Origin of the sequence: Streptomyces sp. NPDC048361 (assembly GCF_040651795.1) — a bacterium.
In the GTDB taxonomy this organism is placed as follows: Bacteria; Actinomycetota; Actinomycetes; order Streptomycetales; family Streptomycetaceae; genus Streptomyces.
Genome location: NZ_JBEZKW010000053.1, coordinates 1 through 52,246 on the forward strand (window position 1 = coordinate 1; position 52,246 = coordinate 52,246).

Genomic DNA, 52,246 nt, shown 5'->3' on the forward strand with positions numbered 1-52,246 from the left:
GCAGCGTCCGCATGGTCCGCATGGCGACCGACAGGTTGGCCAGATCGAACGCGTCCTCAAACGCCGGACAGGCTGAAGACGGCTCTGCCGGGGACCCGGACCGGCTGACAAGGCGGATGACGGCCGGCACCGGGCAGTCGGGCGGGGTGCGGGGTCAGGACTCCGCGCGGTACATCAGGTCCACCTCGTGCGTGGTGAAGCCCAGCCGTTCGTACACCGCCAGCGCCGCCGGGTTGTCCGCGTCGACGTACAGCATCGCCGTCGGCAGCCCCTCCGCCGCAAGATGCCGCAGCCCCGTCGCGGTGAGCGCCTTGCCGAGGCCGCCGCCCTGCGCATCGGGCCGGATGCCCAGGACGTACACCTCACCGAGCCGCTCCTCCGCGTGCACCTTCGTCCAGTGGAAACCGATCAGCTCGCCGTCCTTCTCCGCGAGGAAGAACCCCTTGGGGTCGAACCACGGCTCGGCCTTGCGGTCGTCCAGGTCGCTCTGGGTGAGCGAGCCCTGCTCGGGGTGGTGGGCGAACGCGGCCGCGTTGACCGTGAGCCAGGCCGCGTCGTCCTCGCCCGGCGTGAAGGTGCGCACGGTGACCCCGGCGGGCCACACCGGCTCCACGACATCACCCTCGCTCAACGGCCTTCGCAGCTGGCGCAGTTCACGGAAGAGGGTGAGCCCGAGGACCTGCGCGAGATGACGGGCCGCGGAGTGCCCGCCGTGCGCCCACACCCGCAGCCGCTTGCCGGTCGAGCCGAGCAGGGCGCTGCCCAGCGCGCGGCCGTGCCCGTGACCGCGCTGTGAGGGATGCACGACGAGCTCCGCGGCGGGCGCCTCGACGGGGTCGGTGTCCTCCAGCTGGGCATACCCGGTGAGCGTGCCGTCGACGGTCAGCAGAAAGTGCCGCACACCCTCGCGCCGGCCCCCGCGCAACCGCAACCGCCCCTGCTCGGAAACGGCCTGCTGCCCGTCGGTGCGGGCCGCTTCGGCGATGAGGTCGAGGACGGCCTGTGCCTGGGAGGGGCTCAGCTCGTCGAGCGTCTCGATGGAGCGGGAGGACGGAGTGGGGGCGGCTGCGTCTGTCATGGATACGAGGGTACGGCGGCACCCCGCGAGCCCGGTCGCACGGCGCCGGGGTGCCGTGACCTGCGCGCGGCAACCAGCTCGTAACCCGCGAACCCCTGTTGCGCTACGCGCGTTGACCATAGGCTGCGCCGGAACCTCACCGGAAACTCACAGGGGACTCAAAGACCACATGCCAGCGAAACCCCACAGGAAGCGTGCCGCCACACGGATATGGGCGGGGGCCGCAGGACTTGCCACGGTCGGGGCGCTTGTCGTCGCGATGCCCGCCACCGCGCACGACCGCGGCCACGGACACCACCCGAAGCCCGACCCCACCGTCGATGTGCAGCTGCTCTCCTTCAACGACCTGCACGGCAACCTGGAGCCCCCGGCGGGCTCGGCGGGCACGGTGACGGAGCGGCAGGCCGACGGGACCGTCAAGTCAGTGCCGGCCGGCGGCATGGAGTACCTCGCCACCTCGCTGCGTACCGCCCGCAAGGGCCACCCGTACTCGATCACCGCGGCCGGCGGCGACATGATCGGGGCGAGCCCGCTCCTTTCGGGGCTCTTCCACGACGAGCCGACCATCGAGGCGCTCAACAAGCTGAAGCTGGACGTCACGGCCGTGGGCAACCACGAGTTCGACGAGGGCGCCACCGAGCTCGCGCGCATGCAGAACGGCGGCTGCCACCCGACCGAGGGCTGCTACGAGAAGGGCAAGAAGTTCCCCGGCGCGGACTTCCCCTACCTCGCGGCCAATGTGACGAGCGAGAAGACCGGCAAGCCGATCCTCAAGCCGTACACGGTGTGGAAGAAGAACGGCGTCAAGATCGGCTTCATCGGGGTGACGCTGGAGGGCACCCCGAACGTCGTGACCGCGTCCGGCGTCAAGGGCCTCAAGTTCGCCGACGAGATCGAGACGATCAACAAGTACGCCAAGGAATTGGACCGCCAGGGCGTCAAGTCGATCGTGGCCCTCATCCACGAGGGCGGCATGCCCGTCAGCAGCGCGTACAACGACAGCTGCGACACCAACGGCCCGGGCAGCGGGATCTCCGGCCCGATCGTCGACATAGCCAAGGGCATCACGCCCAAGGTCGACGCGCTGATCACCGGCCACACCCACCAGGCGTACGTCTGCACCATCCCGGACCCGGCGGGCAACCCGCGCCTGGTCACGTCGGCGGCGTCGTTCGGCAAGCTGTACACCGACACGACGCTGACGTACGACCGGCGCACGAACGACATCGTGCGGACGGCGGCGCGGCCGCCGAAGTCACCGGGTTCACCGGCCTTGTCGACCTCGCCGACTTCGCCGAAGTCACCGGTCTCGGCCAACCACATCGTGGGCCGGGACCAGCCCAAGGCCCCCGACATGACCCAACTGATCGCCCGCTGGGGCACGTTGGCGGCGCCGGTCGCCAACCGGGCGCAGGGTTACATCTCGGGCGACATCAACGGGCGCGGCTCGGACGCCCCCGAGAAGCCGCTCGGCGACCTGATCGCGGACGCGCAGCTGGCGGGGTTGTCCGCACCCGACAAGGGCGGGGCACGGCTCGCCCTGATGAACCCCGGAGGCATCCGCTCCGACCTCGTGTACAAGGCGAGCGGGAGCGAGGGGGACGGGGTGGTGACGTACGGAGAGGCGTTCACAGTCCAGCCGTTCACCAACATGATGAACGTGGTCGACCTGACCGGGGCGCAGCTGCTGACCGCGCTCCAGCAGCAGGTCAGCGGCGTGAACGAGGCCGCCCCGAAGATCCTCCAGATCTCGAAGAACCTGACCTACACGCTCGACCTGACGAAGTCGGGGGCGGCGCGGGTGGCCGTCGGCACGGTGCGGCTCAATGGGGCGGCGGTCGATCCCGCCGCGACGTATCGCGTGGCGATGAACGAGTTCCTGGCGGGCGGGGGTGACGGATTCCCGGCGCTGGTCGGCACGAACAAGCTGGTCGGGGCGTCGGACTTGGACGTCTTCGACGCGTACCTCGCGTCGAACTCGTCGGCGTCGAGCCCCCTTTCGCCTCCGGCGCCGGGGAGGATCACGGTCGTCGGGTAATTGACGACTGCCCTGCGGGGCGGGGCGGGGCGGGTTGGACGCGGGGCAGGCGTAGCTGTTTGCACAGCTCCCCGCGCCCCTAAGCCCGCTTTCGTCTGCGGACCGTGCCTGCGTCTCGCGCAGTTCCCCGAGCCCCTCGACTACTCGCCCCCTGGGTAGAGCACCCGGAGCCGCGCTGGGCGCCCTAGCCCGGGGGCGGGGTCGGCGCCCCCGGCAGGGTGATCGTGGCCAGCGTGCCGCCGCCCTCCGCCGGAGCGAGCACCACCTCACCCCCCGCATGCCGAATCGTGCGGGCCACGATCGAAAGGCCGAGCCCCGACCCCGGGAGCGCCCGCGCCGACGGCGAACGCCAGAACCGCTCGAAGACATGCGGCAAGTCCTCCGCGGGGATCCCGGGCCCCTGGTCGCGTACGGTCAACACCCCCCGGTCCAGGGCGACCGTGATCGCCCCGTGCGGCGGGCTGAACTTCACCGCGTTGTCCAGCACGTTCACCACCGCCCGCTGCAACCCCGCCGGCTCGGCCCGCACATACCAGGGTGCGAGATCCGCCGTGAGGGTCAGCTCGGGCCCCCGCAGCCGGGCCCGGTCGAGCGCGACCCGCGTGATGTCGTGCAGTCCGACCACCTCGAACGGTCCCTCGCGTACCGCATCCGGCCGGGACAGCTCCTGCAAGTCCCCGATGAGGGAGGCCAGTTCGGACATCTGCGCCTTGACGGACGCCATCAGGGCCGCCCGATCGGCAGGCGGAATGGCCCGCCCGGTCTCGTCGCTGCGGGCGAGCAGCTCGATGTTGGTACGCAGCGAGGTGAGCGGCGTACGCAGCTCGTGCCCGGCGTCCGCGATGAGCTGCGCCTGCCGGTCACGGGAGGAGGCAAGCGCCGCGGTCATCGCGTTGAACGAGCGGGAGAGCCGCGCGATCTCGTCCTCGCCCTCGACGGGGATGCGTACCGCCAGGTCCTCGGTACGGGCCACGTGCTCGACGGCCCCGGTCAGTTTGTCGACGGGCCGCAGCCCGGAACGGGCGACCCACAGGCCCGCCGCGCCGGCCGCGACGACACCGATGCCGGCGAGCCCGGTGAGCAGCAGGGCGAGGCGGTTGAGGGCCGAGTCGACCTCGGTGAGCGGGCGGGAGAGCGAGACCGTCGCCCACCGGCCGGCGAACTCCTGACGCTGAGTGTGCACCCGTACGTCCATGCCGCTGTCGGTGGTGCTGCTGTGCAGGCTTTCCGTCTTCACCCCCTGGGCCACCGCGATGTCCTGCCGCGTGACGCGTACCGGCGGCGAGTCCGGGGCCACACAGCGGGTGCCGTCGGGCAGCACGACCTGGATGTAGGCGAACGGCTTCTGGCCCGGCGGCAGGTTGCCCTCCGACATGCAGGACTGGAGCGCACCCTGCACCAGGCTGCTGGGGGCTGCGGTGTTGCGCAGCGTCGTGTCGAGCTCGGCGCCCAACTGCGCGCGGGTCAGCAGCCAGCAGGTGACGGAGACCGCCGCGACCGCCACCGCCACCGCCGTGGTGACGAGCAGGGCGAGACGTGAGCGGAGCGGCATCGTGCGGTAGCGGCGGAGCAGACGGTTCACTCCGCGCCGCCCGGCCGGAGCGCATACCCCACGCCCCGCACCGTGTGCACGAGCCGCGGCTCACCGCCTGCCTCCGTCTTGCGCCGCAGGTACATGACGTACACGTCGAGGGAGTTGGAGGAGGGCTCGAAGTCGAAGCCCCACACCGCCTTGAGGATCTGCTCACGCGTGAGCACCTGGCGGGGGTGGGTGAGGAACATCTCCAGCAACGTGAACTCGGTGCGGGTCAGCTCCACGAGCCGGTTGCCGCGGGTGACCTCGCGCGTGGACAGGTCCATCCTCAGATCGGCGAAGCTCAGCACGTTCCCGGAGTCCTGGCCGGCGGCCCCCGCGTCCGCCGCGTACGAGCTGCGGCGCAGCAACGCCCGGATACGGGCGAAGAGTTCGTCGAGCTCGAACGGCTTGACCAGGTAGTCGTCGGCGCCCGCGTCGAGCCCGGTGACCCGGTCGCCGACCGTGTCGCGCGCGGTCAGCATGAGGATGGGGGTGGTGGAACCGGCCGCGCGCAGCCGGCGCGCCGCGGTGAGCCCGTCCATCCTCGGCATCTGGATGTCCAGGACGATCAGCTCGGGCCGGTAGGCCTCCGCCTTGGTGAGGGCGTCGAGGCCGTCGACGGCGACCTCGGTGCCGTACCCCTCGAAGGCGAGACTGCGCTGCAGCGCCTCGCGGACGGCGGGCTCGTCGTCGACGATCAGGATGCGCTGCGGTTCGTCCTCGGCGGGGCTCATGTGCTGGTTCCTTCTTCTGTCTCTCTGCCGGCTCGGAACATCAGCCTCGCACGCGGACGGTGCGGGGCGGGACGGCTCGCTGCCCCGCACCGTTGGGTGTCATCGGCTGTCAGTCGTCAGTCGTCAGCTGTCAGTCGTCAGCAGTCCGCTGTGGACCGGCGGCCGCCGGCCCGCCGGCCGCCAGCCGTCAGCCGCCAGCCGTCAGTAGCTGCCGCTGAACGCGCCGCCGGAGCCGTCGCTGCCCTGGTTGTCGTTGCCGCCGGTGTCGGCGCCGCCGCTGCCGCCGTTGCGCAGGCCGGCGAGGTCGGACTTGACGGTGTTGATCGGGATGGCGAAGCCGAGCCCGACGCTACCGGCCGACGAACCGCTCGCACTGCTTGAACTGGGCGAGTACATCGCGGAGTTGATGCCGATGATGTTGCCGTTCATGTCGATGAGCGCGCCGCCGGAGTTGCCCGGGTTGAGCGAGGCGTCGGTCTGGAGCGCCTTGTACGTGGTCTTGGAGGAGCCGGTGTCGCCGTTGAACTGCTGCCCGCCGAACTCGAACGGCCAGCCACCGCCACCGCCACCACGTCCCTGCCCCTGGCCTTGCCCCTGACCCTGCCCCTGGTTGCCCTGCTCCTTGGCGACGGTGACGTCACGGTCGAGTGCGGAGACGATGCCGGAGGTGACGGTGCCGGTGAGGCCCTCGGGGGAGCCGATGGCGACGACCTGGTCTCCCACCGCGATCTTGCTGGAGTCGCCGAGGGAGGCGGGCTTGAGGCCGCTCGCGCCGTTCAGCTTGATCAGCGCGAGGTCCTTGTCGGGGTCGGTGCCGACGACCTTCGCGGTGTAGCTCTTGCCGTTGCTGAGCTTCACCTTGACCGAGGTCGAGCCCGAGATGACGTGGTTGTTGGTGATGATCTCGCCGTCGGCGGTGACGATCACGCCCGCGCCGGTCGACTCGCCCGAGCCGGACGTCGCGTTGATCTCGACGATGCTCGGCATGACGGCCTTGGCGACGCCGGAGACCGTACCGTTGGTGCTGTTGGAGGCGTTGGTGCCGCTCACTCCGGAGCTGACGGACGCGGTGTCGTTGCCGACGTAGTGCTCGACGAGGCTCGCGGTGCCGCCGCCTATGGCCGCGGCGATGATCGCGACGGCGGCGACGAGGCCGACCGACCGCTTGGCGCGGCGCGGCTTAGGGGCGCCCGGCTCCCCGCCGGCGACGTGGCCGCCGCCGTGACCGCCGTCCCCGTGACCGCCGTCGCCGTAACCGCCGTCCCCGTGATCGCCCCCCTGACCGCCGCCGTCGTGGAACGTGGCGGTGGTGGGCGGGTCGGGCTGGGCGCCGCGCGGCCACACGGTGGTGCCGGGCCCGGTGGACACCGGCGGGGGCGGGGTCACCGGCTGGTACGGAGGAGGCGGCGGATAGGCGGCCGCGTAGGCCTCGGCCTCTCGCCGGGCGTCGTCCTTGGCTCGCTGCCAGGACTCGTCAGAGTGGATCGGCTGCTGCTCGGGGTACTCGCCGCTGTGGCGGGGGCTCTCGGTCATGTCTATGACCTTCGCCACCGTTGATGAGAGCAGTCTGAGGACCGGGTAAGAAGCCCGGCAGAACCGTGTTTGCCCGAAATAAAGACGTGGGGCGCAGAGCTGCGGAAGGGGCGGCCCGGGCGGAATCCGGTCCGCCAACTCCTCGCCGGGGTCGGCGAGTTGGGCAGGTGCGGGGCGTGTGTCCCGGCCTGCGTAGCCTAGCCGCAGCCGCAGGACCGGCGTACGACGAGCCGCGAGGGGAACTGCTTGAGGCGTTCGCGGCGCGAGCCCGCGATCCGTAGTCCCTCGTCCAGGACCAGGTCCACCGCGGCCCGTGCCATGGCGGGCCGGTCGGAGGCGATCGTGGTCAGCGGCGGGTCGGTGAGGGCCGCTTCCTTGACGTCGTCGAAGCCGGCCACGGCCAGCTCGCCCGGCACGTCGATGCGCAGCTCGCGGGCGGCCCGCAGTACGCCGATCGCCTGGTCGTCGGTGGCACAGAAGATGGCGGTCGGCCGGTCGGGCTTGGCCAGCACCCCGAGGGCGACCTGATAGGCGTCGTACCGGTTGTACGGGGCCTCGATGACCCGGCCCTCGATGGAGCGCCCGGATTCCAGCATGGCCCGGCGCCATCCCTCGACGTGGTCGGCGACCGGGTCGCCGACGGACGGGGTGTTCTCCACGCCGCCGATGCAGGCGACGTACGCGTGGCCGTGTTCGAGCAGGTGGCGGGTGGCGAGATGGGCGCCGCCGATGTCGTCGGTCACCACCGCCACGTCGTCGATCGCTTCGGGCCGCTCGTGCAGCAGCACCACCCGGGCGTCCCACGCCTCGATCTCGGAGGCCGCGCGCTCGCTCATGCCCTGGCTGACCAGGATCAGCCCGGAGACCCGCATGCCGAGGAAGGCCCGCAGATAGTGGACCTCGCGGTCGTCGATGTAGTCGGAGTTGCCGACGAGGACCATTTTGCCGCGCTCGGAGGCGGCCTGTTCGACGGCGTGCGCCATCTCCGCGAAGAACGGCTGGCGGGCGTCCGGGACGATCATTCCTATGAGGTCGGTACGGCGTGACGCCATCGCCTGGGCGACCCGGTCGGGCCGGTACCCCAGCTCCTTGATCGCGGCGAGGACACGCTCGCGCGTGGCCGGGGCGACCGGCCTGGGTCCGTTGTTGATGACATAGCTGACGACGGCGGTCGAAGTACCCGCAAGTCGTGCCACGTCGTCCCGCGTCACCTTGGCCACGCGCGGCAGTCTACGCGGGGTGACCTGCCTCTGGGCAGGGCGTATCGCAGGTCGTGCCCCATGCGTGATGTACCCGCATGGCCCAGAGGCCGGCCCGGCGGTCCGCTACCGCTGGGAGCGGGCAGCCGCTTCCTTCGTCTCGGCGGTCGCCGCGTCCACGACGGCCTTCGCCTTGGCGTCCTCACTGGAACGCTCGGGCTTCTCGGGCGCCACGAAGCGGTAGCCGACGTTGCGTACCGTGCCGATCAGTGACTCGTGCTCGGGGCCGAGCTTGGCGCGCAGCCGCCGTACGTGGACGTCGACGGTGCGGGTGCCGCCGAAGTAGTCGTAGCCCCACACCTCCTGGAGCAGCTGGGCGCGGGTGAAGACCCGGCCGGGATGCTGGGCGAGGTACTTCAGGAGCTCGAACTCCTTGAAGGTCAGATCGAGGACCCGGCCCTTCAGTTTGGCGCTGTACGTGGCCTCGTCGACCGAGAGGTCGCCGTTGCGGATCTCCATGGGGGAGGCGTCGGAGGTGGCCTGCGCGCGGCCGGTGGCGAGCCGCAGCCGGGCCTCGACCTCGGCCGGGCCCGCGGTGTCGAGCAGTACGTCGTCGATGCCCCAGTCGGCGGTGACGGCGGCAAGGCCGCCCTCGGTCACGACCAGGACCAGCGGACAGCCGGGCCCGGTGGAGCGCAGGAGCTGGCACAGCGACCGCACGTGCGGCAGATCGCGGCGGCCGTCGATGAGGATCACGTCGGCGCCGGGGGTGTCGACGAGGGCGGGGCCCTCGGCGGGCGCCACGCGCACGCTGTGCAGGAGCAGGCCGAGGGCGGGGAGCACCTCCGTCGACGGCTGGAGGGCATTGGTCAGGAGCAGTAGGGAGCTCATCGCTCTCCTCCTACCCGGATGGTCCGCTTCGTATCGTGCACGGTTCGCTGGCCCATGACGTCGTTTCCTCCTGCTCGGTCAGAGCTCGGGGGTGTTGCGGCACTGCTTCGTACGGTCCGGCCGGGGCCCGCGGTGCGGGCCCTTTCGTGAGCTTTTGTTCACCCGTCCGTAACAACGACGGGAAAACACAAAAGGACCCGGGGGCTACGTTGCCCGGATCCTCTGCCCTGGAGAATAGCCCACATGAAGGGCGAGACAGAGGGCCGATTTCACACTTCGGATGTTTCCTCGATCACTCCGGGCCCCCGGCGCGCCACCCTGCGTACCGCCGACGGTGTCCGGATCGAGGCGGTTCACGACCCCTGCGCGAAGGGGCCGGCGGACACCGCGATCGTGGTCGCGCACGGCTTCACCGGAGCGGCCACAAAGCCCGCCGTACGCCGGGCTGCGGGGGTCTTCGCCCAGTACGCGGCCGTGATCACCTTCTCCTTCCGCGGGCACGGAAGGTCCGGCGGCCGCTCGACCGTCGGCGACCGCGAGGTGCTCGATCTCGCGGCGGCCGTGGAGTGGGCGAGATCACTCGGGTACGAACGGGTGGTGACGGTGGGTTTCTCGATGGGCGGCTCGGTGGTGCTGCGGCACGCCGCGACCCACCGGGGGAGCGGGCGGGGGCGCACGGAAGCAGTGGCGGCGGTCAGTGCGCCCGCCCGCTGGTACTACCGGGGTACGCCCGCGATGCGCCGGGTGCACTGGCTGGTGACCCGGCGGGCCGGGCGCCTCGTCAGCTGGCTGGGCTTCGCCACCCGCATCCACACCGAGGAGTGGAATCCGGTGCCGCTCTCACCCGTCGAGGCCGTTCCGCTGATCGCGCCGACCCCGCTGCTCATCGTGCACGGCGACCGCGACCCGTACTTCCCGGTGGATCATCCGCTGATGCTGGCGGCGGCCGGACCTGCGCAGTTGTGGCTGGAGGAGGGCATGGGTCACGCCGAGAACGCGGCCGGCGAGGAGCTGCTGCGGCGGATCGCCGACTGGCTGACCGCCGCGCGGCCCGCCGGGTAGCCCATCATGGAGGGCGACGAAAGGAGCCTCACCATGGCAGCGGGAACCATCCGCTTCTGGGCCGCGGCCAAGTCCGCCGCGGGCGTCGCCGAGGAACCGTACGCCGCCGGCACGCTGGCCGAAGCCCTCGACGCGGTGCGCGAACGGCACCCCGGAGAGCTCACGCGCGTACTGCAGCGGTGTTCCTTCCTGGTCGACGGTGACCCCGTCGGGAAGCGGAAGCATGAGACCGTACGCCTTGCCGAGGGCGGCACGGTCGAGGTGCTCCCGCCGTTCGCAGGAGGGTGACCCCCACGTCATGAGCGAGCCGTACCCGTACCACCATCAGCAGCAGCCCCCGTACGACCAGTACGACCAGTACGGGCAGCCGGTGCCGCCGCGGCCCGAGCCGCAGCCGCCGTTCCCGTACGAGCCGTACCAGGACCAGCAGCAGTACACGCAGACCTGGGAGGGCCAGACCTGGGACACCCAGTACCAGCCCACGATCCCGCCCGCCGAGCAGCAGCAGCCGCCGGAGCCCGCCCCCTACCGGCCGCGCCACGCCCAGCCATGGCAGGAGAGCGCGCCGGACCCGGCGTACCCGCCGCAGGGAGTTCAGGGGGCCGGGCCTGGAGTGGAAGAGACGGCCTATCTGCCGCCGCAGGGCGGTGCGCAGTACGACGCGCCGGCCGGTGACCCGTACGGCACGCACGCACCTGCGGCCGGCTCGGGGGAGGCGTACGGGACGCACGCGCCCGCGGCGGGCTCGGGGGAGGCGTACGGCACGCACGCGCCCGCGGCGGGCTCGGGGGAGGCGTACGGGACGACGTCCGTGCCGTTGCCGCCCGAGATGCCCATGGCGTCGGCGCCGGCCGCGAGCCCGCTGTACGAACCCGCAGCGACGCCGAACCCGGACCCGGGGCCGGCCATGGCGACCGCGGGCGGCCCCTCCGAGGGGGCTGCCGGTCCCGGTCCCGCGTACAGCCCGCCCACCACGGTCGGCAACGCGCGGATCACCGACGCCCAGCGGGCCCGCGCGGAGGGGCGTTCGCCGGTCATCGCGCCCGGCATGCGGCCCGCCGCGCTGACCGCCGTGCTGGGTCTGCTCCTCGCGGTGGCGGCGCCGGTCGGCCCGTACGCCCTGGTGGTTCCGGTGGTCGGGCTCCAGGCCGTGACGGCGGCGGGCTGGTTCCGCCTGAACGGCATGTGGCCGGCCCGGCAGGGCATCGCGCTTGCGTTCGCCGGCGGCCTGGTCGCCGACGTCGCGCTGCTCGCCGTCGGCCGGGAGAACGGTCCCGCCGCGATCCTCGGCACGCTGGGCGCCTGGGTGCTGCTCACGCTCGTGTTGCAGCTGCGCTCGCACGCCGACCCCGATGAGCGGATGTACGGCCTGATGGCGACCGTGGCCTCGGCGGCGCTCGCGATCCTGGCCGGCGGCGCCCTGGCCGCGCCGCCGCACGCGGTGTCGGTCGGCGCGGCGGCGGTCGCGGTCGCCGCGCTCGCCCGCGCGCTGCCCCTGCCCGCCCCGGCCTCGGTGACGGCGGCGCTGCTCGCGGCCGCGGGCGCAGGCATCACGGTCGGCGGCCTGACCGGCATCGGCGCGTCCGGCGCGCTGCTCGGCCTGGCGGCCGGGGTGTGCGCGTTGATCGGGCTGCGGGTCGCCTCGTACGACTATCCGTCCCGGTTCGTGCACATGACGGCGGGTGTGGCGCTGCCGCTCACCGCGGCGGTTCCTGTGCTGTATCTCATCGGGCGGGTCGTGGCGTAGGGAACCGGGGCTAGGCTCGCGCTCGTCGTTGCATGAAGATCAATGACAGCAATAACCATCGATGACATCGATGACATCGAGAGTCGGCGGCCGACTGGTGGGGGACACGTAGGCAATGCGCGCACTGCGAATACTTCTGATCATCGCGATCGTTCTCGGCGGCATCTTCGTCGCCGTGGACCGCATCGCGGTGAACATCGCCGAGTCGAAGGCCGCCGACAAGATCCAGAGCAGTCAGCGGCTGAGCTCGTCCCCCGATGTCGACATCAAGGGTTTCCCCTTCCTGACGCAAGTCCTCGCCAAGGAGCTCGACGAGGTCGACGTGAAGCTGTCCGGTGTGACGGCGACGGCGGGCGGCCACTCGGTCAACGTCACCGAGGTGACGGCCGAGCTGTACGCGGTACGGATCGACAGCAGCTTCTCGTCGGTGGTGGCCGGGCGCGGTGAGGGCGCGGCGAACATCTCGTACGCGGACCTGTCGAAGGCGGCGCCCAAGGGGGCGACGGTGAGTTACGCGGGCGCCGAGCGCGCGGCCAAGGGCCAGGTGAAGGTGTCCGGCCCGCTCACCGACCTCCTGGAGGGCCAGGGCGTGTCGCTGCCGTCCGCCGTCAAGGCGCTGCTCAAGGGGCAGACGGTGTCGGCGTACAGCACGGTCGCGCTGAACGGGTCGGGGGCGGTGCAGTTGCGTGCGGAGGCGTTGCCGAAGCTGCCGGTGCCGGGGTTCGACCAGCGGCTTCGTAAGGCGGTCGACTACGACCTGAAGATCGAGGGGATGCCGTCGAGCATCAAGCTGGACAAGGTGACGGCGTCGGAGTCGGGGCTGCGCTTCTCGGGCAAGGGCACGGAAGTCCACCTGGCGGGCTGACCCCCACCACCCCGCTCCCCTGGGTGGGCTGCCCTTGGCAGGGTGCCGAGTCTCGGCCACCTCAGCCTGTTCGGCTGCTCGACCCCGGCCCATGCGGGCCACCTCGGCCCGTCAGGCGTTTGAGGACGAGCGCCTTTCGGGCGCGAACGGGGTCTGGGGCGGAGCCCCGGGCACCCCGCTTTTGTCTGCGGATCGTGCCCGTGTCCCGCGCAGTTCCCCGCGCCCCTCAGCGGCACTGGTGCCGCCCGGCACTGGCATGGCCAGCCCGTCCGGCGATTGAGGACTGGCGCCGTTCGGGCGTGAACGGGGTCTGGGGCGGAGCCCAGGGGGTTTTCGGGGGCTGGGACCGGATGGTGAGACGGGGGTGTCCGGTCCGTAGATGCGGGGTGGGCGCGGGGTGCCCCCGGCGGAGACGGACAGCCCCTGGAAGCGGGACGCGTATCAGCATGCGGATGATCGAGTCTCAGCATGCGACACCCCGGTGACACACCCCCCACGCGCTCCCTACGATCGGACGCATGAAGCGACAGGCGGACCTCACGAAGCGGCGGGCAGTAGACCTGTGCCGCGTCGCCGCCATGCTCTGTCGCCCTTTCTGAGCGGGACGCTCAACTCCCGCATTCCCCGGGCCACTTGGCCGCCCTCAACCGCCGCCAAGGCCCACCCGTGCCGCGTACGCGAGCCGCAGACGCGTACCCGCACACCTGCATCGCCGCCCCCGCACACTGCCCCGGAGGAGAACAACATGAGCCGCAGCGACGTCCTGGTAGACGCCGACTGGGTCGAGGCCCACATCGACGACCCGAAGGTCGCCATCGTCGAGGTCGACGAGGACACCTCGGCCTACGAGAAGAACCACATCAAGAACGCGATCCGGATCGACTGGACCAAGGACCTCCAGGACCCGGTCCGCCGCGACTTCGTCGACCAGGAGGGCTTCGAGAAGCTCCTCTCCGGCAAGGGCATCGGCAACGACACCACCGTCGTCCTGTACGGCGGCAACAACAACTGGTTCGCTTCGTACGCCTTCTGGTACTTCAAGCTCTACGGCCACCAGGACGTGAAGCTCCTCGACGGCGGCCGCAAGAAGTGGGAGCTCGACTCCCGCGACCTCGTCGACGGCGACCAGATCCCCAGCCGCCCGGCCACCCAGTACAAGGCCCAGCCGCAGGACGCCTCGATCCGCGCCTTCCGCGACGACGTCGTCAACGCGATCGGCTCCAAGAACCTCGTCGACGTGCGCTCGCCCGACGAGTTCTCCGGCAAGCTGCTCGCCCCGGCCCACCTCCCGCAGGAGCAGTCGCAGCGCCCGGGCCACGTCCCGTCCGCCCGCAACATCCCGTGGTCGAAGAACGCCAACGACGACGGCACCTTCAAGTCGGACGACGAGCTCAAGGCCCTCTACGAGGCCGAGCAGGTCGACCTGGCGAAGGACACCATCGCGTACTGCCGCATCGGTGAGCGCTCGGCCCTGACCTGGTTCGTGCTGCACGAGCTGCTCGGCCAGGAGAACGTCAAGAACTACGACGGTTCGTGGACGGAGTACGGCTCGCTCGTCGGCGTGCCGATCGAGCTCGGCGCCAACAAGTAACTCCGCACAGCCCGCGCAGCCCCTGCCGTACCCGACCGTAGACCGTAAGGAAGAACCCATGTGTGGAGCGAAGGCCGGCGGCCCCGACGCCTCGACGATCAAGCCCGGTGAGACCACGATCCAGGGCCAGGTGACCCGCGACGGCGAGCCCGTCACCGGTTACGTGCGCCTGCTCGACTCGACCGGCGAGTTCACCGCCGAGGTCCCGACCTCGGCCACCGGACAGTTCCGCTTCTACGCGGCCGAGGGCACGTGGACCGTGCGCGCCCTGGTGCCCGGCGGCAGCGCGGACCGTACGGTCGTCGCCCAGACCGGTGGCCTCGCCGAGGTCGCCATCGCCGTCTGACCGACGGCACCACCGCAGTACCGGCCGGAGGGCCGCACCCCGGGGTTGGACGCCTTGGAATGGGGTGCGGCCCTTCGTGCCGTGCGGGGCCGGGCGCACCCTTGCCGGGGCCGGGCGATCCGGTATGGGCCGGAGTCCGCTTCGGCGTATCGGGCCGGGCCCCGCGGTCGTACGCTGGATGCATGTTGGCCCGGCGTCGGCGCGGCTATTTCTGGATGATGGGCGGCTGCATCCTGCTCTTCGTGTCCGCCTGGGGATTCGTGCGCCTGTGGTCCATTCCCGCGGCCGTGGCGATGTGCGTGGTCGCCATGGTCATCCCGCCGGTCGCCGCGATGGTCGCCAATCGGCGCGGCCCCGACGACCGCTGGTGGGACGACCCGTCGGGCGACCCCAAGTCGGACGAGTGGTGGGACGAGCTGGACGGCAAGAAGCGCCGCTGAACCGGCGGCGCTCCCCGAAGTCCCGGCCGCCTTCGACGGCAGCGCTCCCCGAAGTCCCGGCCGCCTTCGACGGCAGCGCTCAGTACACGAGCGCCTGGACGCCGTCCGCCATGATCTCCTGCACAAAAACCTGCGCCCCCGCGATGCGCACGCCCTCCAGGACGTCCCCCTCGGTGATCCCGCGCCGGGTCGCGCACTGCGTGCACAGGGTGACCCGCCCGCCCGCCTGGACCGACTCGATCAGGTCGGGCAGCGGCGCGGCGTGGGGGAGCTCGAATTCGGCGGCCCGGCCCGGCAGGGCGAACCAGGACGATTCACCCGTCAGCCACAGCGACACCTCCACCCCGCTGGCCACGGCCACCGCAGCCACGGTGAAGGCCTGCGAACACCGCTCGGGCGCGTCGGCCCCGGCGGTCACCTTGATCACGAGCTTCTGCTTCGGCATGTGCCGAACTGTAATCCGCGCGCCACAACCTCCCCCCGGGGGGCGCGGGCTCAGAGCCCGTTGAACGGCACGGGCACGTACCCGGGCGGGACTTCCACCTGCGGGCCCGCCGCGTGGGGGCCCGCCGCGTGTGGGCCGCGCCACCGGCGGCGTACCTCGCCGAGAGGGCCGGCCCCCCACCCATTAGGCTGGGGGCCGGCCCTGACCGCCCCTACACCCGCTCATGCGAGGAGCCCCCCGTGCTTGAGGCTGTTTTCTCCACCCTCCTTGTCCTGGTCTGCGTCGGCGTCCTCGCCTTCGCCGGTCTGACCGTGAAGAAGCTGTACCAGGGCCAGCGCTGACCCCCCTCCGTCGTTAACGAAGAGATCGCAGCCTCATGATCGAGATTCCGTCCGACCTCCACCCCGACCTGGTTCCCCTGGTCTTCCTCCTCGGTACGTGGGAAGGCGCCGGTGTCACCGATTTCCCGGGCGCCGAGAAGGCGAACTTCGGGCAGTCCGTGACCTTCTCCCACGACGGCCGTGACTTCCTGGAGTACGTCTCGCACTCCTGGATCCTGGACGCCGAGGGCAACAAGGTGAAGCCGCTGGAGTCCGAGTCGGGCTACTGGCGCATCGACAAGGACCGCAAGGTCGAGGTCGTCATGGTCCGCGACCAGGGCATCGTCGAGATCTGGTACGGCGAGCTCGCCCACCAGAAGCCGCAGATCGATCTCGTGACGGACGCCGTGGCGCGCACCGCCGCCTCCGGCCCGTACACCGGCGGCAAGCGTCTCTACGGCTACGTCAAGAGTGACCTCATGTGGGTCGGCGAGAAGGCGACCCCCGAGGTCGAGCTCCGCCCCTACATGTCGGCGCACCTCAAGAAGGTCGTCACGCCGGAAGAGGTCGCGGAGATGGCCCGCGGACTCGGTGATCTTCCGGACGACGGAATCGCCTTCTTCAAGTAGTCACGTAGGTCTTACGCTGGGGGCGTGGTGACCACCGACTGGCAGAGCGACCTCCGCAGGCGCGGCTACCGCCTGACGCCCCAGCGACAGCTCGTCCTGGAGGCCGTGGACGTACTGGAGCACGCCACGCCCGACGACATCCTCACCCAGGTGCGGAAGACGGCGGGCGGCGTGAACATCTCCACGGTGTACCGGACCCTCGAGCTCCTGGAGGAGCTGGGTCTGGTCTCGCACGCGCACCTGGGCCACGGCGCCCCCACCTACCACCTGGCCGACCGGCACCACCACATCCATCTGGTGTGCCGGGACTGCACCGAGGTGATCGAGGCCGACGTGTCCGTGGCCGCCGACTTCACGGCGAAGCTCCGGGACACCTTCGGCTTCGAGACGGACATGAAGCACTTCGCGATCTTCGGTCGCTGCGCGCAGTGCGCCCAGAAGGCTTCGGCCGCCGAGTCGTAGGCTTGCGGTCATGAAGAGCCCTCTGCTGTCCCAGGCCGGCGCCGTCCCCGCCGAAGGGCGCGACGAAGGTGTCGCGGCGCACTACGGCGACCTGTTCCGTGAGCAGCGCGCGCTCGCCGGCGGCACCGGTCTCGTCGACCTCTCGCACCGCGGGGTCCTCACCGTTACCGGTGACGACCGGCTGAGCTGGCTGCATCTGCTGCTCACCCAGCACGTGAGCGATCTGCCCGCCGGGCAGGCCACCGAGGCGCTGGTCCTGTCCGCGAACGGACATGTCGAGCACGCCCTGTATTTGGTGGACGACGGCACCACGGTGTGGATCCACGTCGAACCCGACACCCAGGGCGAGCTGATCGCGTACCTGGAGTCGATGAAGTTCTTCTACCGGGTGGAAGTGGCCGACCGCACCGGGGAGTTCGCGGTCGTGCACCTGCCGGCCGGCTCCATCGCCGAGGTGCCGGAGGGGGTCGTGGTGCGCGAGACGGCGTACGGCCGTGATCTGTTCCTGCCGCGCGAGGACCTGGAGAGGTACGCGGACGCGGCGGGCCCGCTCGTCGGGATCCTGGCATACGAGGCGCTGCGGGTCGAGGCGCACCGGCCCCGGCTCGGTTTCGAGACCGACCACCGGACGATCCCGCACGAGGTGGGCTGGATCGGTCCTGCCGTCCATCTCCAGAAGGGCTGCTACCGGGGGCAGGAGACGGTCGCGCGCGTCCACAACCTGGGGAAGCCGCCGCGCCGTCTGGTCTTTCTGCACCTGGACGGCAGCGAGGTGCTGCTGCCCGGCCCGGGTACGCCGGTGCGGCTCGCGGCGGACGGCGCCGAGGGGCGTCAGCTCGGCTTCATCACGACGTCGGCCCGCCACCACGAGCTGGGCCCGATCGCACTGGCCCTGGTGAAGCGGAACGTGCCCCTCGACGCGGAGCTGCTCGCGGGGAACACGGCGGCGGCCCAGGAGGTCGTGGTCGAGCCGTAGGGCGCGGCCGGCCGGGCCCGGTCCTTGTCGCAGGGTGTGTCAGACGTCGACGACGATCGTGAACGGGCCGTGGTTGGTCAGCGACACCCGCATGTCCGCGCCAAAACGACCCGTCTCCACGCGGGCGCCCAGCGCCCGCAGCGCGGCCACGACCTCGTCGACCAGGGGCTCCGCGACCTCGCCGGGGGCGGCCGCGTTCCAGGTGGGGCGGCGGCCCTTGCGGGCGTCGCCGTAGAGCGTGAACTGCGAGATCACCAGCAGCGGCGCGTTCACGTCCGAGCAGGACTTCTCGTCCTCCAGGATGCGCACCGACCACAGCTTGCGGGCGAGCTGTGCTGCCTTTTCCGGATTGTCCCCATGGGTGACGCCGACCAGGACACAGAGTCCCTCGCCTGTGATCTCCCCGACCGTCTCGCCCGCCACGACGACCTTCGCGCCGTCCACCCTCTGCACCACCGCTCGCATGCGCCCCAACTTATGCCACCGGTGCGTCCGGATTCCGAGCGGCTGAACGGGTGCAGTGCACCTGCACGTGCCGTACCCGGGGTGGCACGATGCGTACAGGCGGTGCTTCCCCCAGGGGCCTTCGGGTCCGGGAGAGACCCCATGCACCGGTCGAGGGGACGGAAAGACGCATGAACGCACCAGGCGCCGGGCAGTCGCGCGGTCCCGTATCGCTGACCCGGACCAGTCCGCGTACCGCCCTACGACCCGCCACGCGGTGGGCCGGTGGCGCCCTGCCGCCGCAGCGCGGCCACGACCTGGCCGGGCTGCGGCTCGCGGAGCTGCGCGCGGTGCGCCGGCAGTCGCAGAGCGACGAGGCCGACCTCAGCTATGTACGGCGGCTCCTGCACGGCCGGATCGACATCCTGCGGGCCGAGCTGGCCCGGCGCACCGGGCCGCAGGCGCCGGTGGTGGAGCGGCTCGCCGAGATCCTCACCGACGCGCCGTCCTCGCACCGGGCCTCGGCCCGCCACGTCACGCTGTCGGCGCCGCGCAACGAGGAGTACCGGATCCTCGCCGCCGAGATGGACGCCGAGGTCGAGCTCTCCGACCTGGACGCCCGTACGGACGACGAGCTGCACACTGCGACCGGACGCCTGATCCGCTACGAGCAGCAGGTCTCGCGGCGCCGCAAGGAGGTCCAGCGGACCGCCGACGATTGCAGCGCGGAGATCGCCCGCAGGTACCGTGATGGGGAAGCACAAGTAGACGATTTGCTCATCTGACCCGCCCAAGCGGAAGCGATCCCTCCGGGGCAGGTCACCCGTCCGGAAGGCCGCACCCCATGACCGCCGTGTCCTCGACGTCCCCGATACCCCCGGCCCTCGCCGAAGTCGTCCGTTCCGGATTCGTCGAGGGCCATCACCGGGGCTCGCTGGTGGTGCTGGCGGCCGACGGCAGCGTCGAGTTCTCGCTCGGCGACCCGGCCGCTCCCGTCTTCCCCCGCTCGTCCAACAAGCCGATGCAGGCCGCCGCCGTGCTGCGCGCGGGGCTCGACCTGTCCGGTGAGCGCCTGGCCATCGCCGCGGCCAGCCACTCCGGCGAGGGCTTCCACCTCGATCTCGTCCGCAAGATGCTCACCGAGCACGGGCTGACCCCGGACGACCTCCAGACCCCGCCCGATCTGCCGCTGGACGCCGCCGAGGCCGAGACGTACCTGGCCGCGGGCCATGTCCGCGAGCGGCTCACCATGAACTGTTCGGGCAAGCACGCGGCGATGCTCGCGGCCTGCAAGCAGAACGGCTGGGACCTCGCCGGCTACCTCGACCCGGCGCACCCGTTGCAGCGCCTGGTCCACGAGAGCGTGGAGGTCGCGGCGGGCGAGCCGGTCGCCTCGGTCGGCACCGACGGCTGCGGGGCGCCCCTGATGGCGATCAGCCTGACCGGGCTCGCCCGCGCCTTCCGTACCTTCGCGACGGCGGAGCCCGGCTCGGTCGAGGGCCGGGTCGCCGAGGCGATGCGCGCCCACCCCGAGTACGTGGCCGGCACGCGCAGGCCCGACACCTGGCTGATGCGCGAGGTGCCGGGCACCCTGTCGAAGATGGGCGCCGAGGCCGTGCAGGCGGTGGCCCTGGCCGACGGCCGCGCGCTCGCCTTCAAGGTCGACGACGGTGCGATCCGCTCGCTTGGCCCGATCCTGGCGCGAGCGCTGCGGCTGATGGGCGTGGACGCTCCCGTGGTCGACCGGATCGGCCGGGCGCCGCTGTTCGGCGGGGCCGCGGAGGTCGGCGAAATTCGGGCGACATTCTGAGTGTGGCCCGCCTAGCGTGGCCGGCATGAGCACCCCGGCCACGCCCGACATCGAGGTCCGTACCGTCACCGAAGCCGAGTTCGCCGACTGGAACAAGACGGTGCAGGTGGGTTTCCTGCGGCCGCCGGTGGTGAGCGACCAGTACACGCGTGACCTGCGGGCCAACAGCGACCTGGGCCGGGTGCAGGCGGGCTTCGACGACGGCCGGTGCGTGGCCACGTTCCGCTCGTTCGCGCAGGAGCTGACCGTGCCGGGTGGCGCCGCGCTGCCCGTGAGCGCGGTCAGCTCCGTCACCGTCGCGCCCACGCACCGCAGGCGCGGCCTGCTGACCCGGATGATGGCGGCCGAGCTGGCCCGGGCCCGGGAGCGCGGCGATGTGGCGTCCACGCTGGTCGCCGCCGAGTACCCGATCTACGGCCGGTACGGGTACGGTCCCGCGACCTGGCTCACCGAATGGGAGATCGACACCGCCCGCACCGGGCTCGACCCGAAAGGGTCGCGCCCGGCCGACGGCGGGCGGGTCGATCTGGTCGGTCCGGCCGACGCCGCGAAGCTCGGCACCGAGGTGTTCGAACAGTTCCGGCCAACGCGGGCGGGCGCCATCAGCCGCGACCGGCGCTGGTGGGACCTGGCCACCGGCGCCTCCCGCCGCGACGGCCCCTGGACCGAGCCCTTCTTCGCGGTGTACCGCACGGTCGCGGGCGGCCCAGCCGGCATCGTCGCGTACACGGCCGACGAGCGGTGGAGCGACGCGAAGCTGCCCGAGAACACGGCGACGGTGAAGGGCCTCATCGGCCTGACCCCCGAGGCGGACCGCGCCCTGTGGCACTACCTGTGCGCCATCGACTGGATCCGCACGGTACGCACCGGCTACCGCGCCCCCGACGACCTGCTCCCGCACTACTTCCCGAACCCGCGGGCGGCCAGGATCGTGACCCACGCCGACTTCCTGTGGCTGCGGCTGCTCGACGTCGTACGGGCCCTTGAGGCACGCACGTACGCCACCGAGGGCGCCCTCGTCCTGGAGGTCGAAGACGCGGCGGGCCCGGCGGCGGGCCGCTACCTCCTGGAGGCGGGCCCGACGGGCGCGACCTGCACCCCGACCACACGTACCGCCGAACTGACCCTGAACGTAAGGGAGTTGGCCTCCCTCTACCTGGGCGACGAGTCGGCGACGAGGCTGCTGGCGCTCGGCCGCGCCACGGAGGAGCGGGCGGGGGCGGCGACCCACCTGGACACCCTCTTCCGGACGAGCGCCCGGCCCTGGTGTCCGGACATGTTCTGACCCGTGCATGCCTGCGCAACCTGCGCAACCTGCGAAGCCGGCCGGCCTGCGAAGCCCGCGGACCTTGCGAAGCCCGCGGACCCTGTGCAATGCCTGGCCTTTGACTGGCCCACGGGTTACGGGTGCGAAGCCGGCGGACCCTGTGCAATGCCTTTGACCGGCCCACGGGTTACGGCTTGAATGCCCAAGCCCCGCGCGTCGGCGGGTCCGTCAGCCATGATCCGGGGGGATCTCGCCCATGCAGCATCAGCCTGCCGCCACCATGCCACCACGCAGCATCGCTCTGCGCTCGCCCGAGGGACTGGCCATCGCCGTCACCGTGCTGCTCGCGGTGACCGCCGTCGTCTACCTCTTCGCCGTCTACACCGGGTTCGTCCTGCACGGCGTGACCGGTGATCTGGTCTCCCACACCCGAGCCGACATCCGGTACGCCGACACCCTCTACTCGCTCTCCGGCGCCATGCAGATGATGGCCCTGCTGGCCACGGCGACCGTCTTCATCATCTGGTTCCACCGGGTCCGCGGCAACGCCGAGGTGTTCACCCCCGAAGCGTGCACCCGCGGCAAGGGCTGGACCATCGGCGGGTGGTTCGTGCCGATCGGCAACCTGTGGATCCCGTACCAGGTGGCCCGTGAGATCTGGACGGCCAGCGCCCAGACCGCACCCGACGGCTCCGTGCGACCGTTCTCCCGGCGCCCGCTCACCCTCTGGTGGGGAGTCTGGACGAGCAGCCTGGTGATCGACAGGTTGGGCTGGGCCGCACACAGGAACGCCGAGACCACGGAATCCCTGCAGCGCGCCTACGACATCACGATCCTCGCCGACGTGCTGGGCGTCGCCGCGGCGCTGCTGGCGATCGGCTTCGTCCGGAGACTGACCGGGATGCAGCGCCGGAAGGCGACCGAGGGTCCGTACGCATCATCCTGACGTGGCGGCCGCCGTGGGTGTGCGGTCCTCGGTCGTTCTGCGCCGCCGGTGGTACGCGAGGGCGGTCGCTGCCAGGAGGGGAGGCCAGGCCAGCAGCGGGGCGTAACAGGCCACAAGGAGTGCGTGCTGCGCGGGTGTCCGCGTGACCCGCTCGACCAGGTCCGCGGCCTGGGTCCAGGCGAACCAGACGGAGACCGCGCCGAGCAGCGCCGCCCCGAGCAGCGCCGGTATCACCGCCGCGAGCGTACGCACCGGGCGCCCGCCGATGAACGGCAGGCGCCGGGGTGCGATCTCGCCCCACGGCCGTACCAGGCCGAGCGTCAGCAGGGCGAGCGCCTCGGACACCAGGGCGAGCGACAGGGCGAGGACCATCTCGCGGCCGTCGCGCCCCGACTGGTCGGCCACCGGCGCCCCGGCGATCTGGGCGATCCGCCACAGGCCGGAGGGCAGAGCGACGAGGGGCACGGCGTGGGCGGTGAGGACGGCCCAGCGCGGAACGTCGGGCAGCGCGTCGGTCTTCTGCATGCGTCCCATCGTGGTGAGGCGCGGCGCGGCGGGCGTCGGGACGGGGGACGGTGCGGTCCGCCGCACGGGGGAGGGGCGCGGGGCGCGTGTACGACCCAACGGAGACGTGGCACACTTTTGCAAGCGTCTGCTTGCAAAAGTTAGCGCGGATGGTGCACTCTCGGGGTATGGCATCGCTCAACGTCGGCAATCTCGGCGAGTACCTGCGCGAGCAGCGGCGCACCGCGCAGCTGTCGCTGCGGCAGCTCGCCGATGCCGCCGGGGTGTCCAATCCGTATCTGAGTCAGATCGAGCGTGGGCTGCGCAAGCCGAGCGCGGACATTCTGCAGCAGCTCGCGAAGGCGCTGCGGATCTCCGCCGAGACGCTGTACGTGCAGGCCGGGATTCTCGACGAGAGGTCGCCCGAGGCCGCGGAGACGCGGAGCGTCATCCTCGCCGACCCCTCGCTCAACGAGCGTCAGAAGCAGGTACTGCTCCAGATCTACGAGTCCTTCCGCAAGGAGAACGGGCTCGACGCCGGTACGGACACCGACGCTGCCGCCGACGGCAGCGATGCCGACCACCCTCAAGCGAGCAACTGAGCACTGATCCGGGAGGACAGACATGGCCATCACCGATGACCTGCGCAAGACCCTCACCGACCCCACCCCCCTCTACTTCCTCGCCGGGACGGCGGACCTCGCAGGGCAGCAGGCCAAGAAGGTTCCGGCCCTGATCGAGAAGATCCAGTCCGAGGCGCCCGAGCGCATCGACGCCGTACGCCGCACCGACCCCAAGGTCGTGCAGGAGAAGGCCGCTGCCCGCGTCAAGGAGGTCCAGGCCGCCGTCACGACCCGCGCCACCGACCTGTTCGGCGCTCTCGACGGCGACTTCAAGAAGCTGGGCGAGAACGCCCAGGATCTCGCGCTGCGCGGCGTCGGCGTCCTCGCCGAGTACGCCGTCAAGGCGCGCGAGGGCTACGACTCCGTGGCCGAGCACGGCCAGGAAGTCGTCAAGCAGTGGCGCGGCGAGGCCGCCGACGAGATCGTCGAGATCGCCGGCGCCGTCGAGCCCACGAGCGAGACCCCGGCCGCGACACGCGAGCCCCTGGTCAAGGACGTGACCCCGGCCAACACCGAGACCGTCGGGACCGGCGGGACCGGTGGGGCGGGTGTCGGTGGCACGGCCGGTACGGCGGACGCGTCCGCCAAGAAGGCCGCCCCGCGCAAGGCCACGGCGAAGAAGACCGCGCCCAAGTCCGCGGAGTAGCGAAGCCCGGCCGGCTGACCGGCGCGGATTCCGGGCACAGTCCTGGGCAGGAACATGGGGCGGGCACCTTCCCGGTGCCCGCCTCGTTGTCCTAGTACCTTGGCCGCGAGGCGCTCTTCACGCCCACTTCACACCCATGACCCGATGGTTATCACGCAGGACTCACTAGGCGGTGCACGGCATGTTGCTCACGGGATTCAGCCTTCTCACATCGCTGCTCTATCTCGCGATGCTCGTCATCGCCGTGGTGGCGCTGGTCTTCGCCGCCCTGGCCCGCGAGGACGCCTATCGCGCGGCCGGCAAGCAGACCAAGCCCCTGTGGCTGATCATCCTCGGCGTCACCGTCGTGGTGAACCTGTTCGTGCCCATGCTCTTCCTGCAGCTCGCCGGGCTCGTCGCCTCGATCGTCTTCATGGTCGACGTACGCCCCGCGCTGCGGCAAGTCTCCGGCGGCGGCCGGGGTGGCCGTCGCGGCGGCGGCTCCAGCAGCGACGGTCCGTACGGCCCGTACAACGGCGGTCGCTGAGTCCGGGGTTCTTGAGGCCGGGCCCCCACCGCTGGCCGCTGTGTCTCCTCCGAGGTCCGGACCGGCCTCGCCGATCGACTGCTGACCGGTCGCGCTGACCGCTGCTGACCGGCCGCGCCGGCCGGCCCGCCGCGAAGACAGCTGCTGGCCGGCCACGTTGACCGGCCGCCCGGACCGCCGCTGACCGGCCTCGCTGACTGGCCGTGCTGACCGTCGCTGACCGGCCGCCGGGGCGACCGCGTTCTGCGGTCCTCAGGGCCGTCGGTCCTCGGGGCGCTTGCGCTCCAGGAGGAGGACCGCCACGTCGTCCGTCAGCTCGCCGCCGTTGAGGTCGCGGGCGCGGGTGACCGCTGCTTCGAGGAGTGCGTCGCCGCGCAGCCCGGACGCCAGCTGGCTGTTGATCATCTCCAGCATGCCGTCCTGCCCGAGGCGCTGGCCGCTGCCCTCGCCCGTGCGGCCCTCGATCAAGCCGTCGGTGTACATCAACAGGCCCCATTCCCGGCCCAGTTCGACCTGGCGGCGCGGCCAGCGCGCGCGGGGCAGCAGGCCGAGGGCGGGGCCGCTGTTCTCGTACGGGAGGAGCTGGGCCCGGCCGTTCAGGGCGATCAGCGGCGAGGGGTGGCCGGCCAGGCACAGGCCGGCCCTGCGGCCGTCCGGCGCGATGTCGACCGTGCACAGCGTGGCGAATATCTCCTCACTGTCGCGCTCGTGCTCCAGGACCTCCTGAAGGGTGGAGAGCAGCTCGTCTCCGCAGAGCCCCGCGAGCGTCAACGCCCGCCAGGCGATGCGGAGTTCGACCCCGAGTGCCGCCTCGTCCGGGCCGTGGCCGCAGACGTCGCCGATCATCGCGTGGACGGTTCCGTCGGGCGTACGCACCGTGTCGTAGAAGTCGCCGCCGAGCAGCGCGCGGGAGCGGCCGGGGCGGTAGCGGGCCGCGAAGAGCAGGTCCGAGCCGTCGAGCAGCGGGGTCGGCAGGAGCCCCCGCTCCAGCCGCGCGTTCTCCTGCGCACGCAGCCGCGACTCGGCCAGCTTGTACTGGGCCATGTCCGCGCGCTTGCGCTCCACCGCGTACCGGATGGCGCGGCTCAGCAGCCTGCCGTCCAGCTCGTCCCGGAAGAGGTAGTCCTGCGCGCCGACCCGGACCGCCTCCGCGGCGCGTTCCGCGTGCGTGGACGGGGTGAGGGCGAGCACGGCGTGGCGCGGGGCCAGGTGGAGCAGGTGACGCAGGGCCGCCAGCTCGTCGTCGGGGTCGCGGCCGGGCAGCGCGAGGTCCAGGAGTATGCAGTGGATGTCGTCGGTGAGCAGCCGCTCGGCCTCGGTGAGATTGCGGGCGGTGCGGATACGGACCCGGGTGCCGGCCTCGTCGAGGAGCTCGTGCACGGTGAAGGTGCCCGCCGGGTCGTCCTCGATGACCAGCAGGTTGAGCGGGCTGTCGGCGCTGCCCGTCTGGGCCTCCGGGGCGGCTCGCTGGTGCGGTACGGGTACGTGCTGGGATGCGGGCATCGTCGGTTCCGGATTCCTTCCCTCCCCCCGAGGGCGCGGAGGGACGCCGGTCGGCGCCCCACCAGCCGGGACCCTAGCGTCATCCACCGGTGCGGCGGAATGGCGATGGGTCGTTCATCACTGGCAGCCGGTTGGCATATGCCACATGCCCGATTTGTCGGGGCCCCAGGAAGTTGCGCCGTGCCCGGTACCGCCGGTAGCCGCGTGCCCGTGCGGCCCCTCGTGCGTCTAGGGCTTGTCCGGCCGTACGACGCCGAGTATCGGCATGGAGCCCGCTCCGGTGATCGTCACGGTCCGGCCGGGGCGGGGGGAGTGCACGATCGCGCCGTCACCGATGTACATGCCGACGTGGGTGGCGTCGGCGAAGTAGATGATGAGGTCGCCGGGGCGCATGTCCTTGACCGCTACGTGCGGCAGCTGCGCCCACTGCTCCTGCGAGGTACGCGGTATCCCGCGCCCGGCCGCGATCCACGCCTGGGAGGTGAGCCCCGAGCAGTCGAAGGTGTCGGGGCCGGCCGCGCCCCACACGTACCGCTTGCCGATCTGGTCGGTGGCGAACTTCACCGCCTTCTTTCCCTGCTCGCTCGCGGAGGTGCTGATGGCCTTCAGGACGCCCGTGCTCAGCCAGGCCGTCTGCGCGTCGAACTCCTTCTTGCGCTCAAGCTCGGCCAGGCGCTGACGCTCCTGCTCCTTCAGGTCGGCCTGGATCTTCTCGGCTGCCGCGATCTTGTCGTTGATGTCCTTCTTCGCGGCTTCCTTCTTGACCCGGTTGGCCTCCAGGTTCTTCCACTGGGCGGTGGCGTCCTTGCTGTAGGCCGTCAAGTCGGCCTGGGTTCTGTTCAGTTCGCCGAGCAGGCCCTGGGTGGCCTGCTGGCCCTGACGCAGCAGGTCGGCGCCGTTGAGGAAGCCGTCGGGGTCGCCGCTGAGCATCAACTGCGCGCCGGGCGGAAGGCCACCGTTGCGGTACTGCATCCGCGCCGTGGCACCCGCCTGGTCCTTCAGGCGCTTGATCTTCTCCCGGCCCTTCACCATCTCCTGGGCCAGCTTCACGATCTGCTCGGACTGCGCCTTGGTCTGCTCCTCGGCGAGGTTGTACGCGTCGGTGGCCACGGCTGCCTGCCGGTACAGGTCGTCTATCTGCCGGCTCACCTCCTCCAGGGTCCTGGGGCCACCGGTCTGGGGGGCAGACGGGCCCGACGGGGACGGCGCCGGGGCCGGCTCGGCGAACGCCGTGCCCGGCGCGGCCCACGCGGTCAAGGCGCACACCAAGGTGATCGCGGCCGCCAAGCGGCGCTTCTTCGGCACTGAGAACTCCCCCTCCAGCCAACACCCGACCCATACCGGAACACCGGGAACTCCAGATGTGATTTACCGTCAGTAACATCACACCGATGTCCGCGATGCTGCCACGCGCCCCGCCAAAACGACAGAGGCACCGGGGCGCCGGACGGGGCACGCCCCCTTTCGCGTTCCTCCGTCCGACCCGTCCCGTCTGACGAACCACGGACGCCACGCGTTCCGCCGGCCACGGGAGTTCACTCGTTGGACGACGTCGACAAGGGGCACGGCGGGCGCGCAGCGCCCGTTCCAGTCGTCCCTCAACGAGGCGCGAGCGCCGCCCAGTTCACCGTGACTTCGCCCTGGCGCCAGCGCCGTACGCCGTCCGTGACCGGCCAGTCGGTGCACAGAGCGCGTACGGAAGCGATCCAGCGCTGCCGCGCGCCGAGCGAGGCGTACGGGGCGGAAGCCGCCCACGCCCGGTCGAAGTCGCGCAGGAACGCGTGCACCGGCTCGCCCGGCACATTGCGGTGGATCAGCGCCTTCGGCAGCCGCTCCGCGAGGTCGGAGGGGCGTTCGAGGGAGCCGAGCCGGGTCGCGAAGGTCACCGTGCGCGGGCCGTCGGGGCCGAGCGCGACCCATACGTGGCGGCGCCCGATCTCGTCGCAGGTGCCCTCCACGAGCAGCCCACCGGGCGCGAGTCGCGCACAGAGGCGGGCCCAGACGGCCGCTACCTCGGCCTCGTCGTACTGGCGCAGCACGTTCGCCGCGCGGATCAGCGTCGGGGGCTCGGCCAGCGGCACCTCGAAGCCGCCGTGGCGGAAGGTGAGGCCGTCGCGCTCGTACGGCTTGGCGGCGGCGACCCGGGCGGGCTCGATCTCGATGCCGACCACCGAGACGGCCGGTGCGGCGGTGCGCAGACGCTGGAGCAGCTCCACGGCGGTCCAGGGAGCGGCCCCGTACCCGAGGTCGACGGCGAGCGGGGCGTCCGCACGGCGCAGCGCCGCCCCGTGCGCGTCGGCGATCCAGCGGTCCATGCGGCGCAGCCGGTTCGGGTTGGTGGTGCCGCGCGTGACGGTGCCGACGGGGCGCTTGGCGGGTGGGGCGGGTGGAGCCATGGGACGAGGGTAGGCGCCGCCCGGGCCGGGCTCGGGTGTCGCTGGGGCCTGGCTGGGGCCTGGCTCGGGCCGGAGGTCCGGCCCTGCCGTATGGACGGGACTGTGCGGGTTCGCCCCGCGTCATGAAGGGGGCGGCGCCGTTCGGTGGAGTGGTCGCCCGGCGTGTCCGGCAAGTTTTTGGCAAAGTGGAAATGAATGGACGGATTCCGGTGTTCGGGGCAGTGGAGGGGCGTGCCCGCATGCCTACTCCGCGTTCCCCGCAGTGCACCGATCAAGTCCTGAGCAGTGCACCGAGCGAGTCCTGAGGCAGTGCCCCGAGCCGAGGAGGGCCCCGACGTGAGCCAGTACGTGTCCCGGTTCACCGGCACCCTGGCGGGTCCGCCCCGGCTCCGGCTGCCCGGGGGACACCGCAAGCCGCGCCGGGTCGCCATGCTCAGCGTCCACACCTCTCCGCTGCACCAGCCCGGCACCGGCGACGCGGGCGGCATGAACGTCTACATCGTCGAGCTCGCCAAGCGCCTCGCCGCGATCAACATCGAGGTCGAGATCTTCACGCGGGCCACCACGGGCGGGCTCGCGCCGACCGTCGAGATGTCGCCCGGTGTGCTGGTCCGCCACATCGACGCGGGCCCGTACGAGGGCCTCGCCAAGGAGGAGCTGCCCGCCCAGCTCTGCGCCTTCACGCACGGCGTGATGACAGCCTGGGCGCGCCACCGGCCCGGCTACTACGACCTGGTCCACTCCCATTACTGGCTCTCCGGCCACGTCGGCTGGCTCGCCGCGCAGCGCTGGGGGGTGCCGCTCGTCCACGCCATGCACACCATGGCCAAGGTCAAGAACGCGGCGCTCGCCGAGGGCGACACCCCCGAGCCGGCCGCACGCGTCATCGGCGAAACGCAGATCGTGAACGCGTCGGACCGGCTCATTGCCAACACCGCCGAGGAAGCCGACGAGCTCGTCCGCTTCTACGAAGCCGACCCCGGCAAGGTCGCCGTCGTCCACCCCGGCGTGAACCTCGACCGGTTCTGCCCGGCGGACGGCCGAGCGGCGGCGCGCGACCGGCTCGGGCTGCCGCAGGACGCCTTCATTCCGCTCTTCGCGGGCCGCATACAGCCCCTCAAGGCCCCGGACATCCTGCTGCGCGCGGCCGCCGACCTCCTTGACCGCGACCCTTCGCTCCGCTCGCGCATGATCGTGCCCGTCGTCGGCGGCCCGTCCGGCAGCGGCCTCGCCAAGCCGGAGGGGTTGCAGAAACTCGCGGCCAAGCTCGGCATCTGCGACGTCGTACGGTTCAAGCCGCCTGTCGGCCAGGACCGGCTCGCGGACTGGTTCCGGGCGGCGTCCGTACTCGTCATGCCCTCCTACAGCGAGTCGTTCGGCCTGGTCGCCATAGAGGCGCAGGCGGCCGGCACGCCGGTGGTCGCGGCGTCCGTCGGCGGCCTTCCGGTGGCGGTACGGGACGGCTCGACCGGGTTCCTCGTGCAGGGCCACGACCCCGGGGACTACGCGACCGCGCTCCAGCGGTTCGTGGCGGAACCCGCCCTTGTGGAGCGCATGGGCGGGGCGGCCGCGCGGCACGCGCAGTCCTTCGGCTGGGGTACGGCTGCGTCGGCGACGGCGGATGTGTACGTGGCGGCGATGCAGGAGCACCGGCGGCGGGTGCGGTCCCACCACGGGTGAGCCCGGCCGGCCGGGCCCGGCTCTGGTCCGGCTCCGGCTCCGGCCCGGCGCCCGCCTCCCGCCTGGTCCGCCTCCGGCCGGTTCGCCCGCGCCCGGTCCACCCCGGGCTCGGGTGGGGGGTCGCGTAGGCTCGCGGCATGGCTGACGTGCGGCAGGTCATCGAAGCGGCCCTCAAGGACGCGGAGCTCTCGTGGGAGTCCCCGGAACCCGGCGCGTACGTGGTGACGCTGCCGGGCACCCGCAAACTCTCCACGACCTGCTCGCTGCGGGTCGGGCGGCACTCCCTCTCCGTGAATGCGTTCGTGGTACGCCACCCCGACGAGAACGAGCCGGCCGTCCACCGTTGGCTCCTTGAGCGCAACCTCCGTCTGTACGGCGTGAGTTACGCGGTCGACAGGCTCGGCGACGTCTACCTCGCGGGCAAACTCCCGCTCTCCTCGGTCACCCCGGATGAGCTCGACCGGCTGCTCGGGGTCGTCCTGGAGGAAGCGGACGGCTCCTTCAACACGCTGCTGGAGATGGGGTTCGCGTCGGCCATCCGGCGGGAGTACGCGTGGCGGGTGTCGCGGGGGGAGTCCACGGTGAACCTTGCGGCGTTCGAGCACCTGACGGGGGAGGCGGGGCGGGGCTGAGCGCGCGGGCTTTGCCGGCCCGTACGGCCACTTGTGGTGCGGCTCCTGGGGCTGCGCCCCAGACCCCGGGGGGTTTGCCCACCCGGCCGCCCGTTGCGCGGGGTTGGGCGGCCCGGCTCCTTGGGGCTGCGCCCCAGACCCCCGCGGGGACTTCGTCCCCCGCGCCCCTTTCGGGGCTCCGCCCCGGACCCGCGCACCCCTCTCTGGGCCCGAGCGCTCCGCCGGCCGGGTCAGACCGTGGAGCCCGTGCGGGGCTCGGCGAGCTCCGGTCGGGCGGCTGCCTCCACCCGCCCCGGTGCTTGACCTACGTCGGTCGCGGTCCCCGGTGTGGCCCTCGGTGTGGTCCCCGGCGCGGGCTTCGGCGTGGGCTCGGCAGGCAACCCCCGCATCAACGCCCAGTACCCCACCGCCGTCCCTGTCCCCAGCACCGCGCACGCGCCCCACAGCCACTCCGCGCCGAAGTGGTCGATGACGTAACCCGACATCAGCGGGGCGACCAGCGCCGCCACCGACCAGGACATCGTGTACACGCCCTGGTAGCGGCCGCGGCCATGGACGGGGGAGAGGCGGACGATCAGGCCGGTCTGGGTCGGCGCGTTCACGATCTCGGCCAAGGTCCAGACGCAGATCGTCAGGGCGTACACCGCCACCGAACCCGCGAACGCCGTCAGGCCGAACCCGTACCCGGCGAGCAGCGCCGAGACGATCAGCAGACGGCGCGGGTCGCGGTGCTGGGTGTAGCGGGTGACCGGGATCTGTACCGCCACGATCAGGATGCCGTTGACCGCGATCGCGAAGCCGAAGTCCGCGCTGGAGAACCCGTCCGTGCCCATCGCGACCGGCAGGCCCACGTAACCCTGCTGGAAAATAAGGGAGATGAGGAAGGACAGGCCGACCACTCCCATGAAGCGGCCGTCCTTCAGGACCGTACCGATACCGATCTCCGGCTCCGCCACCTTCTGCGCGGCCGTGCGCTCGGGGCGCGACTCCGGCAGCTTGAGGAAGACCACGACCGCGCACACCAGCGTCAGGGCCGCCTCGCCGAGGAAGCCGGCCAGGTAGCTGTACTGCGCGATGAAGCCCGCCGCCATCGACGAGACCGCGAAACCCAGGTTGATCGCCCAGTAGTTGAGGGAGAACGCGCGAACGCGGTCCTCGGGCTTCACGATGTCCGCCATCATCGCCTGCACCGCCGGTCGCGACGCGTTGCTCGCCATGCCGACGAGGAAGGCGACGCCTGCGATCGCGACCGGGTCGGTCATGAAACCGAGCAGCGCCACGGCGAACGCGGTCGAGGTCTGCGCGATGACGAGGGTGGGGCGGCGGCCGAGCCGGTCGGTCATGATGCCCGCGCCGATGGACGACACGACGCCGCCGAGCCCGTGCAGGGAGGCCACAAGTCCCGCGTACGAGGCCGAGTAGCCCCGGTCGAGGGTGAGGTAGAGCGCCAGAAACGTGGCGACGAAGGCACCGAGCCGGTTGATCAGCGTGCTCGTCCACAGCCACCAGAAGGCCCGGGGCAGCCCGGAGACGGTTTCCCGTGCGGCGATTCTCAGACTGGCTACGGACATGCGGTTTCCCCCGGAACTTGCCGCTCGGCGTGGCGCTCGGCGTGGTGCTGCCGTAAGTGGCGCAGCTGATGTCCGCACGTTACAAGTGGCCCGGTTTCGGGGGCCACCGAATTGACGGCGTCCGTCAATCGAGACGCCCCCGGGACCTTGGTCCCCGCGCGCGCGACGGCCCCGTAACGTCGATTAGGCTCGGACGCATGGCCGACGCACCGTACAAGCTGATCCTGCTCCGCCACGGCGAGAGCGAGTGGAACGAGAAGAACCTGTTCACCGGGTGGGTGGACGTCAACCTCACGCCGAAGGGCGAGAAGGAGGCGGCGCGCGGCGGGGAGCTGCTCAAGGACGCCGGCCTGCTCCCCGACGTGCTGCACACCTCCCTCCAGAAGCGCGCCATCCGCACCGCCCAGCTCGCGCTGGAGTCCGCGGACCGCCACTGGATCCCGGTGCACCGCAGCTGGCGCCTGAACGAGCGGCACTACGGCGCGCTCCAGGGCAAGGACAAGGCGCAGACGCTCGCCGAGTTCGGCGAGGAGCAGTTCATGCTGTGGCGCCGCTCGTACGACACCCCGCCGCCCGCCCTTGAGGACGGCACGGAGTTCTCGCAGAGCGACGACGCCCGCTACGCGACGATCCCGCCCGAGCTGCGCCCGCAGACCGAGTGCCTCAAGGACGTCGTCACGCGCATGCTGCCGTACTGGTACGACGGCATCGTCCCGGACCTGCTCGACGGCAAGACCGTCCTGGTCGCGGCCCACGGCAACTCGCTGCGCGCCCTGGTCAAGCACCTCGACGGCATCTCCGACGCCGACATCGCGGGCCTGAACATCCCGACCGGCATCCCGCTGGTGTACGAGCTCGACGCCGACTTCAAGCCCGTCAAGCCGGGCGGCACCTACCTCGACCCGGACGCGGCCGCCGCGGCGATCGAGGCCGTGAAGAACCAGGGCAAGAAGAAATAGGGCAGAAGGACGTAGGGCAGGAGGACGGCTTTTCCTCAGGCTCCACCGTCGCCCCGGCCGGCGTTCCCCGGCCGGCGTTCCCCGGCCGGGGGCGCCCGGCCGACGCTCCCGACCGTCTCGCCCCCCGACCGTGGCTCCGCAGCAGTCGGGGGGTCCTGCATTACTCGCCGTAGTCGTGCGCCCGCGCTCCGGTGGCCGTCCCGGGGTCCTGTGCATAGCCTCGAAGGCGCGTGTCGTCCGTGGCGAGCAACCCTTCCGTCTCGTCCCGGCGTACCGCACCTCGACCCCGGGGGGTTCGCCACGACGGGAGTTCAACGTGAAAGCCACCCTGCTCAGCCGCTGTGCCCGCCTCTCCGCGGCCGGTGTTCTGTCCGCCGCCCTGCTGGTCGCCGGAGGCGCCGGTACGTTCGCCTCGGCGGCCGCGAGTCCCAAGCCGACTCCGTCCGCGTCCAAGGCGGCCGGCTCCCTCACCGTGAAGGTCTCGCAGACCACGGTGAAGGCCGGCGACAAGGTGACGTTCTCGGGACGCACCAAGGGCATGCCCATAGGCAGCAAGCTGGTGCTCCAGCACAAGAAGGGCAGTAAGTGGACGACCCTGCAGGCCGGCACCGTCGTCAAGCAGGGCAGCAGCTACTCCTTCGACGCCAAGCTCAATGACAAGGGCAAGCAGGATCTCCGCATCAAGGCGGACAACGGCATCTCGGCGACGGTCACCGTCACCGTCAAGTGACCGGTTCAGCTGGGCGCCCACCTGGGTGACGCAGAGGGCTCGTGCCGCTCCGGCATCGTCAAGTAGCTGGTTCAGCACGGCACTTGCCCGGGTGACGCAGAGGGGCCCCGCCGCTGCGGCGGGGCCCCTCACGTGCCGGGTTCAGCTCGGTGGCGGGGTCAGCAGGAGCAGCCGCCGCACTGGCAGGGCGCGCCCGACTGGCAGCCGCAGCCGCAGCCCGAACCGCAGCCGCAGGCGCCGACCAGCGGCAGCCGGGTCACTTCGACGGGTGTGACGGGTACGTCCTGCCGTGGTTCGGTCGCGGGTGAATCGGCCATGGGTCCCTCCCGGGGTAGGCAGAACAATGAGCCTTCGCCCATTGCATTCCCACTCCGGCGGGCGCGTCAACGGCGCATGTGCGCAAGGATGTTGGAGCGCCGTACCACCCGACCCGTACGCCCGCGCCGTCCCCGCCGGCTCAGGCCCCCTCGGGCTGAAGCCCCCTCGGGCTCAAGCCCCCTCGGGCTCAGGCCCCTTCGGTCTGTGCCGGTGCCTGGAGTTCGTCGGCGTGTTCGCCGGTGACGAGGTAGACGACGCGCTTGGCGACCGACACGGCGTGGTCCGCGTACCGCTCGTAGTAGCGGCCGAGCAGGGTCACGTCGACGGCCGTCTCGATGCCGTGCTTCCAGCGGTCGTCCATCAGGTGCTGGAAGAGCGTGCGGTGCAGCAGGTCCATCTCGTCGTCGTCCTGCTCCAGTTGGAGGGCCAGGTCGACGTCCTTGGTGATGATGACCTCGGCGGCCTTCGCCATCAGGCGCTGGGCGAGCTGGCCCATCTCCAGGATGGTGGCGTGCAGGTCGTTCGGTACGGCGCGCTCCGGGTAGCGCAGCCGGGTCAGCTTGGCGACGTGCTGGGCGAGGTCGCCGGCGCGCTCCAGGTCGGCGCTCATACGCAGCGAGGTGACGACGATGCGCAGGTCGGTGGCGACCGGCTGCTGACGGGCGAGCAGGGCTATCGCGCGGGCCTCCAGGTCGTGCTGGAGGTTGTCGACCTTCTGGTCGGCGGCGATCACGTTCTCGGCGAGCTTCAGGTCTGCGTCGAGCATGGCCGTGGTGGCGCGCCCGATCGCCGACCCGACGAGCCGGGCCATCTCGACCAGGCCCTCGCCGATCGAGTCAAGTTCCTCGTGGTACGCGTCACGCATGGGTGTCCCTCTCTCAACGGTCTCCGGGGGCCGGGGGCGGCTGTGACCCCCACGCTCCCACGTTCCGTCCCGCACGCGTCCGGTTCGGCCACGGGAAGTGAACCATCCCCGTCACCTCGGTGAACTCTGGGCGACGAACGTTCGAGACGGCCCTCTTTTGGCTGGGAGAGTGTCGGTGCGGCCGCATAACCTGGACGCATGGACGTGAACGCGGCGGTCGCCGCATTGGCAGCGATCGCCGGCGTGTGCACCGGCGTGATCGCCATGCTGGCGTTCCGCTGGAGTGAGCGGGACCAGGCACGGCCCACCAGGTCGTCGCTGCACACCGACGCCGTGCTGCCCCCGGGCGTGGACACCGTCCTGTCGGTACTGCGTTCGTCCGCGGTCGTCCTCGACGAGAGCGACTCGGTGGTCAAGGCCAGCTCGGCGGCGTACGCGCTGGGCCTGGTCAGGGGCGGCAAGCTGGCCGTGGAGCCCATGCTGCACATGGCGCGCGACACCCGGCGCGACGGCGAGATACGGCAGGTCGAGCTCGATCTGCCCCGGCGCGGCACCGGCCGGGGCGAGGCCCTCGCGGTCTCCGCCCGGGTGGCGCCGCTCGGCTCCCGTCTCGTCCTGCTCCTGGTGGAGGACCTTACGGAGGCCCGCCGCATCGAGGCCGTACGGCGTGACTTCGTGGCCAACGTCAGCCATGAGCTCAAGACGCCGACGGGCGCGCTCTCCCTGCTCTCCGAGGCCGTCATGGACGCCTCGGACGACCCCGAGGCGGTCACCCGCTTCGCCGGCCGGATGCAGATCGAGGCGACCCGGCTCACCAACCTGGTCCAGGAGCTCATCGACCTCTCCCGGGTCCAGAACGACGACCCCCTTGAGGACGCCGAGCCGGTCCGCGTCGACGAGCTCGTCGCCGAGGCGATGGACCGGTCCCGCCACCCCGCCTCCACCAAGCAGATCACCATGGCCGCGGGCGGCACCGCCGACCTGTACGTGTGGGGCAACCGCGGCCAGCTCGCGGCGGCGCTCGGCAACCTCGTCGAGAACGCCGTGAACTACTCGCCGGCCAGGACCCGGGTCGGCATCGCCGGGCGGCGCATCGCCGCGCCGGGCGGCGATCTCGTCGAGATCGCCGTGACCGACCAGGGCATAGGGATCTCCGAGAAGGACCGCGAGCGGGTCTTCGAGCGGTTCTACCGGGTCGACCCGGCGCGCTCCCGCGCCACCGGCGGTACGGGCCTCGGCCTCGCCATCGTCAAACACGTGGCCGCCTCGCACGGCGGGGAGGTCACGGTGTGGAGCTCCGAGGGACAGGGCTCCACCTTCACCCTGCGGCTGCCGGAAGCCGGCGCCGTTCGGGACCGCGCTTCCGCGCGCGGCCCGGTCACGGTCGACGAGGACGACGACGTCCCGTACGAGACCTTCAGTTCCGCTGTGCCCCGTTCCCCCGCCATAGTTCCTGCCCCGGAGGTCCTTCCGTGACCCGAGTGCTCGTCGTCGAGGATGAGGAATCCTTCAGCGACGCCCTGTCCTACATGCTCCGCAAGGAGGGCTTCGAGGTCGCGGTGGCGGCCACCGGACCCGACGGCCTCGACGAGTTCGAGCGCAACGGCGCCGACCTCGTGCTGCTCGACCTGATGCTGCCGGGTCTGCCCGGCACCGAGGTCTGCCGTCAGCTGCGCGGCCGCTCCAACGTGCCGGTCATCATGGTGACCGCCAAGGACAGCGAGATCGACAAGGTCGTGGGCCTGGAGATAGGGGCCGACGACTACGTCACCAAGCCGTTCTCCTCGCGTGAGCTGGTCGCCCGCATCCGCGCCGTGCTGCGTCGCCGCGGCGAGCCGGAGGAGGTCACCCCGGCCGCCCTGGAGGCGGGCCTGGTCCGCATGGACGTCGACCGCCACGTGGTCACCGTCTCGGGCGCCAAGGTCGACCTGCCGCTCAAGGAGTTCGACCTCCTGGAGATGCTGCTGCGCAACGCGGGGCGCGTGCTGACCCGTATGCAGCTCATCGACCGGGTGTGGGGCGCGGACTACGTGGGCGACACCAAGACCCTCGACGTCCACGTGAAGCGGTTGCGCGCCAAGATCGAGCCGGACCCGGGCGCGCCGCGCTATCTGGTGACGGTCCGCGGCCTCGGCTACAAGTTCGAGCCGTAAATCGCGTGGGCTGCGTGCCCCGAGAGTTCCCGAACGCGCCAAGGGCGCCCCACCAGCCGGTGGGGCGCCCTTCGCGTCACGTCGGTGACAGCCGGACCGTGTCAGTGAAGGCGGGCCGTGTCGGTGACAGCGGACCGTGTCAGTGGCCGGTCGTCGCGCTGTGGGACGCCGAGCCGGCGCCGGCGGGCTTGCCGCTGTTGCCGGCGTTGCCCGGGGTGTTCGGCGTGGCCGCGCCGGACGGGGAGCCCGTGGGGGAGCCGGAGGCCTTGCCCGTGGGCTCGCCGGAGGGGGTCTCCTTCGGCTTCGGCAGCTCGCTGGGGCCGACGCCCTCGAAGTAGCTGGTGGCCGGGACCACGTAGGCGCCCAGGCTCACCGCGCCGGCCTTGCTGAACTGGAAGGTGACCTTCTGCGAGTCGCCGTTCTTGGCGGCCTCGCGGCCGTTGTCGACGACCGCGGAGGCGTTGCCCTTGCCGCCGAGCACGACCGAGCCGTGGCCGGGGACGGTGATCGCACCCGTGCCCTTGGCGGGGGAGAGCTTGACCGTCGCGCTGCCTACCTGGACGGAGTCCAGGGTCTGCGGGTCGGCGCCGTTGTTGAACAGCGTCGCGGCGACGACGGCAGGGCCTTCGGCGTCGGGCTTCGGCTGGGTGACGACCGTCGCGTTCTGGACCTTGATGTCGCCGACGGTGGCGTAGGCGTTGTCGTTCTTCACCCCGAGCGTCTGGGCGTTGTTGCCCGCCGCGCATGCGGAGAGGGAAGCGAGCGAGAACGCGATGGCAGAAGCGGCGATGGCGCCGCGTCGAAGGCTGCGGCTCACGGCGGCGGCAACTCCTTGGACGTACGAGACGGACTTCGGACGGACTTCGGACGCACTGCGAGCGGACTTCGGGCGGACTGCGGACGGGCTACGGGTCAGCCGCGGCCGCATGCCTGAGAGCCGGCTAAGGGTGTGTCAGCGGGCCTAGATTACCGAGCCGTCCCACGCGGCCCGCACCCGACCCGCCCCTACGGACGACCGGCCCGGCGAACTCGGGTGGATCATGGCTCCCGCTCCCTCTTTCGGGGACCGTTCCCATAGGCCGGATGATCAATTTCCCGGCCCTTCCCGGGCCCGCCACACATTCCTTACCGAAAATCCGCGCGAGTGCGCACGCGGGGCCGTTCGTTGATCAATTCCGGAATGAATGGCAGGCGGCCGAACGGGTGAACGAGCGCCGAACGGAGTAGACGAAGTTCACCGTCCGGAACCCGGCAAACCGGGACGTTCGGCCTCCTGGGACCCCGATCCGGGGTGCGGAACGCAGGCGTTTCGCAGCTCCTTCGCAGCTGCTCCGACCTGCGAATACCGCCTCGCGGAAGCCCTCCGCAGCACGTTCGTGATGCTGTTGTCAAGCCCCGAGATATGCCCTGACCTGCGAAAACGCCATTCAGAAGAAGCCGTTTCCGTGTTACCCTGGATAGCCACGGAAGGGGTACCTGTCACATGACGTTCAAGGTTGGCGACACCGTGGTCTATCCCCATCACGGGGCCGCGCTGATCGAGGCTATCGAAACTCGCCAGATCAAAGGCGTGGACAAGACCTACTTGGTGCTCAAGGTCGCCCAGGGCGACTTGACTGTGCGCGTGCCCGCGGACAATGCGGAGTTCGTCGGCGTTCGCGATGTAGTTGGTCAGGACGGGCTGGACCGGGTCTTCGAGGTGCTGCGCGCGCCGTACGCGGAGGAGCCCACGAACTGGTCCCGTCGTTACAAGGCGAACCTTGAGAAGCTCGCCTCCGGCGATGTCATCAAGGTCGCCGAAGTAGTGCGTGACCTGTGGCGGCGCGAGCGCGAGCGCGGCCTGTCCGCGGGCGAGAAGCGCATGCTCGCCAAGGCGCGCCAGATCCTGGTGAGCGAGCTGGCCCTCGCGGAAAACACCAACGAAGACAAGGCCGAGGCCCTTCTCGACGAGGTTCTCGCGTCCTGACGCCGCTAGTTCCGGGGCCCGCCCCGGAGCGCCCGGCATTGCCGCGGTGCCCGCTGACCAGCAGAGTCCCTGCTGTGTCGCCGGGCGCTGCGGCATGTTCGTATCCCTTGCCGAAGCACCCGTACTGGCTCGTACCCGTCCCCATGGGTACGTATCCCTGCCGAAGCGCCCGCATCGCGCGGACGCCGGGCCCCCGGGCGGCTGTCTGACCAGTCGTCACGGAAGGGCAGGTCAGAGCGGAACGCCCGGTGCTCCCCCGCTCCGGAAGCAGGGGGTACCCCCAGGCCATACCCACGTCGTTTGAGGACACAAACCTTGTCAGACGAATCGCGCCCTTTCCGCACGGCCGCGGTGGTTCCCGCGGCCGGACGCGGCGTGCGGCTCGGCCCGGGCGCCCCCAAGGCGCTGCGCACGCTGAGCGGCACTCCCATGCTCGTCCACGCCGTCCGGGCGATGGCCGCCTCGCGCGCCGTCTCGCTCGTCGTCGTGGTGGCCCCGCCCGACGGCGCGACCGAGGTGAAGAACCTCCTCGCCGAGCACGCGCTGCCGGAGAGGACGGACTTCCTGGTGGTGCCCGGCGGTGAGAGCCGCCAGGAGTCGGTGAAGCTCGGCCTCGACGCGCTGCCGCCCGGCTTCGATGCCGTACTCGTCCATGACGCGGCCCGCCCGCTGGTCCCGGTCGACACCGTCGACGCGGTGATCGAGGCGGTACGCGACGGCGCTCCCGCCGTGGTGCCCGCGCTGCCGCTCACCGACACCGTCAAGCAGGTCGAGCCGAGCGCCGACGGCTCGCCCGAGCCGGTCGTCGCCACCCCCGAACGGGCCCGGCTGCGCGCGGTGCAGACGCCGCAGGGCTTCGACCACGACACGCTCGTACGGGCCCACGAGAGCGTCACCGACAACGTCACCGACGACGCGAGCATGATCGAACAGCTCGGTCTGACCGTGGTGGTCGTGCCCGGCCACGAAGAGGCGTTCAAGGTGACCCGGCCGCTGGACCTCGTCCTCGCCGAGGCCGTACTCGCACGACGGAGGGCCAACGATGGCTTCTGAGCATTCCGAGAGTTCCGCTGGGCCCGAGGAAGCCGTCGCCGGCCCCGCGCGGCCCGCTGCCGCGCCCGTGATCCCGCTCGTCGGGATCGGCACCGATGTCCACGCCTTCGAGCGCGGGCGCGCGCTCTGGTGCGCGGGGGTCCACTGGGAGCGCGAGGAGTTCGGCCTCGCCGGCCACTCCGACGGCGATGTCGCCGCCCACGCCGCCTGCGACGCGATCTTCTCGGCGGCCGGCATCGGCGACCTCGGGGCCCACTTCGGCACCGACCGCCCCGAATGGTCCGGCGCCTCGGGCGTGGCGCTGCTCGGGGAGGCCGCGCGGATCGTGCGCGCCGAGGGCTTCGAGATCGGGAACATCGCGGTGCAGGTCATCGGCGTACGCCCGAAGATCGGCAAGCGGCGCGACGAGGCGCAGACGGCGCTCTCGGCGGCGGCCGGGGCGCCGGTCGCGGTCTCCGGCACCACCACCGACGGACTCGGGCTGACCGGCCGGGCCGAGGGGCTCGCGGCGATCGCCACGGCGATGGTGTACCGGTTGCCATAGATCCGCACCGGAGTGGGGTAGGAGAGGAGGCAGCCATTCCGCCCCCTCCGGAAGGATTCAGCCGTGTCCGCCGAACTCAGCGACAAGCTCAAGGACCTGCTCGACGCCCCGCACTTCGTCAACATCGCCACCATCCAGCCCGACGGGAGCCCCCAGGTGTCCCCGGTGTGGGTGAAGCGCGACGGCAACGACGTGCTGATCTCGACGACGGTGGGCCGGCGCAAGGAGAAGAACATGCGCCGCGACCCGCGGGTCAGCGTCCTCCTCCAGCTCTTCGACTCCCCGTACGAGTACGCCGAGATCCGCGGCACCGCCGAGCTCACCACCGAGGGCGGCCAGGAACTGATCGACGAGCTGGCGATGAAGTACGCGGGCAAGAAATACCGGGAATTCAACCCGGACTCGGTAAATGACGCCGAGCGGGTGGTCGTCCGGATCACCCCGCGGAAGATCGTCGGGATGCCCTGACACCCAACAGTCGCCAAATTGTGTGCCTCGGGGCCCGGAAAGGGTCGCGGGGCACTCCTGCCGGGCCACTACCCTGGTGGGGTGACCATTCGCCTGTACGACACCAGCGCCCGGCAGATTCGTGACTTCGTCCCGCTCACGCAGGGTTGTGTCTCGATCTACCTGTGTGGCGCCACTGTCCAGGCGGCTCCGCACATCGGCCACATCCGGTCGGGCCTCAACTTCGACATGATGCGCCGCTGGTTCGCGTACCGCGGTTACGACGTGACGTTCATCCGCAACGTCACGGACATCGACGACAAGATCATCAACAGGGCGGCCGAGCAGAACCGCCCGTGGTGGTCGATCGGGTACGACAACGAGCGCGCCTTCAACGACGGTTACACCGCGCTCGGCTGCCTGCCGCCCACCTACGAGCCGCGCGCGACCGGGCACATCACCGAGATGATCGAGATGATGCGCGGTCTGATCGAGCGCGGCCACGCCTACGAGGCGGACGGCAGCGTCTACTTCGACGTGCGGTCCTTCCCCGCCTATCTCCAGCTCTCCAACCAGGACGTCGACGACCTGCGCCAGCCCGACGAGGGCGTCGCCGGCAAGCGCGACTCGCGCGACTTCGCGATGTGGAAGGCGTCCAAGCCGGGCGAGCCCGACTGGGAGACGCCGTGGGGCCGAGGCCGGCCGGGCTGGCACCTGGAGTGCTCGGCGATGGCCCACAAGTACCTGGGCAGCGCCTTCGACATCCACGGCGGCGGCATCGACCTGATCTTCCCGCACCACGAGAACGAGATCGCCCAGGCCCAGGCCTTCGGCGACGCGTTCGCCACGTACTGGGTGCACAACGCCTGGGTGACGATGTCCGGCGAGAAGATGTCGAAGTCGCTCGGCAACTCGGTCCTCGTCTCCGAGATGGTCAAGCAGTGGCGCCCCATCGTGCTCCGCTACTACCTGGGCACCCCCCACTACCGCTCGATGATCGAGTACAGCGAGGACGCCCTGCGTGAGGCCGAGTCCGCGTTCGCGCGGATCGAGGGGTTCATGCAGCGGGTCGTCGAGAAGGTGGGGGGCGCCGTCGAGCCCGCCGCCGAGGTCCCGCCGGCCTTCGCCGAGGCGATGGACGACGACCTCGGGGTCCCGCAGGCGCTGGCGATCATCCACACCACCGTCCGCCAGGGCAACAGCGCGCTCGCCGCCGACGACAAGGACGCGGCGACCGAGCGCCTCGCGGAGGTGCGCGCCATGCTCGGCGTGCTCGGCCTCGACCCGTTCGACCCGCAGTGGGCCGAGGAGAGCGACCGGGGCGACGACCTGCACGGGGCCGTCGACACGCTCGTACGCCTCGTCCTGGAGCAGCGCGAGGCCGCCAGGGCCCGTAAGGACTGGGCGACGGCGGACGCGATCCGCGATCAGCTCACCCAGTCCGGCCTGGTCATCGAGGACAGCCCCAGCGGCCCCCGCTGGACCCTCGGCCCGCGCTAGCGCTCGCGATGTGCCGCCCGGCCGATCGGGCGGCACACTTCATATACGTACGTACTCGATCTGCATGTGCATGTGGATCGCGGATCCACAGAAACAGGTAGGTCATGGCCGGGAACAGCCAGCGCAGGAACCGCCGCACGTCCAACAAGAAGGGCGCGACGGTCGGCAGCGGTGGCCAGCGACGCCGGGGCCTGGAAGGCAGGGGCCCGACGCCGCCCGCCGAGGCGCGCAAGAAGCACAAGAAGAACCGCATCGCGACCGCCAAGGCCAAGCAGGCCGCCACGCGTCGCCCCGCGCCCCGGCGCGGCGGCGCCAAGGGTGCGTCGGAGATGGTCGTGGGCCGAAACCCGGTCTTCGAGGCGCTGCGCGACGGCGTGCCGGCGACCACGCTCTACGTCCAGCAGTACATCGACAACGACGAGCGGGTGCGCGAGGCGCTCCAGCTCGCCGGTGAGCGCGGCAACATCAACCTGATGGAGGCCCCGCGCGCCGAGCTCGACCGCATGACCAACGGCCTCAACCACCAGGGCCTCGTCCTCCAGGTCCCGCCGTACGAGTACGCGGACCCGCAGGACCTCACCGCGGCGGCGTACGACAACGGCGAGGACCCGCTGATCGTCGCCCTCGACGGGGTGACCGACCCGCGCAACCTCGGCGCGATCGTCCGCTCGACCTCCGCGTTCGGCGGCCACGGCGTGGTCGTGCCCGAGCGGCGCGCGGCCGGCATGACGGCGGGCGCCTGGAAGTCGTCGGCAGGCACCGCGGCGCGTACGCCGGTGTCGCGCGTCACCAACCTGACGCGCGCCCTTGAGGCGTACAAGAAGGAAGGCCTCACGATCGTGGGCCTCGCCGCCGACGGTGAGCACACGGTCGAGGAGCTCGACCAGATCGCCGGGCCCGTCGTCATCGTGATCGGCAGCGAGGGCAAGGGACTTGGCCGCCTCGTCGGCGAGACCTGCGACTATCGCGTGCGGATCTCGATGCCGGGTGGCGCCGAGTCGCTCAACGCCGGTGTCGCGGCGGGCATCGTGCTCTACGAGGCGGCCCGCCGACGCGCCTGACCTGGGTGATCTTGACGGGTCTCGGACAGATTCGGGCCCGTCAAGCAGTGTCCTAAACACCCATCACTCGGTTAGATGAGTGTGGACACCAGAACGCCCCGGCCCGGGTTCGACGACCAGCCTGCCCTGAGCATGGCCAAGGTGGACTGCGACCCCGCGCAGGTCATCGTCAACCACGCGAGTTTCCGGGTGCAGCTTGCACCCAAGTCGCTGCCGAAGCCCATCATTTCGAGCACCGCGGTGCGCCGCAGGGCGCCCGTGGTGTGGAGCGGGAAGTCGGCACCGGGGGCGAGCGGACTGCTTCAGGCGGTCCGCGCCACCTCCGCCGGCGGCGGCGATCGCTACGACACCGGCGCCACGCAGACCATCCCGCGCGTCTCCGTCGACGACACGATGCCGACGCCGCTCATCCCCGGATCCGGCCCGGGACCGGAGACCGCGCTGCTCCCGCAGATGCGCACGCCGTACGGTGAACAGCCGCCCGCGCAGGGCGAGTTCGAGGAGTACGACGAGTTCGACGGCGACGACCTGGACGACGGCTCGCCCGCCAGGCGGCGCGGCGCCGACCCCGTCCGGCACGCCTACTATCCGGGCCGCCGGATGAACCTCGGTGTCGTGCTGCTCCCGCTGCGCGTCTTCCTCGGTTTCATCTCCGTCTACGCCGGCATGGGCAAGCTGTGCGACCCCGTGTACTTCGACGGCGGCGAGCGCGGCTCGATGGTCAAGTGGCTGCATTCGCTGCACCCTTGGGCGCTCGCCGAGCCCCTGCGCGACTTCGCCCTCTCGCACCCGGTGGGTGCGGGGCTCACCGTGGCCTTCCTCCAAGTCGTCGTCGGCGTACTGACGATGCTCGGCCTGTGGCAGCGCGTGGCCGCCGTGTTCGGCGCGTTGCTGTCGGCGGCCCTGCTCGTCACGGTTAGCTGGCAGACCGTACGCGCCAATGACGCGCCCGACATCATCTACCTCGCCGCCTGGTCCCCGCTGATCATCGCGGGCGCCCCGGTGTACTCGCTCGACGCCCGCCTCGCCGGCGAGGCGTGGCGCAAGCTGGGCCCGCGCTCCGAACTGTGGGAACTGCGACGGCGGGTGCTGCGCCGCGGCCTCGTCATGACGACCGTCGTCGTCGGCCTGACCCTGACGACGGGTGCGATCCTCGGCGGCGCGGTCCGCTCCACCACGGTGGTGACCGTGCCCGGCCCCGACGACGACCCGACCAACTACCTCCCCGGCACCCCGCTGCCGAGCGAGACGGGCCCGGCGCTGGCCCCCCGTACGACCCCGAAGGCCGTCAAGCCCTCGCCGAAGGCCAAGACGTCAACGAGCCCCTCCCCGAAGGCGTCCAAGAAGCCGAAGGCCCACCAGACGGTCACGGCGGGCACCACCGGCCAGCCGAGCCACTCCGCCGGCACCGGCGGCCAGCCCCCCTCCCACCACCGCACCACCCCGAAGGCCCCGCCGTCCACGAGCGCGGGCCCGACGTCCTCGGGCGGCACGGGTTCCGCCGGGGGCACCGGTACGGGTGGGGGTGGCGGCAGTCACGGTAACCGCAACCCGATCGGGGGGTTGCTGGGGTAGCGCGACCGCGCCTGCGGCGCAGCGGATGAAGGGGGCCGGAACATTCCGGCCCCCTTCGGCGTCCCGGGCCCGGCGTCCGGCCGCGAACCGTGCTGGGGCACCCGCTTTCCTCTGCGGACCGTGCCCGCGTCTCGCGCAGTTCCCCGCGCGCCTGGGCGGGGCTGCCGCTTGGCACGGTGTCCCGTGCGGCCCGCCCCAGCCGGTCCGGCGCTTGAGGACGAGGGCCGTCCAGGCCCGAACGGGGTCTAGGGCAGAGCCCCAGCCGCCCCGGCCTTCGGCTGCACACCGTGCCCGCGTCTCGCGCAGTTCCCCGCGCGCCTGACTACTCGGTGCCGGATAACGGGAGCCAACCTCAGCCCGCCCGGCGTTCGAGGACGAGGTCGTTCAGGCCGAACGGGGGCCGGGGCGGAGCCCCGGGGCGGGAAGCGGCACCTTCAACTCCGGTGCGCGGCAAGTTCCTTGGCCGCCTCCGTGAGGTCCTTCGCCGTGTCGATGGCCCGCCAGTACGCCCCGTGCGGCAGCGGAAACCCGGCGAGGCGCCGCTCGCGGGCGAGCCGGGGAAACGTCGTGCGCTCATGGTCGCCGACGTCCGGCAGCATCGCGGTGAAGGCCGCGGAGAACACGTACACACCGGCGTTGATGAGGTACGGCGAGTGCGGCGACTCGATGAAGTCGGTGATGTGGCCGAACGCGTCGGTCTCGACGGCGCCCCAGGGAATGCGGGGCCGGGCCAGGGCCAGCGTGGCGGTCGCGTCGCGCTCACCGTGGAAGGAGGCCATCTCGCGGAGCGAGAACCGCGTCCAGATGTCGCCGTTGGTGGCGTACCAGGGCCGGTCGGGGTGGGGCAGCGAGGCCGCCGCGTACTTGAGGCCGCCGCCCCGGCCCAGCGGCTCGTCCTCGACGACCGTGGTGACGCGCAGCGGAAGTTCGGCCTTCGCGAGCCAGTCCTTCAGGACGTCGGCGAGGTGCCCGCAGGAGACGACGGCGTCAGTGACACCCTCGGCGGCCAGCCAGGCAAGCTGATGGCCGATGATCGGGACCCCGGTCCCCGGGATCTCGACCATCGGCTTGGGGCGGTCGTCGGTGTACGGGCGGAGTCGTGAGCCCTGGCCGCCCGCCAGGACCACGGCCTGGGTCGGGAATGTCGCAGTCGTGCTCGCTGTCATGCGGTGAACGATAGGCGTCCCCGCAGCGGGACGTCACCGCTCCTGGGCCACGCCGGAGGCGAAGGAGGTGTCACAGACGGGACGGGAGAACGTCTGGGCCTTCACGGGCCCGTAGTGCTCCACGGCGGCCCTGCCGAGCGCGCGGGCGATCGACATGCAGTGCTGGGCGAGCGAGGGGCGGTGCTCGACCTCGCGCTGGAGGTGGGTCAGCGCGGTGCCGGGGTCCTTCTCCTGGAGCTCGGTGAGGAGCGCGTCACGCAGGACGTCCTGCGGGGCGCGGGACTTGGCGCGTACGGAGACGTTCTCGGAAGAGGCGGTGAGGATCTGCGATCCGTTGCTGCCCGCCCAGTTGACCCGGGTGACCGCGAGGGTCCCGGAGAGGACGAGGACGACGGGCAGGACGAGGGCGAGGGTTCGGCCGATTCGGCGGGCTGTGTGCGTCACGGAGGCGAGCGTAGCGGGGGGTGATGATTTGGCGACATTTAGTCACTCTGTCGGGGGACGGTTCGGCGTCGTTTTTCGCATGCCGTGTTGACGAACGCGATTCGAATTGCCCGGTGTGCCGGGGTCTTTGTCGAGAGCCGTCCGGTAAACGGCTGCGGCCCCGCACGCGAGTGCGGAGCCGCCACAACCGGAGACCCCCTGGTGGGGGCCGCGTACGGGGATCAGTCTGTAAGACGCTCGCCCGTGGAGGTGGAGAACACGTGGATCTCACCCGGACGCGGGACGACGTGGAGCTGTGTGCCCTTCTCCGGCACCGAGCGGCCGTCGACGCGGACGACGAGGTCCTTCGTCTCGCCGCCGACCTCCGCGGAACCGTACACATAGCCGTCGGCGCCGAGCTCCTCGACGACGTTGACGGTGACGGCGAGACCGGCCGGGGCCTCGGCCGACTCCTTGGTGAGGGACTTCGCGACGGCGCCGCCCTGCTCGACGATGTCGAAGTGCTCGGGGCGCACGCCGACGGTGACCGTACGGTCACCGCGGTCGGCGGCCGCGGAGAGCGCCTCACGGCTGACCGGCACCACGCTGTTGCCGAACTTCACGCCGCCGTCGGTGATCGGCACCTCGACCAGGTTCATCGCGGGCGAGCCGATGAAGCCGGCGACGAACAGGTTGGCCGGGCGGTCGTACATGTTGCGCGGCGAGTCGACCTGCTGGAGCAGACCGTCCTTGAGTACGGCGACGCGGTCGCCCATCGTCATGGCCTCGACCTGGTCGTGCGTGACGTACACGGTGGTGATGCCGAGGCGGCGCTGGAGCGAGGCGATCTGCGTACGCGTCGAGACGCGCAGCTTGGCGTCGAGGTTGGAGAGCGGCTCGTCCATGAGGAAGACCTGCGGCTCACGCACGATGGCGCGCCCCATCGCCACCCGCTGGCGCTGACCGCCGGAGAGCGCCTTCGGCTTGCGGTCGAGGTACTCGCTCAGGTCGAGGATCTTGGCCGCCTCCTCCACCTTCTTACGGATCTCCGCCTTGTTCACGCCGGCGATCTTCAGGGCGAAGCCCATGTTGTCGGCGACGGTCATGTGCGGGTACAGCGCGTAGTTCTGGAACACCATCGCGATGTCCCGGTCCTTGGGCGGCAGGTGCGTGACGTCACGCTCACCGATGCGGATCGCTCCGCCGTTGACGTCCTCCAGGCCCGCGAGCATGCGCAGGGAGGTGGACTTTCCGCAGCCGGAGGGGCCGACGAGTACGAGGAACTCGCCGTCCTCGATCGCGATCTCCAGCCCGTCGACCGCGGGCTTGGTGGAGCCCGGGTAGACCCGGGTCGCCTTGTCGAACGTGACAGTGGCCATGACTGATGTGTCCCTTCACCGGCAGGAACGTGCCGGACGATCCGAGTAGAGGGAGAAGTGGTGTAGTCCACCTGGGTGGACGTGGGTCAGGACGCTACCTGCCGACGTCCGCATTGTCAGCAGCCCGGCCCCAGCAATTCCCGCCCCCGAGGCCCGTCCCCAAAATCCCTGACCCCACCCTGGCGAGCGTTGGTTACACTTCACGCGTTGCCTCCTTAGCTCAGCTGGCCAGAGCACCGCTCTTGTAAAGCGGGGGTCGTCGGTTCGAACCCGACAGGGGGCTCACAGGGCGAGGCCCCTGGCCGATCACGGCTGGGGGCCTTCGGCATGCATGTCTGACGTCAACACGGGTGATCATGCGGATGCTCGCTCCCGGATGGCTCGTCCCGAACCGGGTGGCGAGTGAGCAGTCGGTCCATGGGGCTGATGGTCTCGCGTTGGGTGGCCTGGGCGGCGTGTGTGGAGATGTCGGTGGTCGGGCTGATTTGTGAGTGGCTGAGGATCTCCATCGACGAGGGGTGCGACTCCGGCAGCGGTCAGCAGGTCGCGCATCGTGCGTTCCGGGCGTCGTGCAGCCGGACGACGCGGAGGCCGGTGGTCGAGCCCTTGGGGTTGCGCTTGCGCTGGGTGGTGGTCAGGCGGCCTCTTCGATCCGGCCCAGGATGAAGGCGCATTCGGCGACCTTGGGTGTGACAATCAGTGCCCGAACAGACTCAGGAGGGGATCGTGATCCGGCTCGAACCGGCATGGACTTGGAAGCATTGGGCTCAAGTCGCCCTTTTCCTCGGCTGGGGAATCGTGGTCGGAACAAGCAACGGTCACGGTTGGTGGTTCTTTCTGAGCTTCCTGGTCATGATCGCGCAACTTGCGTACCTGCCCCGCACTGCGCCGTTCCGTCGGGTGAAGCCCGGCACTGTCGACTGAGGGGCTGCACGAGAGCAGGGCGTCTCAAGACGGTCCCGCAGGCGACGCGAGGGCCTGGGGCCGTACGGCGTGATATCAGACGGCCCGCCAGGTGTACACGGTCTGCCTCCCGTGGTGTGCCCCGTCTCATTCAGCCGCGTTCAAGCCGCCCGCCAGCCGCAACGCCTGAGGGTACGGGGGGCGGGGTGGGGGGAGTCGGAGCCCGTTGTGGCCTGTTTGAACTGGGGAAATGGCGGCGTGGTTGGGCCAGTGCGCAGATGGTGGTGCCGTCTTTGGTGGCGCGGGCGGAGCTATGATCTTTCAACCGTTCTTGTGAGGCGGGGCGCCCGGGGCGCTTGCTCTTCCGGGGTCCGGGGTCCGGGGGAGAGGGGCAGCGAGGCATGAGCCGTCGTTCCAGTGGGCTGGCCGGGGTGTGGGCGGAGGCGCAGCGGCAGCAGCAGCGGCAGCGGGAGGCGCAGCAGCGGGCGGTGGTGCAGGAGCAGCGTCAGCAGCGGGCGTACGAGCGTGATGCCGCGCGGGCGCAGCGCGAGCAGCAGGCGGCGTACCGGCAGGGGCGGGAGGCGGATGCCCGGCTGCGTACGGAGGAGTTGGAGAGCCAAGTCGCCGCGCTGGGTGCTCTGTTGGCCGCGGGGTGTCGGGCCGCGCCGTTTCGGGTGGCGGCGCTGACGCGGCCGGAGGAGGTCGCGCCGTTCGAGCCGGGGCAGCTCGCACAGCCGGTGCGGATGCCCGACCCCGCGCAGTACCAGGCCCAGGGCGGCTGGGGCGCCGGACGGCGGGCGCAGGCCCAGCAGGAGGCGCAGGCCAGGTATCGGCACGACTGGGCGGCGGCGCAGGCCGCCGAGGCGCAGCGGGTGCGTCAACTCGCCGAGTATCGCGGACAGTACGACACGTGGGCGGCCGGGCGGCTCGCCGAGGTGCGTACCCACAACGCGGGGCTCGCGCAGCTCGTGGACGCGTTGCGGGCCGGCGACCCGGGTGCCGCGGTGGACTACTTCTCGGCCGCGCTGTACGCCTCGGGCGCCTGGCCGGAGGGGTTTCCGCGGCAGGTGACCGCCGCCTTCGACCGGGGTGCGCGTCAGCTCGTGCTGGACTGGGAGCTGCCGGGCCTTGAGGTCGTGCCCGAGGCCAAGTCCGTACGGTATGTGGCAAGTTCGGATAGTGAGAAGGAGACGGCCCGGCCCGTCACGCAGCGGCGCGCGCTGTACCGGGACGCGCTCGCGCAGTGCGTGCTGCTGGTGCTTCGGGTCCTGTTCGCGGCCGATGAGTTCGGGGTGCTGGAGTCCGTTGTCGTCAACGGTTTCGTCGACGATGTCGACCCCGCGACCGGGCGGCGTGCCGAGATCTTCCTCGCCTCGGTGAGCGTGGAGCGCGAGGCGTACGCGCCGCTCAACCTCGGGCAGGTCAGCGCGGTCGACTGCCTGGTGGAGGCGTTGCGCGGGCAGCTCTCCGCGCGGCCCGACCAGCGTGCGGCCGTACGTCCCGGGCGGAGGCCGGCCGACGTGGGCACCGGGGTCGTCTCGCACGGGGGTGGCGGCGAGCCCGATCTCTTCACCATGGATCCCATCGAGTTCGAGGGGCTCGTCGCCGAGCTGTTCCGGGCGCGCGGGATGCAGGCGCTCACCACACAGCGGTCCAACGACGGCGGGGTCGACGTCGAGGCGCTCGACCCGGACCCGATCAGTGGCGGCCGGATCATCGTCCAGGTCAAGCGCTACCGCAATACGGTGCCGCCGACCGCGGTGCGCGATCTGTACGGGACCGTGCAGGGGGCCGGCGCCAACAAGGGTGTCCTGGTGACGACTTCGGGCTTCGGGCCCGGATCGTACGGGTTCGCCGAGGGCAAGCCGCTGACGTTGGTGTCGGGGGCGGAGCTGGTGGATCTGCTGCATCAGCATGGGTTGCGGGGGCGGTTGGGGGCGGCCGGAGAGGCCGAGGGTGTGGCCGGCGTTCCTGCTCAGCGGGCGGCGTCGGCCGGGCCCGAGCCCGGGGGCGCCGGGGGCGCCGGGGGCGCCGATGGTTTCAATGTGCTCGGCATGACGTGGGCGGGGGCGGTCGCGCTCGACGTGTGCGCGCTGGTGTGCCGGGGGGCGCGGGTTCTTGCCGAGGAGCACTTCGTGTTCTTCAACAACCCGGAGAACCCCGGGGGTTCGGTCCGCATGGTGCCGGGCGTGGGGGGTGACCGGGCGGCGGTGCGGGTGGTCTTCGACGGCCTGCCCGAGAGCGCCGACCGGCTGGTGCTGGTGGCCGCGGTCGATCCCGAGGTGAATCCGGATCAGGATCTGGCGGGGTTCACGGATGCGGCGATCTGCCTGCGGGACGCGGAGGGGGCGGAGCTGGACCGGCTGCCCGTTGCGGACGGGCGTCCCGGCGAGACGGCGCTGGTACTCGGGTCGTTCCGGCGGCGGGCGGGGGGCGACTGGGACTTCGTGGCGGGTGGGAAGGGGTATCGGGGTGGGTTGCGGGAGTTGGTGGGGGAGTACGGGGTTGCGGTGGCCTGACCAACTCCCTTGCGGCGGTTGCATGCTCCTGGGGCTCCGCCCCAGACCCCAGTTCGCGCCTTGAGGGCGCTCGTCCTCAAGCGCCGGACCGGCTGAGGTGGCCTCGGCCGGGCACCCTGCCAAGGCAAGCCCCGCCAGGGGCGCGGGGAACTGCGCGACCAGCACGCCGCTGGTCGCGGCCAACGACCTCAAGGCGGTCGGCTGG

Annotated in this window: 53 protein-coding genes and 1 tRNA gene; 35 read left to right on the top strand and 19 right to left on the bottom strand. The window is 71.3% G+C overall.

Going from position 1 to position 52,246, the window contains the following annotated elements:
• Positions 1–154: 154 nt before the first annotated feature.
• Positions 155–1,078, bottom strand: a complete 924-nt coding sequence (mshD, locus tag AB0D31_RS26220) for a mycothiol synthase (RefSeq protein WP_362727567.1) — start codon at positions 1,076–1,078, stop codon at positions 155–157.
• Between the two features lie 169 nt (positions 1,079–1,247).
• Between mshD and AB0D31_RS26225 the strand changes: the two genes are divergently transcribed.
• Complete coding sequence (locus AB0D31_RS26225; RefSeq protein WP_362727569.1) at positions 1,248–3,116, top strand: 5'-nucleotidase C-terminal domain-containing protein; 1,869 nt, start codon at positions 1,248–1,250, stop codon at positions 3,114–3,116.
• A 184-nt stretch (positions 3,117–3,300) separates the two neighbouring features.
• On the opposite strand, the gene AB0D31_RS26230 is transcribed toward AB0D31_RS26225, so the two are convergent.
• The 5 genes from AB0D31_RS26230 to AB0D31_RS26250 form a co-directional block, all read right to left on the bottom strand.
• On the bottom strand, positions 3,301–4,698 hold the full coding sequence (locus tag AB0D31_RS26230; protein ID WP_362727571.1) for a HAMP domain-containing sensor histidine kinase: 1,398 nt from the start codon (positions 4,696–4,698) through the stop codon (positions 3,301–3,303).
• Complete coding sequence (locus tag AB0D31_RS26235) at positions 4,695–5,426, bottom strand: response regulator transcription factor (protein ID WP_362727573.1); 732 nt, start codon at positions 5,424–5,426, stop codon at positions 4,695–4,697. The genes AB0D31_RS26230 and AB0D31_RS26235 overlap by 4 nt, the downstream gene beginning before the upstream one ends.
• Positions 5,427–5,627: 201 nt before the next feature.
• On the bottom strand, positions 5,628–6,959 hold the full coding sequence (locus tag AB0D31_RS26240) for a trypsin-like peptidase domain-containing protein (protein ID WP_362727574.1): 1,332 nt from the start codon (positions 6,957–6,959) through the stop codon (positions 5,628–5,630).
• A gap of 197 nt (positions 6,960–7,156) precedes the next feature.
• Positions 7,157–8,179, bottom strand: coding sequence for a LacI family DNA-binding transcriptional regulator (locus AB0D31_RS26245; RefSeq protein ID WP_362727576.1), 1,023 nt, complete (start codon positions 8,177–8,179; stop codon positions 7,157–7,159).
• A 105-nt stretch (positions 8,180–8,284) separates the two neighbouring features.
• A complete protein-coding gene (locus tag AB0D31_RS26250) occupies positions 8,285–9,049 on the bottom strand; it encodes a response regulator transcription factor (RefSeq protein ID WP_362727578.1) in 765 nt (254 codons plus the stop codon).
• Between the two features lie 243 nt (positions 9,050–9,292).
• Between AB0D31_RS26250 and AB0D31_RS26255 the strand changes: the two genes are divergently transcribed.
• The 8 genes from AB0D31_RS26255 to AB0D31_RS26290 all read left to right on the top strand — a co-directional run bounded on the left by AB0D31_RS26255 (position 9,293) and on the right by AB0D31_RS26290 (position 15,100).
• Positions 9,293–10,111: an alpha/beta fold hydrolase gene (locus tag AB0D31_RS26255; RefSeq protein WP_362727580.1), complete on the top strand. Its 819-nt coding sequence runs from the start codon at positions 9,293–9,295 to the stop codon at positions 10,109–10,111.
• Positions 10,112–10,144: 33 nt separating this feature from the next.
• Positions 10,145–10,399, top strand: a complete 255-nt coding sequence (locus tag AB0D31_RS26260; protein ID WP_362727582.1) for a MoaD/ThiS family protein — start codon at positions 10,145–10,147, stop codon at positions 10,397–10,399.
• A 10-nt stretch (positions 10,400–10,409) separates the two neighbouring features.
• Positions 10,410–11,858, top strand: a complete 1,449-nt coding sequence (locus AB0D31_RS26265) for a hypothetical protein (RefSeq protein WP_362727584.1) — start codon at positions 10,410–10,412, stop codon at positions 11,856–11,858.
• 115 nt (positions 11,859–11,973) lie between these two features.
• Positions 11,974–12,723 carry a DUF2993 domain-containing protein gene (locus AB0D31_RS26270; protein WP_362727586.1) on the top strand — a complete coding sequence of 250 codons (750 nt, stop codon included), beginning with the start codon at positions 11,974–11,976 and terminating at the stop codon, positions 12,721–12,723.
• A gap of 518 nt (positions 12,724–13,241) precedes the next feature.
• Positions 13,242–13,322 (top strand): Ms5788A family Cys-rich leader peptide, encoded by an 81-nt coding sequence (locus AB0D31_RS26275; RefSeq protein WP_350751515.1) that lies wholly within the window; start codon positions 13,242–13,244, stop codon positions 13,320–13,322.
• Between the two features lie 146 nt (positions 13,323–13,468).
• Positions 13,469–14,314 carry a sulfurtransferase gene (locus AB0D31_RS26280; protein WP_362727588.1) on the top strand — a complete coding sequence of 282 codons (846 nt, stop codon included), beginning with the start codon at positions 13,469–13,471 and terminating at the stop codon, positions 14,312–14,314.
• A gap of 58 nt (positions 14,315–14,372) precedes the next feature.
• Positions 14,373–14,660 (top strand): DUF1416 domain-containing protein, encoded by a 288-nt coding sequence (locus tag AB0D31_RS26285; protein ID WP_030362227.1) that lies wholly within the window; start codon positions 14,373–14,375, stop codon positions 14,658–14,660.
• A gap of 182 nt (positions 14,661–14,842) precedes the next feature.
• Complete coding sequence (locus AB0D31_RS26290) at positions 14,843–15,100, top strand: DUF3099 domain-containing protein (protein WP_362727590.1); 258 nt, start codon at positions 14,843–14,845, stop codon at positions 15,098–15,100.
• 79 nt (positions 15,101–15,179) lie between these two features.
• Here AB0D31_RS26290 and AB0D31_RS26295 read toward each other — a convergent pair whose 3' ends face one another.
• Positions 15,180–15,545, bottom strand: coding sequence for a DsrE family protein (locus AB0D31_RS26295; RefSeq protein ID WP_362727592.1), 366 nt, complete (start codon positions 15,543–15,545; stop codon positions 15,180–15,182).
• A gap of 376 nt (positions 15,546–15,921) precedes the next feature.
• Between AB0D31_RS26295 and AB0D31_RS26300 the strand changes: the two genes are divergently transcribed.
• Genes AB0D31_RS26300 through AB0D31_RS26310 form a run of 3 tightly spaced genes read left to right on the top strand, consistent with a single transcriptional unit; the run spans position 15,922 to position 17,932 of the window.
• Positions 15,922–16,494, top strand: a complete 573-nt coding sequence (locus AB0D31_RS26300) for an FABP family protein (RefSeq protein ID WP_362727594.1) — start codon at positions 15,922–15,924, stop codon at positions 16,492–16,494.
• 24 nt (positions 16,495–16,518) lie between these two features.
• Positions 16,519–16,956 (top strand): transcriptional repressor, encoded by a 438-nt coding sequence (locus tag AB0D31_RS26305; protein WP_362727596.1) that lies wholly within the window; start codon positions 16,519–16,521, stop codon positions 16,954–16,956.
• A 10-nt stretch (positions 16,957–16,966) separates the two neighbouring features.
• Positions 16,967–17,932, top strand: a complete 966-nt coding sequence (locus AB0D31_RS26310; RefSeq protein WP_362727598.1) for a folate-binding protein — start codon at positions 16,967–16,969, stop codon at positions 17,930–17,932.
• 39 nt (positions 17,933–17,971) lie between these two features.
• On the opposite strand, the gene dtd is transcribed toward AB0D31_RS26310, so the two are convergent.
• Complete coding sequence (dtd, locus tag AB0D31_RS26315; protein ID WP_362727600.1) at positions 17,972–18,397, bottom strand: D-aminoacyl-tRNA deacylase; 426 nt, start codon at positions 18,395–18,397, stop codon at positions 17,972–17,974.
• 170 nt (positions 18,398–18,567) lie between these two features.
• Between dtd and AB0D31_RS26320 the strand changes: the two genes are divergently transcribed.
• The 4 genes from AB0D31_RS26320 to AB0D31_RS26335 all read left to right on the top strand — a co-directional run bounded on the left by AB0D31_RS26320 (position 18,568) and on the right by AB0D31_RS26335 (position 22,399).
• Positions 18,568–19,161 (top strand): ABC transporter substrate-binding protein, encoded by a 594-nt coding sequence (locus AB0D31_RS26320; RefSeq protein ID WP_362727602.1) that lies wholly within the window; start codon positions 18,568–18,570, stop codon positions 19,159–19,161.
• Positions 19,162–19,220: 59 nt separating this feature from the next.
• Positions 19,221–20,186 carry an asparaginase gene (locus AB0D31_RS26325; RefSeq protein WP_362727604.1) on the top strand — a complete coding sequence of 322 codons (966 nt, stop codon included), beginning with the start codon at positions 19,221–19,223 and terminating at the stop codon, positions 20,184–20,186.
• A gap of 25 nt (positions 20,187–20,211) precedes the next feature.
• A complete protein-coding gene (locus tag AB0D31_RS26330; protein WP_362727606.1) occupies positions 20,212–21,471 on the top strand; it encodes a GNAT family N-acetyltransferase in 1,260 nt (419 codons plus the stop codon).
• Between the two features lie 238 nt (positions 21,472–21,709).
• On the top strand, positions 21,710–22,399 hold the full coding sequence (locus AB0D31_RS26335) for a DUF4328 domain-containing protein (protein WP_362727608.1): 690 nt from the start codon (positions 21,710–21,712) through the stop codon (positions 22,397–22,399).
• Here AB0D31_RS26335 and AB0D31_RS26340 read toward each other — a convergent pair.
• Entirely contained in the window at positions 22,391–22,924 is a 534-nt protein-coding gene (locus AB0D31_RS26340; protein WP_362727610.1) for a hypothetical protein, read from the bottom strand. The genes AB0D31_RS26335 and AB0D31_RS26340 overlap by 9 nt on opposite strands.
• 167 nt (positions 22,925–23,091) lie before the next feature.
• Between AB0D31_RS26340 and AB0D31_RS26345 the strand changes: the two genes are divergently transcribed.
• The 3 genes from AB0D31_RS26345 to AB0D31_RS26355 all read left to right on the top strand — a co-directional run bounded on the left by AB0D31_RS26345 (position 23,092) and on the right by AB0D31_RS26355 (position 24,698).
• On the top strand, positions 23,092–23,505 hold the full coding sequence (locus AB0D31_RS26345; RefSeq protein WP_362727612.1) for a helix-turn-helix transcriptional regulator: 414 nt from the start codon (positions 23,092–23,094) through the stop codon (positions 23,503–23,505).
• A gap of 22 nt (positions 23,506–23,527) precedes the next feature.
• Complete coding sequence (locus AB0D31_RS26350; RefSeq protein ID WP_362727614.1) at positions 23,528–24,172, top strand: hypothetical protein; 645 nt, start codon at positions 23,528–23,530, stop codon at positions 24,170–24,172.
• A 181-nt stretch (positions 24,173–24,353) separates the two neighbouring features.
• Positions 24,354–24,698, top strand: coding sequence for a DUF2516 family protein (locus AB0D31_RS26355; RefSeq protein ID WP_362727616.1), 345 nt, complete (start codon positions 24,354–24,356; stop codon positions 24,696–24,698).
• Between the two features lie 252 nt (positions 24,699–24,950).
• Here AB0D31_RS26355 and AB0D31_RS26360 read toward each other — a convergent pair whose 3' ends face one another.
• From AB0D31_RS26360 to AB0D31_RS26370, 3 genes are all read right to left on the bottom strand, one after another.
• The gene (locus tag AB0D31_RS26360; RefSeq protein WP_362727618.1) at positions 24,951–26,201 is read right to left on the bottom strand and encodes a SpoIIE family protein phosphatase; all 1,251 of its coding nucleotides are present in this window, start codon (positions 26,199–26,201) and stop codon (positions 24,951–24,953) included.
• 228 nt (positions 26,202–26,429) lie between these two features.
• Positions 26,430–27,506: an NlpC/P60 family protein gene (locus AB0D31_RS26365; RefSeq protein WP_362727620.1), complete on the bottom strand. Its 1,077-nt coding sequence runs from the start codon at positions 27,504–27,506 to the stop codon at positions 26,430–26,432.
• 293 nt (positions 27,507–27,799) lie between these two features.
• Positions 27,800–28,597 (bottom strand): class I SAM-dependent methyltransferase, encoded by a 798-nt coding sequence (locus AB0D31_RS26370; protein ID WP_362727622.1) that lies wholly within the window; start codon positions 28,595–28,597, stop codon positions 27,800–27,802.
• A gap of 336 nt (positions 28,598–28,933) precedes the next feature.
• Between AB0D31_RS26370 and mshA the strand changes: the two genes are divergently transcribed.
• Together mshA and AB0D31_RS26380 are read left to right on the top strand one after the other, a co-directional pair.
• A complete protein-coding gene (gene mshA, locus AB0D31_RS26375; RefSeq protein WP_362727624.1) occupies positions 28,934–30,277 on the top strand; it encodes a D-inositol-3-phosphate glycosyltransferase in 1,344 nt (447 codons plus the stop codon).
• Between the two features lie 137 nt (positions 30,278–30,414).
• Entirely contained in the window at positions 30,415–30,909 is a 495-nt protein-coding gene (locus AB0D31_RS26380; protein WP_362727626.1) for a YbjN domain-containing protein, read from the top strand.
• Between the two features lie 230 nt (positions 30,910–31,139).
• On the opposite strand, the gene AB0D31_RS26385 is transcribed toward AB0D31_RS26380, so the two are convergent.
• A complete protein-coding gene (locus tag AB0D31_RS26385; RefSeq protein ID WP_362727628.1) occupies positions 31,140–32,480 on the bottom strand; it encodes an MFS transporter in 1,341 nt (446 codons plus the stop codon).
• Between the two features lie 197 nt (positions 32,481–32,677).
• On the opposite strand from AB0D31_RS26385, the gene AB0D31_RS26390 reads away from it, so the two are divergent.
• Positions 32,678–33,439 (top strand): phosphoglyceromutase, encoded by a 762-nt coding sequence (locus AB0D31_RS26390; RefSeq protein ID WP_362727630.1) that lies wholly within the window; start codon positions 32,678–32,680, stop codon positions 33,437–33,439.
• 316 nt (positions 33,440–33,755) lie between these two features.
• A complete protein-coding gene (locus tag AB0D31_RS26395) occupies positions 33,756–34,169 on the top strand; it encodes a hypothetical protein (protein WP_362727632.1) in 414 nt (137 codons plus the stop codon).
• 158 nt (positions 34,170–34,327) lie between these two features.
• On the opposite strand, the gene AB0D31_RS26400 is transcribed toward AB0D31_RS26395, so the two are convergent.
• Both AB0D31_RS26400 and phoU read right to left on the bottom strand, forming a co-directional pair.
• Positions 34,328–34,486: a hypothetical protein gene (locus AB0D31_RS26400; RefSeq protein ID WP_267058547.1), complete on the bottom strand. Its 159-nt coding sequence runs from the start codon at positions 34,484–34,486 to the stop codon at positions 34,328–34,330.
• Positions 34,487–34,674: 188 nt separating this feature from the next.
• Positions 34,675–35,352, bottom strand: a complete 678-nt coding sequence (gene phoU / locus AB0D31_RS26405; RefSeq protein ID WP_362727634.1) for a phosphate signaling complex protein PhoU — start codon at positions 35,350–35,352, stop codon at positions 34,675–34,677.
• Between the two features lie 198 nt (positions 35,353–35,550).
• Between phoU and AB0D31_RS26410 the strand changes: the two genes are divergently transcribed.
• Both AB0D31_RS26410 and AB0D31_RS26415 read left to right on the top strand, forming a co-directional pair.
• Complete coding sequence (locus AB0D31_RS26410) at positions 35,551–36,828, top strand: ATP-binding protein (RefSeq protein WP_362727636.1); 1,278 nt, start codon at positions 35,551–35,553, stop codon at positions 36,826–36,828.
• On the top strand, positions 36,825–37,505 hold the full coding sequence (locus tag AB0D31_RS26415; RefSeq protein ID WP_267058550.1) for a response regulator transcription factor: 681 nt from the start codon (positions 36,825–36,827) through the stop codon (positions 37,503–37,505). The genes AB0D31_RS26410 and AB0D31_RS26415 overlap by 4 nt, the downstream gene beginning before the upstream one ends.
• A 139-nt stretch (positions 37,506–37,644) precedes the next feature.
• On the opposite strand, the gene AB0D31_RS26420 is transcribed toward AB0D31_RS26415, so the two are convergent.
• Positions 37,645–38,322 (bottom strand): DUF461 domain-containing protein, encoded by a 678-nt coding sequence (locus AB0D31_RS26420; RefSeq protein WP_362727638.1) that lies wholly within the window; start codon positions 38,320–38,322, stop codon positions 37,645–37,647.
• 666 nt (positions 38,323–38,988) lie between these two features.
• Between AB0D31_RS26420 and AB0D31_RS26425 the strand changes: the two genes are divergently transcribed.
• The 7 genes from AB0D31_RS26425 to AB0D31_RS26455 all read left to right on the top strand — a co-directional run bounded on the left by AB0D31_RS26425 (position 38,989) and on the right by AB0D31_RS26455 (position 45,651).
• Positions 38,989–39,471, top strand: coding sequence for a CarD family transcriptional regulator (locus AB0D31_RS26425; protein WP_003953493.1), 483 nt, complete (start codon positions 38,989–38,991; stop codon positions 39,469–39,471).
• A gap of 315 nt (positions 39,472–39,786) precedes the next feature.
• Positions 39,787–40,524, top strand: coding sequence for a 2-C-methyl-D-erythritol 4-phosphate cytidylyltransferase (gene ispD, locus AB0D31_RS26430; RefSeq protein WP_362727640.1), 738 nt, complete (start codon positions 39,787–39,789; stop codon positions 40,522–40,524).
• The gene (ispF, locus tag AB0D31_RS26435) at positions 40,514–41,068 is read left to right on the top strand and encodes a 2-C-methyl-D-erythritol 2,4-cyclodiphosphate synthase (RefSeq protein ID WP_362727642.1); all 555 of its coding nucleotides are present in this window, start codon (positions 40,514–40,516) and stop codon (positions 41,066–41,068) included. Before ispD ends, ispF begins: the two co-directional genes overlap by 11 nt.
• A 63-nt stretch (positions 41,069–41,131) precedes the next feature.
• Positions 41,132–41,536, top strand: coding sequence for a PPOX class F420-dependent oxidoreductase (locus AB0D31_RS26440; RefSeq protein ID WP_362727644.1), 405 nt, complete (start codon positions 41,132–41,134; stop codon positions 41,534–41,536).
• Positions 41,537–41,617: 81 nt separating this feature from the next.
• Positions 41,618–43,015 (top strand): cysteine--tRNA ligase, encoded by a 1,398-nt coding sequence (gene cysS / locus AB0D31_RS26445; protein ID WP_362727646.1) that lies wholly within the window; start codon positions 41,618–41,620, stop codon positions 43,013–43,015.
• Between the two features lie 104 nt (positions 43,016–43,119).
• A complete protein-coding gene (rlmB, locus tag AB0D31_RS26450) occupies positions 43,120–44,076 on the top strand; it encodes a 23S rRNA (guanosine(2251)-2'-O)-methyltransferase RlmB (protein WP_362727647.1) in 957 nt (318 codons plus the stop codon).
• Positions 44,077–44,151: 75 nt separating this feature from the next.
• Entirely contained in the window at positions 44,152–45,651 is a 1,500-nt protein-coding gene (locus tag AB0D31_RS26455; protein WP_362727649.1) for a DoxX family membrane protein, read from the top strand.
• A 434-nt stretch (positions 45,652–46,085) separates the two neighbouring features.
• Here AB0D31_RS26455 and AB0D31_RS26460 read toward each other — a convergent pair whose 3' ends face one another.
• The 3 genes from AB0D31_RS26460 to ugpC all read right to left on the bottom strand — a co-directional run bounded on the left by AB0D31_RS26460 (position 46,086) and on the right by ugpC (position 48,619).
• A complete protein-coding gene (locus AB0D31_RS26460; RefSeq protein ID WP_362727651.1) occupies positions 46,086–46,817 on the bottom strand; it encodes a nucleotidyltransferase family protein in 732 nt (243 codons plus the stop codon).
• A gap of 33 nt (positions 46,818–46,850) precedes the next feature.
• Positions 46,851–47,261 (bottom strand): hypothetical protein, encoded by a 411-nt coding sequence (locus AB0D31_RS26465; RefSeq protein WP_328311430.1) that lies wholly within the window; start codon positions 47,259–47,261, stop codon positions 46,851–46,853.
• Positions 47,262–47,482: 221 nt separating this feature from the next.
• On the bottom strand, positions 47,483–48,619 hold the full coding sequence (gene ugpC, locus AB0D31_RS26470; protein WP_362727653.1) for a sn-glycerol-3-phosphate ABC transporter ATP-binding protein UgpC: 1,137 nt from the start codon (positions 48,617–48,619) through the stop codon (positions 47,483–47,485).
• A gap of 209 nt (positions 48,620–48,828) precedes the next feature.
• On the opposite strand from ugpC, the gene AB0D31_RS26475 reads away from it, so the two are divergent.
• From AB0D31_RS26475 to AB0D31_RS26485, 3 genes are all read left to right on the top strand, one after another.
• Positions 48,829–48,902 (top strand) — tRNA-Thr (locus tag AB0D31_RS26475).
• A gap of 443 nt (positions 48,903–49,345) precedes the next feature.
• On the top strand, positions 49,346–49,543 hold the full coding sequence (locus AB0D31_RS26480; protein ID WP_362727655.1) for a hypothetical protein: 198 nt from the start codon (positions 49,346–49,348) through the stop codon (positions 49,541–49,543).
• Between the two features lie 380 nt (positions 49,544–49,923).
• Entirely contained in the window at positions 49,924–52,041 is a 2,118-nt protein-coding gene (locus AB0D31_RS26485) for a restriction endonuclease (protein WP_362727657.1), read from the top strand.
• The last annotated feature ends 205 nt before the right edge of the window (positions 52,042–52,246 follow it).

Coding starts and splice junctions, on each gene's coding strand:
- AB0D31_RS26295 (WP_362727592.1), bottom strand. CDS start 15,545: ATGCCGAAGCAGAAGCTCGTGATCAAGGTGACCGCCGGGGCCGACGCG.
- AB0D31_RS26330 (WP_362727606.1), top strand. CDS start 20,212: ATGAGCACCCCGGCCACGCCCGACATCGAGGTCCGTACCGTCACCGAA.
- mshD (WP_362727567.1), bottom strand. CDS start 1,078: ATGACAGACGCAGCCGCCCCCACTCCGTCCTCCCGCTCCATCGAGACG.
- AB0D31_RS26285 (WP_030362227.1), top strand. CDS start 14,373: ATGTGTGGAGCGAAGGCCGGCGGCCCCGACGCCTCGACGATCAAGCCC.
- AB0D31_RS26350 (WP_362727614.1), top strand. CDS start 23,528: ATGGCCATCACCGATGACCTGCGCAAGACCCTCACCGACCCCACCCCC.
- AB0D31_RS26390 (WP_362727630.1), top strand. CDS start 32,678: ATGGCCGACGCACCGTACAAGCTGATCCTGCTCCGCCACGGCGAGAGC.
- AB0D31_RS26300 (WP_362727594.1), top strand. CDS start 15,922: ATGATCGAGATTCCGTCCGACCTCCACCCCGACCTGGTTCCCCTGGTC.
- AB0D31_RS26280 (WP_362727588.1), top strand. CDS start 13,469: ATGAGCCGCAGCGACGTCCTGGTAGACGCCGACTGGGTCGAGGCCCAC.
- AB0D31_RS26310 (WP_362727598.1), top strand. CDS start 16,967: ATGAAGAGCCCTCTGCTGTCCCAGGCCGGCGCCGTCCCCGCCGAAGGG.
- AB0D31_RS26400 (WP_267058547.1), bottom strand. CDS start 34,486: ATGGCCGATTCACCCGCGACCGAACCACGGCAGGACGTACCCGTCACA.
- AB0D31_RS26425 (WP_003953493.1), top strand. CDS start 38,989: ATGACGTTCAAGGTTGGCGACACCGTGGTCTATCCCCATCACGGGGCC.
- AB0D31_RS26265 (WP_362727584.1), top strand. CDS start 10,410: ATGAGCGAGCCGTACCCGTACCACCATCAGCAGCAGCCCCCGTACGAC.
- AB0D31_RS26360 (WP_362727618.1), bottom strand. CDS start 26,201: ATGCCCGCATCCCAGCACGTACCCGTACCGCACCAGCGAGCCGCCCCG.
- ispF (WP_362727642.1), top strand. CDS start 40,514: ATGGCTTCTGAGCATTCCGAGAGTTCCGCTGGGCCCGAGGAAGCCGTC.
- AB0D31_RS26385 (WP_362727628.1), bottom strand. CDS start 32,480: ATGTCCGTAGCCAGTCTGAGAATCGCCGCACGGGAAACCGTCTCCGGG.
- AB0D31_RS26250 (WP_362727578.1), bottom strand. CDS start 9,049: ATGAGCTCCCTACTGCTCCTGACCAATGCCCTCCAGCCGTCGACGGAG.
- AB0D31_RS26460 (WP_362727651.1), bottom strand. CDS start 46,817: ATGACAGCGAGCACGACTGCGACATTCCCGACCCAGGCCGTGGTCCTG.
- AB0D31_RS26260 (WP_362727582.1), top strand. CDS start 10,145: ATGGCAGCGGGAACCATCCGCTTCTGGGCCGCGGCCAAGTCCGCCGCG.
- AB0D31_RS26370 (WP_362727622.1), bottom strand. CDS start 28,597: ATGGCTCCACCCGCCCCACCCGCCAAGCGCCCCGTCGGCACCGTCACG.
- AB0D31_RS26275 (WP_350751515.1), top strand. CDS start 13,242: ATGAAGCGACAGGCGGACCTCACGAAGCGGCGGGCAGTAGACCTGTGC.
- AB0D31_RS26380 (WP_362727626.1), top strand. CDS start 30,415: ATGGCTGACGTGCGGCAGGTCATCGAAGCGGCCCTCAAGGACGCGGAG.
- AB0D31_RS26335 (WP_362727608.1), top strand. CDS start 21,710: ATGCAGCATCAGCCTGCCGCCACCATGCCACCACGCAGCATCGCTCTG.
- AB0D31_RS26255 (WP_362727580.1), top strand. CDS start 9,293: ATGAAGGGCGAGACAGAGGGCCGATTTCACACTTCGGATGTTTCCTCG.
- AB0D31_RS26290 (WP_362727590.1), top strand. CDS start 14,843: ATGTTGGCCCGGCGTCGGCGCGGCTATTTCTGGATGATGGGCGGCTGC.
- dtd (WP_362727600.1), bottom strand. CDS start 18,397: ATGCGAGCGGTGGTGCAGAGGGTGGACGGCGCGAAGGTCGTCGTGGCG.
- AB0D31_RS26320 (WP_362727602.1), top strand. CDS start 18,568: ATGAACGCACCAGGCGCCGGGCAGTCGCGCGGTCCCGTATCGCTGACC.
- AB0D31_RS26345 (WP_362727612.1), top strand. CDS start 23,092: ATGGCATCGCTCAACGTCGGCAATCTCGGCGAGTACCTGCGCGAGCAG.
- AB0D31_RS26235 (WP_362727573.1), bottom strand. CDS start 5,426: ATGAGCCCCGCCGAGGACGAACCGCAGCGCATCCTGATCGTCGACGAC.
- AB0D31_RS26340 (WP_362727610.1), bottom strand. CDS start 22,924: ATGCAGAAGACCGACGCGCTGCCCGACGTTCCGCGCTGGGCCGTCCTC.
- AB0D31_RS26325 (WP_362727604.1), top strand. CDS start 19,221: ATGACCGCCGTGTCCTCGACGTCCCCGATACCCCCGGCCCTCGCCGAA.
- AB0D31_RS26240 (WP_362727574.1), bottom strand. CDS start 6,959: ATGACCGAGAGCCCCCGCCACAGCGGCGAGTACCCCGAGCAGCAGCCG.
- AB0D31_RS26455 (WP_362727649.1), top strand. CDS start 44,152: ATGAGTGTGGACACCAGAACGCCCCGGCCCGGGTTCGACGACCAGCCT.
- rlmB (WP_362727647.1), top strand. CDS start 43,120: ATGGCCGGGAACAGCCAGCGCAGGAACCGCCGCACGTCCAACAAGAAG.
- phoU (WP_362727634.1), bottom strand. CDS start 35,352: ATGCGTGACGCGTACCACGAGGAACTTGACTCGATCGGCGAGGGCCTG.
- AB0D31_RS26355 (WP_362727616.1), top strand. CDS start 24,354: ATGTTGCTCACGGGATTCAGCCTTCTCACATCGCTGCTCTATCTCGCG.
- ugpC (WP_362727653.1), bottom strand. CDS start 48,619: ATGGCCACTGTCACGTTCGACAAGGCGACCCGGGTCTACCCGGGCTCC.
- AB0D31_RS26270 (WP_362727586.1), top strand. CDS start 11,974: ATGCGCGCACTGCGAATACTTCTGATCATCGCGATCGTTCTCGGCGGC.
- AB0D31_RS26485 (WP_362727657.1), top strand. CDS start 49,924: ATGAGCCGTCGTTCCAGTGGGCTGGCCGGGGTGTGGGCGGAGGCGCAG.
- AB0D31_RS26410 (WP_362727636.1), top strand. CDS start 35,551: ATGGACGTGAACGCGGCGGTCGCCGCATTGGCAGCGATCGCCGGCGTG.
- AB0D31_RS26225 (WP_362727569.1), top strand. CDS start 1,248: ATGCCAGCGAAACCCCACAGGAAGCGTGCCGCCACACGGATATGGGCG.